The following is a 57,671-nucleotide window of genomic DNA, read 5'->3' on the forward strand; positions in this document are numbered from 1 at the left end:
CAGGCGACCGGGACCCGGGGTGCCGATGCGATGGCGATGCTGCTGGCCGGTGGTGCGGCCGGGGTAGCCGGTGGGGTGACCGGCACCCTGGGGGGTGCGGTGGCCGCGAGTGCGTACCGCGGGGACCCCGCGCTCCCCGCCGGGTCGGAGTTCTATCTGGGCGCGGTCAGCGGCGCTTTGGAAGGTTTGCTGTCCGGGGGTGTACACACCGTCGGCCACTCGGCCAGCCCGCCGCAGCCGCCGGCCGCGGTGCTCGGCCGCACTGCCCGGCCCCCGAAACCCGGTGACCTGGCAGAAATATTCACTCGCGATCTGAACTCGCGCGCATCGGGTCCGTCCGGTGGTGCCCACTCTCCCGGCACAGCCGCGACCGGTCCTACGCACTCCCCGTCCGAACCCGCCGACCGGTCGCCGACCGGCCCGGCGAATCCGGTGCAACCTGTTGCGGAATCGGGCGCCGGGGCGGCAGAAACCACAACCGACCGTGATCCCGCAGCGGCAACAACCGATCAGCTCTCACCCGACGACAGATCGGCAACAGTTCCGAGCCCCGAGCACACCACCCCCGGTGCCACGGCAGAAGCCGGCACCACCGCCTATCCCGGCGTCGACTCACACCCCCGCCCTGCCACGCACGGTGACCCGGCGGGGCACTCCGCCCCCACCACTCCGGCTCGTGCCGGCAGCCGCTCGACTCCACTCGACATCGCCACCACACCGGACGATGTCCCACGCCAGGCCGTCGGCGCCCCGATCACCACGCCGCCCCGTCTCGCCAGTCCCTGGCATTCGCCCGGTACGAGCCCATACCCGGCCGTCCTCGCCGGACCCGGGAATTCCACCGACGGCGGTTTCGCCGAGCGCATCGATCCGGCCCGGGCCGGGCCGGTCGCCGGGCGCGAGCAACCGATGGTCTTACCCGATGACTCCGATGCTCGGAGACCGGGCGACGCTCCGGCCGGACCGGCGAACCCGGCGGAAGTGGTCAAACCCGCGCAGGCCGAGGCCGACCGAGCCGACCTGCGCGAACAGCAGCTGCAGGCCTCGCGGGTACGTGACGGTGATCCGCTCTTCGGGCAGGAACCGCCTCGCGTGCAGGGGACCGAGGATATCCACGAGCCCGTGACCCGTCAGGAGGGCGACCCGAGCCCTCCGGTGCCCGGGGAAACCCCGCCGGCCGACGAGCGAGGGTGGCGGCACCGGCGTATCGAGGACGAGTCCGAGCTGGCGCGAATGCTCTATCACCGACCGGAGACCAGACAAGTCGTCATCGCCGTGATCGACCGGTTGCGCGAAGTCCTTTCGGCCCTGCATCCGCAAGCGACTCGCGAACAGATCGACAATGCCTTCTACACGCCCGAGGAGACGATTTCGGGCGGAATGGTATTGCGGTCGGTGCCGTTGGACGAGTTGCGGCGAGACGGCAATGTGCGTGAGCTGATGGCCGCGGTGCAGAATGCGATGTGGCGCAGCCGGGAGCTGTCCAACCCTTCGGGCACGACGCTGGACGACGGTCTGTCGAGATTGCTCAACCAACCGGACTGGAACGAGCGGGCACAGCGGCTGGGGCTGAACGCCGACGCGCTGAACCGGCTGCGTGAAACGATCACCGGCGGCGACCCGGACGTGCCGATCGTCGCAGCAGATCTCCGCCAGGGGCGTAATGCCATGAGCGACCCCGGGTTCCTCGCAATACGTGAGGAGATCACCCACAGCGGCGCGGACAGAATGCTGCGTGAAATACCCGAGCAAGCACGTCTGAGCCTCACCGTTCAAGACTGGAGTCTGCTCGGTATGCCGTTGTCGGTCCGGGAATTGGAAGCGATTCCCGGTGGCCTGGTCGCGCTCCGGAAGACCCGGCTCGACCCACATCTGCCGCTACCGCGCGGCACTCGGGGACACGTCGATGTGAGAACGCTGGAAACTCGGCTCGCCGCCGAGAACAGCGCATTTCGCAATGTCGTTCCGCTCTACCGGTACGACGAGCACGGCCGCCGGCTGAGAGATGAATCAGGGCACGCCGTCGTGGACAGCATACTGGCGTACCACGAGGAAGGGCCCGTGGACGCCGCCACCGCGCTGCGTCTCGACCCGCAGCGATTCGCTGTTCCGCTGCCGTGGCGGCCGGGTGCGGCACGATTCGAATTCGAAAGCGACAGTGAATGGTTCCGGCAGGCTGCGGTCGAGCGTGGAGTTCCCGTTGTCTCCGGAGTTTCGGGAACTGCGGCGAGAATCGCGTCGAAATTCATCTGGATCATGCCTGCGGATGTTTCGAAGCTCGATTTCGCGGGAGCGATTCTGTCCATCCTGCTGCCGGCACATCACTCGCTCTACGAAACCGTTGGGGGATTGGCGATGGTCGGCTTGCTGGATGCAGCGATTTTCCGGGCATCGGACAGCACGGTCGCAGATCTGTATGAAGCGGTTTCCGGCCTGTTCGGACTTCCGGAGCGCGATGGGTTGTCAGGGCACGGTCGCGAGAACGGACAGCTGACCGGCCCCATCGGCGTCTCGGACTCGACCGGTACACCGGCGGCGAACACATCGGACACCGTGACGGAAGCGGCCCCTGCGGGTCCGGAGAAGCCGGTTCGGCGGTCGCCGCGTTTGCGGGAGGAGGTCGAGTCGGCGCGCCTGCTGTATCACCGGCCGGAGAGAGGTGTCGGTGCGAAACCGGCCGGACTGCACGACGTGCTCGCGGCCGGCGACCCCGGCGGTCCGGGGCGAGATCCACACTCGCGCAGCGGCGCCCACTATGCGACGACCGAGCCCGAGCTGCTGCCCCGCACCGGAGAATTCGAGCTGAATGATCGCCGGATCCGGTCGATTCTCGACGAGGAAGTAACGCCGGCGCTACTCGACGACCGGCCGGGGCGTCCCCTGAAACAGGTGGAAGAGCCGGTCCTCTACGTGGTCGGCGGGCAGCCCGGTGCGGGAAAATCGACACTGGTGGACAGTATCTGCGATCGCCTGGCCGACCGGGGTGGTGCGGCGTTGATTCAGGCCGACGAGCTGGAAAAATTCCATCCGGCATATTCCCGCCTATATCAGGAAAACGATTTCACGGCCCACGATTATTTGGTTCCGACGGCGCAGAAGTTGCGCAACATGTTCGAGGAGTTCCTGATACCGCTGCCGTACAATGTGCTTCTGGAAGGCGGTAATTCGGATCCCCGGGGTACGCTCGCTCGAATTCGACGGATAGCGGGAAGCCGGAGTCGGACGATTATGGAAGTAATAGCTCTGCCGAGGGAGCAGAGTGACCTGGCTCGGCTGGAGCGCTTCGTAAACGGCCGTGAAGCCGATGGATTCGGCCGCTATCTCACACGCCGGACGCACGACAGGCTGTATCTCGGCTGTTCGGAGCTGGTCGGGCTGGTCGAATCCGCAAAACCTGTTCCAGTGGATTTGTTGCGAATACGCACCCGCACCGACCTCCTTTACGAGAACTGTCGGAGCTCCGATGGGCAGTGGCACGATCCACCGCGTGCTCGGGCGGCATTGGAGGACGAAAGAAATCGGGAGTGGACAAGAGAAGAGTGCAGGTCATTCGAGGAACGAATCGCCAGGTTGAATGAGCTCGTGAACTCGAGGGTGGCTCAGGACCCCGCCCGCTGGGCGCCGCTGGTGCACGAGATCGACGGGTTGCGAGTGCTCGCGGAGCCCAAGCTGTCCCGGCCCGCGACGTAGGCCGACGAGGGCAGCCGAGGTTCGCCCGGGTGGAAGTCGAGCTCTCGTCCCTATCACCTTCTGCAACATCGCCATAACTAATGTTGCCGTGTTACCGTCGAGGTGCCTCGTATGAGGGGTGACCGCCCGGTTTGTGAGGAGACGTGATGGTGGCCGGTAGCGCCGCACCGATCGGGACCCACTGTGTGGGCGGGGACTTCGCCCGGCCCAGCGTTGCCCGTGTCTACGACTACAGCCTGGGCGGCAAGGACTGCTACGAGGTGGATCGCCGGGCGTTCGAGCGGATCAGACGGATCGCGCCACAGCAAGGCGATGTTCATGTCATGAACCGGCGCTGGCTGGCCCGCGCTGTCCGGATGTCGGCCGAGCGCTACGGGATCGGGCAGTTTCTCGATCTCGGTGCCGGACTCCCCACTCGCGACCCGCTCCATGTCGTCGCGCAGGAATGCGGGCGCCGGGAGGTGCGGGTTGTGTATGTGGACAACGACCCGTTGTGTGTGGCCTACGGGCGGGCGATGTTGGAACGCAACGAGAACACGTGGTGCCTGCCGTCCGATCTCACCGATGTCGCGACGACGCTGGAGACGGCCGGGCGTTATCTCGATCTGCGGGAGCCGGTCGGGGTCCTGTTCGGCGCGGTGCTGCACCACATCTCCGACGAGCAGTGCCCGGCTGCGGTTGTTTCCCGCTATATCGACCTGTTGCCCGCCGGGTCGTACGTGGCGATCAGCCACTACTGCGATCCCGGCCCCGCACACCCGGCGCTGCACGCGCTGGCCCGCCGGCTCGAAGGTGCGCATCTGGAAGCGGGTTTGGGGTCGGGACGGTTCCGGAGCCCGGAGGAGATCCGTGGTTTGTTCGGTTCGCTCGAACTCGTCGATCCTGGACTGACCCAGCTCGACGACTGGTGGCCGCCGGGACCGCCGACCGGGGCCCGGGCACCCGAAGCGCAGCTCATGCTCGGCGGGCTCGGCCGGAAACCGCGGCCGGGGGATCGTGCGGGTGCTGCCGACGCGGCGCTGAGCCCGGTTGTCGCTCTCTCGATCCGGGCAGAATCAGGGAAGACCGAAGGCCAGCAGGACATTGCCCGGCATACCGGTGGTGATCTGCCGGCCGTAACCGGAATTGGTGAACAGCATTCCGTTCGCGACGACGGCGCCGTGCCCGTTGATACCGCCGCCGGCGCCCGGTACCCCGTTCACGGTGTGGAAGTGCCGTGCCGTGTTGTATTCCCAGAGGATCGCACCGGTTTCGGCGGCGAAAACGCGCATCTTGCCGTCCAGACTGCCCTCGTAGACCAGGCCGGGTGTCGACGTGACAGCATTCGGCATGGCGAGCTGGCACAGCGGAAGCATCGGTAGCGGCGGTGGATCGAACAGGCAACCGTGGGCGGGGTTCGGCGTGCTCCAGATGACCTCGCCGGTCGCCGGGTGCAACGCGAAGAGTGTGCCCGGCGTGCCCTGGTAAGTGGCGACATACAGGCGGTGGCCGTCGAAACTGGCGCCCCATTGAATGCCTTGCAGCGATTCCGAGCCCGGGATGGGCAGCACCGGCACCGGCGTGTTCAACCTGGTCTGCCAGACGATCTCGCCGGTGACGGCGTCGAGTAGATGGTAGACACCGCTCTTCTGGCCCGCGCCGACGACCAGCCGGTCACCTATCTCGAAAATGTTCGGTTGCGAACCGAAGTCGAAATCGTGCCCGGGCTCGGGGCAGTTGCCGCCCGGCGGCGGGTAGGTGCAGCGGCCGTTCCAAGGGGCCTCCCCGGGAGTCATCCGCCGGACCCACCGGGCGGTTCCGCTGTCGATGTCCAGTGCGCCGATCGCTTCCGCACCCTCGGGATAGCCGGTGTAGGCGTTGCCGGCGGTGTAGTACAGCGTGCGTGACTCGGGATGGATCGTGGGTGAGGACCACACCGGCGCACCGCTAGGGGTAAACGGCGGTGATCCACTGGGGGTCGGCTCCGATGCCGGGATCGTGTAGTGCTGCCATTGCACCTCGCCGGTCGCGGCGTCGAGCGCCACAACACTTCCCCGGAAGGTGCAACACGGGTACAGGTCGCTGGTGGCGGCACCCAGCTCTTGACTGGACACACCGACATAGACGTGACCGTCGAACACGAGGGGTGAACCGGTGATGATCGCGTACCGATGGTTGTCCAGTCGGCGAACCCAGCGCTGGGCACCGGTCTGTGCGTCGAGGGCCCACATCCTGGCCGAATTGTCGCCGAAGTAAACCGTTCCATCCACGACCGCGGGCCCGTTGCGCAGCCCGTAGGTCGGGAGATTTCCGCCGAGGGGCGTTTCGGCTCGGAACGACCACCGGGTCGCACCGGTGTACGCGTCCAGCGCATAGAACGTCCCGTTGCGACCACCGACATAGACGGTTCCGTCGACGACCGCCGGCTGGCTGGAAGCGGCGATCGAGTCGGGAAACGCGAACGCCCACTTCAACTGCAACGAGGACACGGTGGCCGGCGTGAGGGCGGTCTCGTGGGGATTGTGCCGGGACCCGGCGAGGTCGAACTGCCACATAGGCCAGTCATGGCCGGTGCCGGCCGATGGAACGGCGTTTCCGACGGTTGAGATCGGCAACAGCAAGAAAGCCGCGGCCAGGAGAATCGTGGAACGCAGGAGTGATTTCTTCCGCAGTCCGAATGCCCAAGCCGCGAAGATCATCGCCAGAGTCTTTCCGTTTATGGTGATGGAATCCTCCCACTCCTGAGGTCGGGGATTCTCGGACCGGAGATGAATTGTCGAAAATGTTATCTGCCTCGGCGCCGAACTCGTGCCGGCGGAGGATGCTGCCGACTGCCGCTCGATGCCTGATCGCGCCTGCGACTCGTACACCGTCGCTCGGTCCCGATACCCGGCAATGAATTCCCGGACCACGTCGAGCCCCAGGCCAGGTCCGGTGTGGTGCCGGACCTGACCTGGTCTCCAGACCGGACCCCACGGGCCGGGACCAATTTGTAATGCGTGCTCTACGCGGGTGGTTCAGCGTGTCCTAGTGCTCGAGTGACCGGATGAGCGCGGTCCAGGTGTCGGGTCCGACGATGCCGTCGGCCTCGATCCCGGCCGATCCCTGGTACTCGCGCACGATCTGTTCGGTGACGGGACCGAAGACGCCGTCCAGCGGTGTTCCGCGGAAACCGATGAGGTAGAGGATCTTCTGCGCGACATAGACGCAATCACCGGTCGAACCGCGCGACAGCGTCGGATGCGAGGACGCACAGGCATGGGCGGCGTTCTGCTCGGCGGACCTTGCGGGCGCGCCCTGGGCCTGGGCGAGCGCGCTCGAACCACCCGCGATGCTCAGCGCGATACCTGCGACCACGAGCGCTCGGAGTGCGCGGCCGGTTGGGCGTTTGGTGGACATCTCGTTCATTTCGGCTTCGGTTCCTTCGTGGTGACAGTTACTCGGGATACCCCGAGCAGGGTGAAATGAAGTTATCCACGCTCGCCAACGTCGCGCTCACGTCGCGCCAATGTGTCCTGACAATCACCGGTCAGGTTCGGAGAGGCGCACTTTCAACACCGTGGATCCCAGGCGGATGGTGTCGCCTGGTTCGAGCGGAGTCGCCGAGGTGATGCGGCGGTCGTTCACGTGAACCCCGTTCGCGGAGCCGAGGTCGGCGATGTGCGCGCGTTCACCGTCGCAGTCGACACGGGCGTGCCGGCGGCTGATCTTCGGATCGGCCAGCCGCAGATCGTTGCCGACGCCGCGGCCGATGCTCACACCGGCCTCGGTGACAGCGATCACCTGGCCATCATCGGAGGCCAGCATGATCGCCGACAGCGATTCCTGCAGGGTCGGCCGCTCTCCGTCCGGCACCGTTGAGCCGGAAACAGGAATTCCGGGCAGAGATTCGTGACGCAGTATCCGCTCCTGTAGTGCCCGGAGTTCTTGCGGCGCGTCCATACCCTGGTCGTGCAGCCGGTCCAGGATGACCCGGCATGCCCCGGCGGCGTCCTCGGCTCTGTCGCCGAGGTAGAGCGCGGTGACATAACGCGACCACACCGCGACCCCGGTGGGCGACTCGCCGGTCATGACCCGCAGTTCCCCGATGACCTCCCGGGCCCGGCCGCAGGCGATATCCATATCGATCCGGTCGATCACCGTCTGCCGCCGCTCCTCCTCCATGCGGACCCGGAAACCGTCCACGAATCGGGCGGCCGGCAGCCCGGCCAGCGCGTCCCCGGACCATTCCGCCAGCGCTCGCCGGAACGCACCCGACGCACCCTCGTAATCGCCTCTGTCCCGCGCCATTACAGCTTCCGTGCGGGCCTCGGTGAAACGGTGCAGATCGCACTCGCCGGGCCGGAGGAGCAGACGGTAGCAGCCGGATTCGGTGCGCAGCAGGTCGGTATCGGAAACGCCCGCGGCGCGGATGGCGGCGCGGATCCGCGCGATCTGGTTCTGCAGGCTGCTGCGGTAGGTGGGCGGTGGTTCGTCGTCCCAGACGCGCCGGCCGAGGTGTTGCGGGGACACCGCGACCCCGCGTTCGACGGCGAGTACCGCGAGGATCGTCTGCGTCCGGTGACCACTGAGGCGGAGTCGGCGGCCGCCGACCACCAGGCGCACCGGCCCGAGCAGTCGCATATCGATGGGTATCGGGCTCAGCCGAGGCTCCGGCATATTTCTGCAAACCCTCCGTCCGTTTCCCGGAACACCGGCCATCGCAGAACTGTGGCGCGGGTCCGTGGACCGTAGATGCCGTCGGCCATGGCGCCGGCGGTCTTCTGAAGCTGCTCGATCGCCGACTTCGTCGCGAAGTCGTAGGTTCCCGACATATCGACGGGAATCTGATGACACAGCGCGATCGCGCGCTGTACGGAGGACACGCTGTCGGTGCGGTCGCCGAGGTTCAGGATGCAGTTCGGCTCGTCTCGGGAGCTGTGGCCGGTCGGCAGTTCCACGTACGTGCGGTCGCCACTGAAGTGCCGGAGGGTCCAGTAACATCGTGCCGTCAGTCGGATGGGTGCCGTGCCGGTCGGGCCCGGACCCACGATCGGTACCGGGGTCGCCGGCGGGTCGGGTTCGGCCCGGACTGCCAGGGCCCAGCCGGCGGCGAGCGCGACGGTCAGCACGGCGAGCCCGGCGGCGAGCGTCCATGGCCGGCGAGGGAGAACCCGGGAGTCGAGCACGGTGGTGTCCCGGGAGACAATCGTTTCCGCGCCTGTGACCGTTCCGGCTACGGCCGGCTCGGATGTCATGGCCCGAGGCGGTGAAACGGTAGGGGCAGGGCGGGCCACCTCGACGACCACATTGTCCGACAGGGCTGCGCGGGCGGCGGTCGCCAGATCAGCGCAGCTCTGGAATCGATCGTCGGGATCCTTGGCCATCGCCTTGGCGATAACGGAGTCGAACGCCTCCGGCAGTTCCGGGCGGATACGTGTGGGCACCGGAGCAGGTTCGCTACGGTGTGCGTGGATCAGTTCCCGGTCGCCACGGTTGGGGTAAGGGTAGGAACCGGTGAGTAGCTGGTGCAATGTCGCCCCGAGCGAGTAGATGTCGCAGCGGTGGTCGGGCAGCGAACTGACGAAACGTTCAGGGGCCACGTAATGCGGCGAGTATTCACGTCTGCCGACACCGGTGAGGGTGGCGTCGTCTTCGAGGCTGCGGGCGATTCCGAAATCGGCGACCAAGACGCGTTCACCGCCGGCGACGGTGGAGACCAGCAGGTTGGACGGTTTGATATCGCGATGCACGACCTTGTTGTGATGGGCGTGGTCGATACCGGCGGCGGCGTCGGAAATGAAGCGGACAGCACGGTGCGGATCCAGTCCGGCGCCGGCGTCGAGCAGTACCTCGGCAGCATTGGGACCATCGACGTATTCCATATCGATCCAGCACAGCCCGTCGTCGGTGACACCCCGGTCGTGTATCCGCACGACGTTCGGATGCGACAGCCCGCAGACGAGTTCGGCTTCCCGCCCGAACATGCGCAACCCGCGCGGGTCGGCGCGTGCGGGGTCGAATACCTTGAGCGCCACTTTTTTGGACGGCAGCCGTGGGTGCACCGCGCGGTAGACAACTCCCATCCCTCCGCGGCCCAGTTCTCGATCGATCCGGTAACCCGCGAATTCCTCACCGATGCGCAGAACCACATCCGCCCTTCGTTCCGGCCGTCACCCGTAACCTGCCGGCGGCTCTCCGGGGCCGCCGCGATACGCCGGTTCTCGTCCATGCCAACACTTTTCGTGCCGACTTCTCCGCGCGCGAAGAATATCAGGCTCCGGGCGGCCGGGAGGGCGGTCGCAGCGACCGTCGATCCGGTTCAGGACCCACGAAACGGTAACGACGCAATATCCGGTGCTCCGGGGGACTCGACCGGCACTGCTGTACACAGCGAAGCGCCGACGCCCGGTGCTGGAACGGGGGATGCCGCACCTCGGGGAGCCGGCGCGGCACTCGACCGTGACCCAGACGCTACAGCCGCGCCGCCACAGGCTTGAATCGCGCCGGCGGACCATACGGCCACCATTCATCCGGCTCACCAGGTCAGGTGCCCCAGAACGGCAGGCTTCGCGGCCGCTCGGCCGTCGGTGCTATCCGGCACCGCGCGCCAGGTATGCCGATGCGGAATCATGTGAGCGCAGTTGGAGCTTCAAGGCCAGCGAGCTCGCAAGTAGTGCCAGGGCGACAGCGCACCACGGCATGGTGAGTCCCCAGCCTGTGGTGGCCGGCAACATGTCGATCAGGACTCCGGTGAGCACCGAGCCGACCAGGACGGCGAGTCCGCCGATCGAGGCGAAAAGCCCATAGTACGACCCGAGACGGCGTTCAGCGGCCATGCGTGGCACCAGATCTCGGGCGAGGGGCATGGTAGTCATCTGTCCCAGTGTCAGGAGGAGAGTGAATACGGCGGGCGGGATGAGTGCGGGCACGCCGTGGAGTTGCCTCGGCGCCAGGAGAGCCATCACGACGAATGCGGCGGCCGTGACGATCAGACCCCCGGGCAGGGCCGCGGCGGTGCGCACCCGCCGGGTGATGGGTAGCTGGGCGATGACGACGAATACCGACGCCAGCGCGAAGTACCAGCCCAGCGGCGCCTGCGACCCCCATGCGCGGTCGAGCTCCAGCGGTAACAGCAGGTACAGCTGGTTGTACGCCACCAGCTGAGAACTCATCGCCACCGCGAACAGCAGAAAGGTTCTGTTGGCGAGCACTTCCCGCCAGCCGTCGAGCCAGCTTTCGGCAGTGTGGGCGCCGGGCTGTGTGGGGAGCCGCCGCAGATGGACGACCAGGATTACGGCGAAGATGCCGGCCGCAACCAGGCAGGCGGCGGAGAAGCCGGCCACCAGCAGGAGCGATCCGAGCAGCGGGCCGATGAACGTGCCGATCTGGCCGTACGCGGCGAAGAGCGCGAAAACATCCTTTCGGGATCGGCCGCCGTCCTCGGCGTCTCCGGCGGCGGTCGCGAGGGCGGACTCGACTGCCGGGGAGAACAGTGCCCCGGCGAATCCGCTCAGGACGGTCGCCACCACGATTCCGGGTACCGACCCGGCGAAGGCCAACCCGGCGAAGCCGAGGATCCGGCACACACAGCCGGCGACGACCACGGGTTTCACACCCCACCGATCCGCGAGCGAGCCTCCGATGAAGAACAGGCCCTGCTGGGAGAACGTGCGGAGCCCGAGCACCACGCCGACGAACGCCGCCCGTAGGCCGAGATCCTCCGTCAGGTGCACCGACAGGTACGGCAACACCATGAAAAAGCCGATATTGAACGCCAGTTGGGTGAGAACGAGCAGCCGGACGGTCGGGGTCGCCGCCGTGAGGCCGGTCAGCAGCGACCATCGGCGCCCGAGCGCCCGGGGAGTACGTGCCGCCGCGCCGGACGGTGGCGAGGCACGCCGGCCGTTACCGCGCGGGGACGGCAACAGGCCCCGGTTCGAACAGGATCGACAGCCGCCCCTTCGACTCGTCGACAAGAACCTCGGCGCGGACGTTGTACACCCGGGCGATCAGTTCGGAGGTCAGGACCTCCGCAGGTTTTCCGCCGGCCACGACCCGGCCCTCTTTCAAAACGACGACGGTATCGCAGAACATGGCAGCGAGGTTGAGGTCGTGCAGGGCGATCACACTGGTGACGGGCAGCCGGGTGACCAGCGCCAGCAACTCCAGTTGATGGTGGATGTCCAAGTGATTGGTCGGCTCGTCCAGGAGGAGCTCACGCGGCTCCTGAGCCAGGGCGCGGGCGATCTGGACACGTTGCTTCTCCCCACCGGAAAGCCGGTGCCAGAGCCGGTTCGCTTTCGCGGTGAGGCCGGTGTGCTCGAGCGCGGCCGCCACCGCGGCGTCATCGGTGGTGGGGTTCCCGCCGAATGTTGTCCGGTGCGGGATGCGTCCGAGGCGCACCACGTCACCGACCGTGATGTCGAGGTCGGTGTCGGCGTGCTGGGCGACGACGGCCACCGCGCGCGCAATCTCTTTGCGCCGCATGGTGGACAGATCGTCGCCGTCGAGGGTGACAACACCCGCGGTCGGGCGTACGACACCGTTGAGCAGATGCAGCAGCGAGGATTTCCCGGAGCCGTTCGGACCGAGTAGGCCCACGGTCTCGCCCGGTGCCGGAGTCACCGTGACTCCGTCGACAACGAGCGCACCGCCGCGGTTCCAGCTGACGGTATCCGCGTGCAGAGTCACCGGACTCTCCTCCTGCGCGACAGAATGAGGATGAACGCGGGCACGCCGACCAGCGCAGTGCCCACACCCACCGGCAGGGGGGTGGGTGCGAAGGCGACGCGGGAGACGGCATCCACCCACACCATGAAGACCGCCCCCAGTAGTGCCGTCGCGGGAACCAGCCGGCTGTGCCGGGGCCCCAGCAGGAACCGCGCGGCGTGCGGGAGCACCAGCCCGACGAACCCGATGGCACCGGCGACACTGACGAGGGTCGCGGTGATGATCGCCGTGCACACCAGGAGCATGAGCCGGAACTTCCCGACCGAGATGCCGAGCGATCCCGCGACCTCGTCACCGAATGAGAAGGCATCCAGGACGTACGCGTAGTACAGGCACACCGCCGTCCCGGCGAGCACCACCACCGCACACAGCCGGACATCGTCCCAGCGGACGCCTTCGAGCGACCCGAGGAGCCAGAACATCACACCACGGGTCTCGTCGGAGTCCGCGAACGCGAAGATGACGAACGAGGTCAGCGCCGAGAACAGCTGTGTACTGGCGACACCGGCGAGGATGACTCGGTCGTTGCTGCCGCCGGAGAGGCGGGCGAGCAGCAGCACCAGCCCGAATGCGATCAGCGCTCCGATGAACGCACCGCCGGACAACCCGAGCGCGGCGCTGCCCACGCCGAGAACACCTACGATGACGGCACCTGTCGACGCGCCGGACGAGATGCCCAGGACGAACGGGTCCGCCAGCGGGTTGCGCAGAAGTGACTGCATGATCACGCCGCAGATTCCGAGCCCCGCCCCGCATGCGGCAGCCACCAGTGCGCGCGGGAGCCGCTCCTCCCAGACGATCGCGTTCTTTGCCGCCCGCACCGGAATATCGGTGAGGCCCAGGTGATTGAGCAGGACGTCACGGACGTTCACCAGTGAGATGTCCGCCGGGCCCAAGGTGACGGCGACGAGGACCGACAGAGTGAGCGCGACGACCCCGCCGACTGTGATCAGCGACCCGGCGACCCATCCTCGCCCCCGAGCCCGTTCGGGGACGACGGTGTCGGCACGGTCGCGGGTGGCGGTCAGTTGGGCACCTGCCCGTCGCGAAGCCCGGCGACGATTTTCTCGAGTCCGTCGATGGCCCGGATGGACGGGTTCATCTCGGCGCCGTGCAGGGCGATGTACCGCTTGTCGCGCACGGCATCGAGGTTGCGCGTGACGGGATCGGATTCGAGGAAGGTGATCTTGTCGGCCAGCAGGTCCCCGGGAAAGCGGTTGCGCATCAGGTCGCCGAGGACGAGCACATCCGGATTGCGTTCGACGACTGTTTCCCAGCCGACCGCGGGCCAGTCGTCGGTCAGCTCCGCGAAAGCGTTGGTGGCACCGACCGAGGTGGCGAGCAGGTTCGCCGAACCCAGCCCCCCGGCCACGTACGGGCTTTTGGTATCGGCGAACCAGAACGCCATCGACACATTCGACTTCTCGAGGCCGGCCAGGGCCGCGGTCTCGCGGCTCTGCAGTTCGTCGATGAGTTGCGCGCCCCGGTCGTTCACATCGAAGACGGCGGCGAGCTCACGGATCTCCTGATACAGCGAATCCATCGTCAGGGGTGTGGTGCGCTTCCCGCCACCGTTGACGCTCACACCGTTGTCGCAGTCGGTCGGTGACAGATACGACCCGATCCCGGTCTCTTCGAAACGGCTCCGCTCTGCGACGCCGCCTTGCGCGAAATGCCGGCCGAACGACGCGGTGACGAAGTCGGGATCGGCTCCCAGGACGACCTCGTAGGTCGGTGCGTTCTCCGCGAGGCGCGGAACCGACGCGTTCGCTGTGGCCAGGTTCTCGCGAATGGGATCCGTCCACGATGCGGTTCCCACCATCCGGTCGCCGAGGCCGAGCGACAGCAGGATCTCGGTCGAACCCTGATCCAATGACACGACCCGTTGCGGTGCCGCGTCGACGGTGATCGTCTCACCACAGTTGTCGAGGACTACCGGGTAGGTGGTACTGCCTTCTCCGGCGGATACGGTGCGGGGGTCGTCGACCTGCTCGGATTGCCCGCAGGCGACGAGGGTGCTCGCCAGCACGGCGGCGACGGCCACGAGACCGATCCGGCCCACGGAAGTTTTCACGTTCGTCACGGCTTTCTGCTTCTCGGCGACAGGTGGTGCTCCGCGCGATCATTGTGAGGCCGGAAACCACAACCCGAACCGAGGAAGCCAGCGAACGTTAGCATAAGTAACCCTATCCTAAGTATCGGGTGTAGCCGCAGCTCGGAGTCGGTCGGTTGCGGACCTGCCACGGGTTTCGGGTCAGTCATCGGTGAGTATCGCCCTGGTCCACCTGGGCGCGGTGCGGGACAATGGGAGTCGTCGATCAACGGATAGATCAGACCGGTAAGGCGTACGGCTATCGGCTCCTGGACTGTCGGCCCTACCCGGTCGGACCGCACGGGCCCGGTGTCCTACTCCGGCCGCCCCGCAGGAAAGGACCGGCGGAGATGACCGAGTTGCAGCCGCTGGATACGGGCTTCATCGAACTGGAGGATGCCGATCCCCGGGTCAGCCTGGGTATCGCCGTCGTCGCGGTCATGGCCGGAGCGCCGCCGCCGCGGCACCGGCTGGCAGAAACGCTGAATCGGCGGTTGTCCGCTGTACCGCGGTTGCGACAGCGGGTGCGCCGAACACCCTTGGATCTGACCGCACCGGTGTGGGAGGACGACCCCCGGTTCGATATCGCGCACCACCTTCGATGGACCGCGCTGCCCTCCCCGGCCGACGAAACGACACTGTGGGAGCTGGTGGCCGCAGAAATCGAAGAGCGCCTGGATCGCGACCGTCCGCTCTGGTCCTGCACCGTGGTGGAGGGGCTGACCGAGGACCGCTGGGCCCTGCTGATGAAGGCCCATCACAGCCTGGTCGACGGGGTGTCCGGCGTCGGTGTGTTCGAGAAGCTCTGCGATCCGTGGCCGGCGGCTACGCCGGCCGATGCGCCCGCTGTCCGCCGCGGACGTCGACGGCCGGGGATCTCCCGAATGCTGAAGTTGCCGATCGCGGTGCCGGGATCGGTGCTCGGCACGGTCCGTAGCCTCGTTCCGGTCGGCGCTGCCGTGGTCGGATCGGCCCCGGAGTCGTCGCTGAACGGGCCGATCGGCCACCAACGCCGATACGTTGCGGTGCGGTTACCGCTGCGGTCGGTGCGAGATATCGGCAACGCCTACGACGTCACCGTCAACGATGTGGTCCTGGCGGTACTCGCCGCGGGGTACCGCGAGCTGTTGCTACGCCGCGGCGAGGAACCCACCGCACCCGGATTACGGATCCTGGTGCCGGTATCCATGCGAGCCGAGCATGCGAAATACGTTATGGACAATCGCGTTTCGGCGGTACTGCCGTATCTGCCGGTCGACCGGGCCGACCCGGTGGAGCGCCTGCGCACCGTGCACCAGCGGATGCGGCACGAGAAGGCCGGCGGTGCGGCAGGCGCCGAGCACACGGTTCTGGGGCTGGCACATCTGCTGCCGTTCGCCGCCGTCGCCTGGACACTGCGCGCGGTTGCCCGGTTTCCGCAGCGCGGTGTCGCCGCGCTGGCAACCAACGTGCCGGGCCCGCGACAACAACTCAGGCTGCACGGCCGGCCGGTGCTGGAACTGCTGCCCGCGGTCCCGATCGCCATGCGGCTGCGCACCGCGATCGCGATACTCAGCTACCACGACCAGCTGGTATTCGGAATCACCGGTGACTACGACACGACCCCCGATATCGAAACCCTCGCCGAAGGGATCCAGCGGGCCATAGGCGAACTCGCCGACCGTGCCGGCTGACAGAGTTACTGTCGATACCCCGGGAACAGGTGTACGACGGAACCGCCCGCGGCCGGGTGCATTCAGTCCTGCGCCGAGCGCGTGTGCACCTAGTCGGTTGCTCGGCAGTCTCGTCCTGGCCGGGGACGATGCCCAGCGTCGGTACGAATGTCGGGAGGGTGATGGCAGATCGTGAGCGCAATGGTGACATCGGCGGATCCGGCTTCCTCGGCGCTGCCAAGGGTCTCTGGCAGCAGCTGGCCGGCGTCGGCCGAAGCGGTCCGTTCGGCCCTCTGGATGCTTTCCGGAGCCGTCTGAATCGGGCGAAGACCGTCGCCGAACTGGACGACGCGATCTGTATGGGCCGGCAGCTCGTCGCCGACACCCCGCCCGGCCACCCTGCGTTTCCCGGTATTCGGTACCACCTGGCCAGGGGACTGGTATTCCGGTTCGGCCGGACGAACGCGGCAGCCGATCTGGACGAGGCCATCCTGATCGGTCGCCGGACACTGGATATCGTCCCGGCCGATATGCCCTTCCACACCGTCCTGCTGGTAGCGGTCGGAAGCAGCCTGCATACCCGGTTCGAGAACGTGGGAGACCCGGCCGACCTGGACGACGCGGTGCTGCTGATGCGGGCAGCGGTCCTGCGCACCGGCGACAGCGATGCGGAGCTCGCCGACAGGACCGCCGGTCTCGGTGCTGTGCTACTGACTCGATTCGAGCGAACCGGGCAACTCGCCGACCTCGACGAAGCGATCGTGCTGGGGCACCGGACGGTGGCGGCGACGCCCGCGCACGATCCGCAGCTCTGCGTGCGGCTGGTGCAGCTCGCCGCAGCGCACGCGGACAGATACGCGCGAACGGGGACGGCGGCCGATCTGGACGAGGCCATCCGGCTGGGTGAGCAGACCCTATCGGCCATGCCCGCGACGCTTCCCGACAGTCTGCGGACCGAAATCCGGCACGTCCTCGGGCAGAGCCTGCAGTCTCGTTTCGAGCTGACCGGCGAGCGTGCCGATGCCGATCACGCCGTTCGGCTCGTGCGACAGGCGTTGGCCGGCCTCCCCGCCGGCGATCCGAGTCGCGCCGACTTCATGGACACCCTCCGCGGGGCGCTGCTGAGCCGGTTCGAGCGGACCGGGACGATATCCGATCTGGACGAGGCGGTCGAAGCGGGACGGCAGGCGGTGGCGGCAACCCCGGCCGGCCATCCCGATCGTGCCCGGCACCAGTTCGGTCTGGGGGTCACACTGCGGATCCACTTCGAGCGGACCGGCAATGCGGCGGATCTGGACGAGGCGATCCGGATCGGCCGGAAAGCGGTCGCGGCAACGGATACGCAGGATCCCGATTACCCCGATCGGACGAGCAGCCTCGGCCGGGCGCTCGTCGATCGGTTCGATCGAACCGGTTCGATGACCGATCTGGACGAAGCCATCCGGATGGCTCGGCATGCTGTTGCCGGGACGTCGGGGGAGAGCAGCACGCGAGCCGGCAGACTGACGACGCTGGGGACGGCACTGCGGAATCGATACGAGCGCAAGGGCACACGATCGGACCTGGATGAGGCCGTCGCCAGTCTGCGCGCCGCAGCGGACTCGGCGCCGACGGGTTACCGCACAATGAATCTCCTGCTGATGAATCTCGGAAACGCCCTGTTGGCCAGTTTCGAGCAGGCGCCCGAAACGGCCGATCCGGCAGCGGCGATCGATATGTTCCGGCAGGCCGTCGCCGCGACGCCCGCCGATCACCCCGACCTACCGGCCATGCTGAGCAACCTCGGGCGCGCTCTCCGGACGTGCTTCGAGAAGACGAGAACTCAGCCGGATCTCGACGAGGCCATCGATACGCTGCGGCGCGCCGCAAGTATCACACCCGCCGATCACCCTGCACACGCTCAACGGCTGATCGAGCTCGGGGCCGCCCTGAGGATGCGGTTCTTGCCCTCGGACGCCCCGGGCGACCGAGACGAAGCCATCAGGGCCTTTCTCGACGCGCAGCGTTCGACTGTGGCATCACCGTCGACCCGGCTCCTGGCGGCCCGCGCTGCCGCCGATCTGGTCGCGGCCACCCGACCGGACCGTGCGGCCGAGTTGATCGAGCACGCGATCCGACTGCTGCCCGAGACCACGCCACGGCAGTTGGAACGGTCCGATCAGCAGTACGCCATCGGCCGATGGGGCGGCTTCGCCGCCGATGCCGCGGCGCTGACGTTACGGAATCCGGCCGTACCCGAGAACGACCGGGCGGAGCGGGCGCTACGTCTGCTCGAGGCCGGCCGGGCCGTACTGCTGAACCGCACGGTCCAGCTGCGCGCGGATACCACCGAGCTCATGGACCGGCATCCTGACCTCGGTGGTGACTTCGTCCGGCTGCGTGAGCAGCTCGACCGATCCGGCGCCGCCCACCATCCCGCCGGCTCCGCCGGCCCGGTTCTCGATCGGCCCCGACTTGCACGAGAGTTCGACGAGGTACTCACCCGCATCCGGAGGCAACCCGGATTCGAAACATTCGCCCTGCCACCGTCGACCGGGCAATTGGTTGCGCAGGCCGGCCACGGGCCCGTGGTGGCTTTCAGTATCGGCCGGTACGGTAGCGACGCACTTCTGCTCACCGCCGACGGAATCTCCCGCCTGCCGCTGTCTACCCTGTCCGCGGAGACCGTGCGCGATCGAGCCCGCGCCTTCCGCGCGGCGCTGAACACCGCCGCGCACGGTATCACCGGTTCCGAACGGCAAGCCGCGCAACGACACTTGAGCGCCACCCTGGAATGGCTGTGGGACAACGCAGCCGGTCCGGTTCTCGATGCGCTGGGTTTCCATCGGCCGATTGCGCCCGACCGGTCCGGACCGCGGATATGGTGGGCACCCGGCGGACTGCTGGGCCAACTGCCGATCCACGCGGCCGGCTATCACACTGATTCGGCCGGATCCGACGCGGCGACGGTGCTGGACCGCGTCGTCTCTTCCTATACGCCCACGGTCGCCGCTCTCGAATACGCCCGGCGCCGGCGCCCGTTCACCGCAGACCCGGACACTGCCGGGCCGGCCCTCGTCGTGGCCATGCCCACGACTCCGGGGATCGAGGGGCGGCTGCACCACGTGCTCGACGAGGCCCGTCTGGTCGCCACACATCTGCCGGGTGCCACTGTCCTCACCGAGCCCGACGACGGGAACGATCTCGGCGGCCCGCCGGGTCCGGGTGCCGAGCACACCCACCCGACAACGGCCGCTGTGCTGGATCTGCTGCCGGAACGCGCCATCGTGCACTTCGCCTGTCACGGAGCGTCCGACTCCGACGACCCTTCGCGCAGTCGGCTGCTGTTACACGATCACGCCACGACACCGCTCACCGTCGCCGCACTGGCCCCGATCCACCTCGACCGGGCACGGTTGGCGTATCTGTCGGCCTGCGATACCGCCATCAGCACCGGCACGCAATTGGTCGACGAGTCCATCCACCTCGCATCCGCCTTCCAGCTGGCCGGATACTCCCACGTCATCGGCACTCTGTGGACAATCGACGACGATATCGCGATCCGCATCGCCGAGGACTTCTACACGGCCTTGCGTACCGCGCCCGATACGACGGTGGTCGATATCGGCCGCGCGCCCCATGCGCTGCACCACGCTGTCCGCGCGGCGCGCGACGCCTTCCCGGCCACCCCATCGCTGTGGGCCGCTCACCTCCACTCCGGAGCGTGAACCGGCCTGGCGGCTACCCGCCGACCTACGGTCGTCGGAGGGGTCTGGACCGGGCGATCGTCGATCCGATCAGCCCGCCGGCAGCGCCGAGAGAGATCGGGCACGCTCACAGCGCGACCGCAGGTATGCGAGGCGCTGCCGCCACGTCGCCGACCGATCGACTGGTATGCCCGCCCCTGGGTGTTGACCTGATCGCCGATCAAGGCATACAGTGGCCGCACTCACATATTGAAACGTTTCAACGACGAGGCGGAATCCCGGATGCCCGACACCACCGAACGAGTCTGTTTCCTGCTGGCCTTGCGCCCGGACCGGATCGACGACTACCTGGCTGCCCACACCACGGTGTGGCCGGACATGCTCGACGCGCTGCGCGGGGCCGGTTGGACGAATTACTCGCTGTTCCTCCGTCCGGAAGACGGGCTGGTGGTCGGCTATCTGGAGACGCCGGATTTCGCGAAGGCCCAGGCCGCGATGGCCGCCACCGAGGTCAATGCGCGCTGGCAGGCGACGATGGCCGAGTACTTCCAGGCTCCTGTGACCACCCCGGGCGAGCTGGGCGCGCGGCCGGACGAGACGATGCACCGCCTCACCGAGTACTTCCACCTCGACTGAGCCCGCGACTCACCTGACCCACACCGAGACTCCTGCTAGACCCCCGAGGAAGACCATGAAGGTAGGCGCACGATCCACCACCGGGTGGAAAGCGACGATCTCCGTCGCGATGTCCAATTACATCGAGGCGGGTTCGATCATCGCGATCGCTACGAGCCTGACTTTCTGGCAGGACGCGTTCGGCATCAGCAATTTCGCCGTGGGCTTGCTGGCCGCGCTCAGTGCGAACGCGTTCGGTGCGGCGATCGGCGCGGGTATCGGCGGGCCACTGTGTGATCGCTTCGGGCGCAAGGCGATCTATACCTACGATCTGCTCGTCTACATGGCGGGTGTACTGCTCGCGACTTTCGCGATGAATTTCGCGATGCTGCTGGCCGCGTTCGTGATCACCGGTATCGCGGTCGGTGCGGGTGTGCCCGCGTCCTGGACCTATATCGCCGAGCAGGCTCCCACCGACGGTCGCGCCCGCCACGTCGGTACCGCGCAGCTGGCCTGGTCGGTCGGCCCGCTGATCGGTTTCGCCCTGGCGGCCGCGCTGGCGCCGCTGGAACTGCTCGGTTCCCGGTTGATCTTCCTGCATCTTTTCGTGGTCGCGGCGGTGGTCTGGTGGATTCGGCAGGGCCTGGCCGAATCGCAGATCTGGAAGGACGAGACCGGATCCGGTACCGGATCGGCGACGCAGGCCACGACCGGCGGTCAGGGGATGCGTGGGCTGTTCTCCCGGCGGATCAACATCACCGCGTTGCTGGTGCTGATCGGTATCTACGGCTTCTGGAACACTGTCGCCGGGCAGGCGGGTATTTTCATGCCGCGGGTCTACGAGAGCGCGGGCGTGCACAGCGCGGTTGCGCAGAACCTGCTACAGGTGCTGGTCTGGGGAGCCACGGTGCTGGCGACCTATTTCGGTTTCATGGCCTACGCCGACCGGATCTCGCAGCGCAAGCTCTACGTCACCGGTGCCGCGCTCGGCATCCTGGCCTGGTGTGTGCTGGTGTTCTTCACCGACGCCGGGATGCCGACGCTGCTCATCTTCGCGGTGCTGTGGGGCATCTCCAGCGGTATCGGTGCGCAGGCGTTCTACAGCCTGTGGACCAGCGAACTGTTCGCCACACCGTATCGCGCCAGCGCGCAGGGCTTCATGTTCTTCGTCGTGCGCTCGGCAACCGGCCTGCTGAGCTATTTCTTCCCGACCATGCTCGCCGCCACCGGGCTCACCGTTGTCGGGCTGCTGCTGATCGGCCTGCTCACCGTGGCCCTGGCGATCGGCGCTGTCTTCGCCCCGCGTACGCAGGGAAAGACCCTGCGCGAGATCGAAATCGAGCGTTACGGCAGCCCGGTCACCGAATCCACGGGAGTGCTGCCGGACGAGGGGTCCGGTCGGGGTCTCGAGGGCGCTCCGGTGGGAGGTCGCTGATATGCCGAATCCGTCCGTCGCGAAAGGAACATATCCCGTGTCCATCGACACCGCCCTGGAAGCCCTCGCCATCGAACTGCCCTCCTGGGCATTCGGCAATTCCGGTACCCGTTTCAAGGTGTTCGGCACGCCGGGAACGGCTCGTACGGTTCAGGAGAAAATCGCCGACGCCGCGACCGTGCATCGGCTCACCGGCCTGGCACCGGCCGTCGCCTTGCACATTCCGTGGGACACCGTGGACGACTATGCCGCGCTCGGCCGGTACGCCGCGGATCTCGGGGTCGGGCTGGGCACGATCAACTCGAATACGTTCCAGGACGACGACTTCAAGTTCGGCAGTCTGACTCATACCGACAAGCGGATCCGGCAGAAGGCGATCGATCATCACCTGGCATGCCTGGAGGTCATGGCGCAGACCGGTTCCCGTGATCTGAAGATCTGGCTCGCCGACGGCACCAACTACCCGGGGCAGGGTGATATCCGGGGCCGGCAGGACCGGCTCGCCGAATCGCTGGCCGCCATCTACCAGCATGTCGGTGCGAACCAGCGGTTGGTGCTGGAGTACAAGTTCTTCGAGCCGGCCATGTATATGACCGATGTGCCGGACTGGGGTACCGCTTTTGCCCAGGTGAGTGCGCTGGGGGAGCGGGCGGTGGTGTGCCTGGACACCGGTCATCACGCGCCGGGCACCAATATCGAGTTCATCGTGGCGCAGTTGCTGCGGCTGCGGAAGCTGGGGTCGTTCGATTTCAACTCCCGCTTCTACGCCGACGACGACCTGATCGTCGGTGCCGCCGATCCGTTCCAGCTGTTCCGGATCCTGTTCGAGGTGCTGCGCGGAGGCGGTCTGGACCTGGCGAACGGTGTGGCGCTGATGCTCGACCAGTGCCACAACATCGAGGACAAGATCCCCGGTCAGCTCCGCTCGGTGCTCAATGTCGAGGAGATGACGGCACGGGCCGCGCTGGTCGATCTCGACGCACTCACCGCCGCCCAGGAGTCCGGGGATGTGCTCGGCGCCAATGCCGTGTTCATGGACGCCTTCTACACCGATGTCCGGCCGTTGCTGGCGGCCCGGCGTGCTGAACGCGGGTTGCCGGAGGATCCGATGGCCGCCTACGCCCGCTCCGGACAGCAGCAACGGCTCGCCGCCGAACGCACCGGACCCGCCGCCTCCTGGGGCGCCTGACCACACCGACCACCAGAAAGAGGAAATACTCGCCATGACCCATCCCACGGTCGCGGAACTCATCGCCCGGTCCAACCGGCTCGGCGCCGACCCGAAGAACACCAACTACGCGGGCGGTAACACCTCCGCCAAGGGCTCCGACACCGATCCGGTGACCGGTGAGCCCGTCGAGCTGATGTGGGTCAAGGGCTCCGGCGGCGATCTCGGCACCCTGACCGAGGCCGGACTCGCCGTCTTGCGGCTGGACCGATTGCGCGCCCTCACCGGTGTCTACCCGGGTGTGGCGCGCGAGGACGAGATGGTCGCCGCGTTCGACTACACGCTGCACGGTCGCGGCGGCGCCGCACCCTCCATCGACACCGCCATGCACGGTCTGGTGGAGGCCGCGCATGTGGACCATCTGCACCCGGATTCCGGGATCGCGCTGGCCACCGCCGTCGACGGCCCGGCACTGACCGAGAAAATCTTCGGCGACCGGGTGGTGTGGGTGCCGTGGCGGCGCCCGGGTTTCCAGCTCGGCCTCGATATCGCCGAGATCCGCCGGCGCAACCCGCAGGCCATCGGCACCATCCTCGGCGGGCACGGCATCACCGCCTGGGGTGATACCTCCGACGAGGCCGAGGCGAATTCGCGGGAGATCATCGAAACCGTCGAGCAGTTCCTGGCGGCGAACGGTAAGGCCGAGCCGTTCGGTCCCGTGTTACCCGGATACGCGGCGCTGCCGGAGCCGCAGCGCCGGGCGAAGGCGGCGGCGCTGGCGCCGTTCCTGCGCGGGCTGGCCTCCACCGACCGCCGCCAGGTCGGGCATTTCACCGATACCGCGCCGGTGCTGGAATTCCTGTCCCGTGCCGAGCATCCGCGGCTGGCCGCCCTGGGCACCAGCTGCCCGGACCACTTCCTGCGCACCAAGGTCGCGCCGCTGGTACTCGACCTGCCCGCCGACGCCCCGCTCGAGCAGTGCAAGGAACGGCTCACCGAGCTGCACGAGGCATACCGGGCCGAGTACCGCGCCTACTACGAGCGGCATGCCACCCCGGACTCGCCTGCCATGCGCGGTGCCGATCCGGCGATCGTGCTGATCCCCGGCGTCGGCATGTTCAGCTACGGCGCGGACAAGCAGACCGCACGGGTGGCGGGGGAGTTCTACCTGAACGCGATCAATGTCATGCGCGGCGCGGAATCGGTGTCCCGGTACCAGCCGATCGACGAATCGGAGAAGTTCCGCATCGAGTACTGGGCGCTGGAGGAGGCCAAACTGGCGCGGCGCCCGCAACCGAAGCCGCTGGCCACCCGGATCGCCCTGGTCACCGGGGCGGCCTCCGGCATCGGTAAAGCCATCGCGCAGCGGCTTGCCGCCGAGGGTGCCTGTGTGGTGGTCGCGGATCGCGACGGTGACAAGGCCGCCGAGGTCGCGGCCGAGATCGGGCCGGCCGATGTGGCGATCGGATTCGGTGCCGACGTCACCGACGAAGCGCAGGTGCAGGCGGCGGTGGACGCGGCGGTGCTCGCCTTCGGTGGCCTGGACCTGGTGGTCAACAATGCCGGGCTCTCGCTGTCGAAGTCGTTGCTGGAGACCAGCGCAGCCGATTGGGATCTACAGCACGACGTGATGGCCAAGGGCTCGTTCCTGGTGTCGAAGGCAGCGGCCCGCGCACTGATCGATCAGCGCATGGGCGGCGATATCCTCTACATCTCCTCGAAGAACTCCGTCTTCGCCGGGCCGAACAATATCGCCTACTCCGCCGCCAAGGCCGATCAGGCGCATCAGGTGCGGCTGCTGGCCGCCGAACTCGGTGAGCACGGTGTCAAGGTGAACGGCATCAACCCGGACGGGGTGGTACGCGGCTCCGGTATCTTCGCCGGCGGCTGGGGCGCACAGCGCGCCGCCGTCTACGGTGTCGAGGAGTCCGATCTGGGCGCGTTCTACGCGCAGCGCACCCTGCTCAAGCGTGAGGTGCTGCCCGAACACATCGCCAATGCCGCCTTCGCGCTGTGCAGTTCGGATTTCTCGCACACCACCGGTCTGCACGTGCCGGTCGACGCCGGGGTCGCCGCGGCGTTCCTGCGATGAGCGGCACCGGCGCGGTCGCCGCCGTCGATCTGGGCGCCACCAGCGGACGGGTCATGCTGGCCCGGATCGGCCCCGGCCGCATCTCGATGCGGCAGGTCGCCCGGTTCGCCAACGACCCCTTACCGCTGTGGCACGGTGATCGGGAGGCGCTGCATTGGGATCTGCCCGGTCTGTACCGGCATATCGGACGCGGACTGGCCGAGGCCGCCCGGCTGGAACCGACCTTGCTGGGCGCCGGAATAGACTCGTGGGCAGTCGATTACGGTTTGCTCCGGCACGGCGCGGCGCTCGGTCTGCCCTACCACTACCGCGACCCCCGCTCGGCCGCCGGTGTGGCCGCGGTGCACGCGGTGGTGGACCAGGAGGAGCTCTACCGCCGCAACGGGCTGCAGTTCCTGCCCTTCACCACGGTCTATCAGCTCGCCGCCGAGCAACTGTCGGGTGCGCTGGAAGTCGCGGATCAGGCGCTGCTGATCCCGGACCTCCTGGGCTACTGGCTGACCGGGGCCCGGGTCACCGAAAGCACCAACGCATCCACCACCGGACTGCTCGGGCTGGACGGCCGCTGGGACGACGAGGTGCGGACCCGGTTGGGGCTGCCGGACCTTTTCCCGGACGTGGTCGAACCCGGCACAACACTCGGCCCGATATTGCCCAGTGTCGCCGCGGCTTTCGGGCTGGACCGCGCGTTCACGCTGAGCACCGTCGCCTCGCACGACACCGCATCTGCGGTGGCCGCGGTGCCGATGGCGCCGGAGGCAGCCGTCTACATCTCCTGCGGCACCTGGGGACTGGTCGGCGTCGAACTGCCCGCACCGTTGATCTCGGAGGCCGGGCAGGCGGCCAACTTCACCAATGAGGCCGGGCTCGACGGGCGCACCCGCTACTTGCACAACGTCATGGGTCTGTGGCTGCTCAGCGAATCGGTGCGGCACTGGCAGCGCACCGACCGCACGGTGGACCTCGCCCGGCTGCTCGCCGCGGCCGCCGACGCACCCGCCCCGGCGGCCGTCTTCGATGTGGACGATCCGGTATTCCTCACCCCCGGCGATATGCCCGGCCGGATCGCCGACTGGTACACCGCCCGGGAACTGCCGGTGCCGGACGGTCCGGTTCCGATGGTGCGTGCCATCGTCGAAAGTCTCGCCGCAGCCTTCGCCGCCGGCGTGCGGACCGCCGCGGAGCTGACCGGCATCCCGGTGCGCACGATCCACCTGGTCGGCGGCGGCGCCCGCAATCAATTGCTGTGCAGGCTGCTGGCCGAGCACACCGGTGTCCCGGTAATGGCCGGACCGGTCGAGGCGACCTCGATCGGGAACATACTGGTACAGGCCCGCACCCACGGGCTGCTGCACGGCGACGTCGACGTGCTGCGCGCCGAGGTGGCCACCGCATTCCCACCGCAGCGGTACGCGCCGTGCACCGAACCCGTCGAGAAAGCAGGCTGATGAAACGACAACTCCCGAAACCCCGCGATCTCGCGCCGCTGATGCAGTTCAAGAAGCCGCGCGTGGGTGTCGCGCGCCGGCTCGATGCCGCGCTCACCATCGAAGACCTGCGCCGAATCGCCAAGCGCCGCACCCCACGCGCCGCCTTCGACTACACCGACGGCGCCGCCGAAGGTGAGATCTCACTGGACCGTGCGCGGCAGGCGTTCCTCGATATCGAATTCCATCCGGCGATCCTGCGCGACGTCTCCAAGGTCACCACCGGCTGGGACGTACTCGGCGCACCGGTGTCGCTGCCGTTCGGTATCGCCCCCACCGGCTTCACCCGGATGATGCAGACCGAAGGCGAATACGCCGGCGCCCGGGTGGCCGGCCGCACCGGCATCCCGTTCTCGCTCTCCACCATGGGCACCGCCTCCATCGAGGACGTCGCCGCGGCGAACCCGCACGGCCGCAACTGGTTCCAGCTCTACATGTGGAAAGACCGCGACCGCTCCATGGCCCTGGTGGAACGCGCCGCCGCCGCAGGTTTCGACACCCTGCTGGTAACCGTAGACGTCCCGGTGGCCGGCGCCCGGCTACGTGACACCCGCAACGGCATGTCCATCCCGCCCGCGCTGACCCCGGCCACCGTGCTCGACGCACTGCCCCGGCCGCGCTGGTGGATCGACTTCCTCACCACCGAACCCCTCGCCTTCGCCTCCCTGGACCGCTGGTCGGGCACCGTCGCCGAACTGCTCGACTCCATGTTCGACCCGACGGTGAACTTCGACGATCTGGCCTGGATCCGGGACCAATGGCCGGGCAAGATCGTGGTCAAGGGCATCCAATCCCTCGCCGACGCGCGCGCCGTGGTGAATACCGGTGTCGACGGTATCGTGCTGTCTAATCACGGTGGCCGCCAGCTCGATCGGGCACCCATACCGTTCCACCTGCTCCCCGAGGTGGCGTCCGAACTGGGCAAGGACACCGAGATCATCCTCGACACCGGGATCATGTCCGGTGCCGATATCGTCGCCTCGATCGCGCTCGGCGCCCGCTTCACCCTCATCGGCCGCGCTTACCTCTACGGCCTCATGGCCGGCGGCGAAGCCGGTGTCGCCCGCGCCGTGGAAATCCTGACCGGACAGATCGAACGCACCATGCGACTGCTCGGCGTTACCTGCCTGGAGGAACTGACACCGCAGCATGTCACCCAGTTGACCAGGCTTGCCCCGCGACCGATACCCGACCAAGATCGGGGATGAGCAGGCCGCAGCGATGCCTGCACGGACAGTGGAGGTGCCGGCGCCAGTGGTGAGCATGCGGGAGGTCGCCGCCGCGGCCCAGGTGTCGGTCGGCACCGTCTCCAATGTGCTCAACGCACCCGACAAGGTCGCGCCCGCCACCGTCGACCGGGTTCTCGCCGCCATCGATCGGCTGGGTTTCGTACGCAACGACGCGGCTCGCCAGCTCAAAGCGGGCCGCTCCCGCTGCGTCGGCCTGGTCGTGCTCGATATCGGTAATCCCTTCTTCTCCGACGTGGCGCGCGCCGCCCAGTCACGCGCCGCCGACCACGACCTCGTCGTGCTGCTGGGCTCCAGCGACGACGACCCCCACCGCGAACGCCGCTACCTCGACACCTTCGACGAACAGCGGATATTCGGGCTCATGATCACCCCGTCGGGCCACGACCACGAACGCCTGGCCGCGCTGCACCGGCGCGGTATACCCGTGGTGCTGGTGGACCGCGACGGCCACGGCACCCCCTTCTCCTCGGTCGCCGTGGACGATATCGCCGGTGGCGACCTGGCAGTACGGCATCTGTGCGCCATCGGCCGGCGCCGCATCGCCGTCGTCGGCGGTCCCGCCTCGCTCACCCAGGTCGCCGACCGCCGCACCGGCGCCCGCCAAGCCGCCGCCGACCACCCCGGTGTCGACCTGGTCCCGATCGACACCCCCGCGCCTACCGTCCTGGCCGGCCGGGAAGCGGGCGAACGGCTCGCCGATCTGCCCGCCCAGGCACGCCCGGATGCGGTGTTCTGCGTCAACGACCTGCTCGCCATCGGCGTGATGCAGGCCCTCGCCCTCCGCGGTATCGCGGTACCGGACGAGGTCGCACTGGTCGGCTACGACGATATCGACTTCGCACAATCCGCTGTCGTCCCGCTCACCTCCATCCGCCAGCCCCGCGCGGAAATCGGCTCCGCGGCCATCGACCTGCTCGTCGCCACCGCCGACAGCGCGAGAGGGAAACCGGAACACATCTGCTACCGCCCCGATCTGATCGAGCGCGCATCCACCGGGCGATAGCCACCACTCGCACTCGATGTGGCCGGGAATCGATTCGGTTGGTGCTGGCTCTATCTCGAAGCGTTCGCCGAGACGACGAGTTCCTGGTGGACCCGGTCGGCGGCGCCGATCCAGGACGGAATGGGGACGTTGTGGCGTTGCGCTTGCCGGCCTGCGGCCTGCGATACCTGCTGTAGCAGCGAATCTGCCCACAGCAGATGCATTCCCAGCGTGGCCCGTATAGTTTTGCGATCCAGCTGCCCGCGGTCGAGCGCGTCGGAGAGACGGACGATGTAGGCGATGTAGGCGATGTAGGCAGTGAGGTGTTGATGTTCGTTGAGTGATCCGTACAGTTCGCCGGTGTAATAGGCGCCGGTCCCGGGGTACCAGAAGCCGGCGGCGACCTCTTCGGCGTTCACGGTTCCCTCATTCACCCGCCGCCACAGGCTTGCCACCGCGATGCGGTGGGGGAGAAAGCTGTCGGAGAGGAACTCGGCGAGCAGCGAACCGGTGATGTTCCGGCGTTCGGCTCGGCGTGCAATCGCGAGGTTGGCGAGGAAACCACCCAGCGCGCCGAAGAAAGACCCGACGACCGCAACCGAGAACTCTTGCAAGGCATTCCCCCTGTCACTGCCATGGCCCGATCACAACCAGGGTATGTGATAGTGCTCACCGCAACCAGAGGGCGGAACCAGTGCGTCGGCGCGGTCCTCGGCGAACGCACAGGCCGGGTAGTGCGCTCTCGCGGAATCAGCGTGCGTGGCCGGACCCTGCTCAGACCCGCTCGATGAGCGTGGCATTGGCCATGCCTGCGCCTTCACACATGGTTTGTAGCCCGAACCGCCCGCCGGTTGCTTCGAGATGGTTGACCAGCGTGGTCATCAGCCGTGTTCCGGATGCCCCGAGCGGGTGTCCGAGTGCGATGGCGCCACCGCGGGGATTGAGTTTGGCGGGGTCGGCATCGAAGGCAGCCTGCCATGCCATCGGAACCGGTGCGAACGCCTCGTTGACCTCGTAGGCGTCGATATCGTCGAGGGTGAGGCCCGACCGGGCCAGGATCTTCTCGGTGGCCGGGATCGGGCCGGTCAGCATGATCTCGGGGTCGGAGCCGACGACCGCGAAATGGCGCAGGCGCGCTCTGGGGGCCAGGCCGAGCCGGGCGGCCGTCTCCTCGCTCATGATCAGCGCTGCCGAAGCACCGTCGGTCAACGGTGAGGAGTTGCCGGGGGTGATGGCCCAGCCGATTTCGGGGTAGCGCCTGCTGAACTCTTCGTCCCGGAATGCCGCCGGTAGCGTGCCGAGTTTCGCCGCCGAGGTGGTGGCACGGACTGTCTCGTCGACCGTGTGCAGCGTGCCGTCGGGCCGGGCGACGGGCACGATTTCGGTGTCGAATGCCCCGTTCGCGCCGGCCTCGGCCGCACGCTGGTGTGAACGTGCCGCGAATTCGTCCAGTGCAGTGCGATCGAACTTCCACCGGGAGGTGATCAGTTCGGCACCGATGCCCTGATGCGGCAGGCTCGGGAAGCGACCGGCCAAGGGGTCGTGCGGGCTGCCGTCGCCGACGGCGGTCCCCATCGGTACCCGGCTCATCGACTCCACACCGCACGCGATCGCGATATCGTAGGCCCCCGCGATCACCCCTTGCGCGGCGAAGTGCACGGCCTGCTGACTCGAGCCGCATTGGCGGTCCACCGTCGTACCCGGCACCGTGATCGGGAAGCCGGCGTTCAACAGGGCGGTGCGGGCGATATTGAGTGCCTGGTCGCCGGCCTGTCCGACGCAACCGGCGATGACATCGTCGACCAGTGCCGGGTCGATCCCGGTCCGGTCGACCAGGGCGGACAAGACAGTCGACAGCAGATCCGCCGGATGGACACCGGATAGCGCGCCACCCGGTTTTCCCTTTCCCGATGCGGTGCGGACGATATCCACGATCACAGCTTCGGTCATGCTGACGTGCCTTTCATCGAAGTTCTCTGCGGGTTCCGCAAGAGCCGGCGATCCGCATTCGACCGCAGACGGCTCCTCATGTCGTGACCTTTTCGCGCCCGAGTGTCAGCGAGGTGCCATCCGGATCGCACCGTCGAGGCGGATGACTTCGCCGTTGAGCATCGGGTTCTCGACGATGTGGCGTACCAGCGCACCGAACTCGGCCGGATCTCCGAGTCGAGACGGATGCGGAACCTGTGCGCCGAGGGATTGTCTGATGTCTTCCGGCAGCGTTTTCAACAGTGGGGTGTCGAATGTGCCGGGAGCTATTGTCGCAACGCGGATCTGGTGTCTCGCGAGTTCCCGGGCGATGGGCAGGGCCATGGAGACGATTCCGCCCTTCGCCGCGGCGTAGGCAGGCTGACCGATCTGCCCGTCGAAAGCCGCGACCGAGGAAGTATTGATGATGACGCCCCGTTCGCCGTCCACGGAATCTGTCGCCGCGATTCGCTCGGCCGCGAGTCTGATGACGTTGAACGTGCCGGAGAGGTTGATCCTGACGATGCGCTCGAAGTCGTCGAGGGGGAGCGGCCCGTTCTTGCCGAGAACCTTTCCGGGGGGACCGATTCCCGCACAGTTCACCACGACGCGCAGAGGACCACGCTCGGACAGGATATCCAGTGCCCGGGTCACGTCCTCGGTGGAAGTCACATCGCCGGGCACGAATGTCACTGCCCCCGCGCGCTCTTCCTGAATTCCGGCCCCGGACGAGGAAGGCAGGTCGAGTACGCCGACATGCGCGCCTGCCCTGGCCAATGCCGCGGTGGTGGCGAGCCCGAGGCCGGACGCACCGCCGGTGACCAGCGCAACCGTGTTGTCCAGTTCCATCGTGAAAATCTCCTGTCGGTCGAGGTGACCCGCCGACGGACAAGATGCCCGGCCGGGCGGCCCCAGGTCACAATACGGACCAAAACCGTCCAAATCAACATCAGTTCGAGATTCGATCTGCCTTCTGGCGGGGCGACTGTCTGCGGAATTGAGAGAAGAGGATCGGTGCACTTCCCAATTTGGACGATATATGTCAGTATGGTGGGGGTCACATCCGGATCGCCCCTCGATGAGGTGAAGCACTCTCGAGGGGCCGTTCCGAGCGGCGGTACGAGGCCGCGCGTTATCACCGGACCCGACAACAGGAGCGCAACGTCATGGGAAAGCTCGAGGGCAAGGTCGCCTTCATCACCGGCGCGGCACGGGGCCAGGGCCGCAGCCATGCGATCCGGCTGGCGCAAGAAGGCGCGGACATCATCGCCGTGGATATCTGCGACAACATTCCGGACAGCCCGTATGAGGGCGCTACCGAGTCCGATCTCGCCGAGACTGTGCAGCACGTCGAAGCGTTGGGCCGGCACATCCTGGCGAGGAAGGTCGACGTCCGTGACTACGACGGGCTGAAGAAAGTGGTCGACGACGGCGCCGCGCAGTTCGGCGGGCTGGACATCGTCTGCGCCAACGCCGGCATCGCCGGGATCACCAGCCGGCCGCAGTCCGTCTGGGAATACGACGGCGCGACATGGCAGACGATGATCGATATCAATCTCACCGGCGTCTGGCACACGGCCAAGGCTGCGGTTCCCCACCTGATTGCCAACAAGGGTGGCTCGATCATTCTCACCAGCTCCGCGGCGGGCGTGAAGGCGTACGCGAATATCGGGCATTACGTCGCGGCCAAGCACGGGGTGATCGGGCTGATGCGCTCGCTCGCGCTGGAACTGGCCCCGCACGGCATCCGTGCGAACGCGGTCAATCCCACGCAGGTGGATACGCCCATGATCCAGAACCAGGCGATGCGCCGCCTGTTCCGGCCCGATCTCGAGCACCCGACGAGGGAAGATTTCGCACCGGCCTCCCAGACGGTGAACGCCCTGCCGATCCCCTGGGTGGACTCGGTGGATGTCAGCAACGCCGTACTCTTCCTGGCTTCCGACGAATCCCGGTACATCACGGGTGTATCGCTGCCTGTCGATGCGGGTGCCCTCATCAAATAGCTGCGAACAGGTCGCGGCGGTAGTGCGCTCGACATTCCGGCGTATCGACCTCGGCCGGTACTGCGCTCCGCCGCGCCTTGTGCGATGACCCTGAAACAGCCGGCCGTGGCCGCATCGGGTGGCCGCACGTGGGAGGAATGGAACAGATGGCACTGACAGACGCACAGCTGATGGAGCTGTACGACAAGCAGGCTCTGCACGACAACCTGATGATGTATGTGCGGGGCGCGGACCGGCACGACCGTGAGCTGATGCGGTCGACGTATTGGCCGGATTCATTCGACGACCACGGTGCCTACGTCGGAGGCGGCCAGGGATGGGCGGATGCGGCGATGACCTGGCACGACAAGATCTACAGCTGCAACCATCATGTCTCGAACGTCCTGTCCGAGATCGAGGGCAACCGGGCGAAGCGGGAGAGCATGTTCGTCTGTGTGGTCCCGTTCAGAGAGCCCGAAGTGACCATGTTCCAGGCCGGCCGTTATCGCGATCTGTGTGAGAAGCGGGACGGTGTGTGGAAGATCCTGCACCGCACGTGTGTCTGGGACTGGATCGATGTCCGGCCGATCGACTCCGATTGGGATATCGTCGATGTGCCACGCGTATCGCACTGGGGCGCTTGGTATCCCGAAGATCCGATCTATCTGGACTGGGTTCAGAGCCCGCCGACCGAGTTCCCGCGACAGCCGGGCCGGCATCCGTAGCCGGATCGATATCGAGTACCCGGGTGAGCAGCGATCGACAACCGCGATCGATATCCGCTCACCCGGGTACGGGTTCACAGGAACAGCGCTCGGTTCAGGCGGACGAGATAGTCGGCACCCGGGTCCCGCGCGCCGCTACCGCTCATCCGTTCCAGGACGGCCTCGAACGCCAGATCCCGGCGCTTCGGCGAACGAGCCGGGTCTGCGGCGGCGAGCGCACCCGGCATCTCCTGGCGGGAAAGGTCCGTGCAGTAACACGGCGTGCCGGGCTGCTGCCGCCACGATTCGGCCAGAACCCCGGCGTCGAACCCGTCGAACCCGGTGTCCTCGACCAGGGCCGAGGCGATCTTTCGGTCGCGTTCGTCGTCGGCGGCAACGGGGATGGCGATCCGATCCGGGCTGCCCGCCGGTTTACCCTTCTTCGCGAACGAATCCGAGCCGATTGCGTTCCATGCCTTGACCACTGGCCGGCCCAGCTGGTCGGCGACCCACAGGCTCTCGGTACGACCGTCCTCGAGGGCATCGATACGCCCATCACGTTGCGGATAGTAGTTCGAGGTGTCGATCACGACTGTGTTCGATCCCGACCGGCCGATGAGCGGGGCGATATCCGGCAGGCGGTTCAGGGGAACGGAGACGATCGCGATATCGACGTCGAGCACCGCGTCCGCCGCGGTCACCGCGCGCCCACCTTGTGCCAGTACGTCGGGCCTGATCGTCTCCGGGCCGCGAGAATTCGCCACCTTCACCTCGTGCCCGGCAGCGCTCAACGTGGCGACCAGGGTTTTTCCGATATGCCCGGTGCCCAGAATGCCGATCTTCATCTATGGTCCTCCTCCTCTTCGGTGCCGAATTCGCCGTTCAGTCCTCGTAGCAGGCGACGAGGCGACCCACGACCCCACCCTGCCGGAGGAGTTCCAGTCCTTCCGGAATGCGATCCGGTGTGATGCGGTGGATCGGTGGCTCGAGTTCGCCGCCGCGCATGAGCTCGTACAACTCGGTGAGGTCCTGCCGGGTGCCCGAGAGGGAGCCGAGGATCTTCAGTTGCTTGAAGATGATCGCCTGGGTGTTCACCGTGGCCTCCGGCCGGCCCAGGCCGACCTGCACCAGGGCCCCGGACTCGGGCAGTGCCTCCACTGCCTGTGCGGTGGTGGTCCCGAAACCGGCGTAGTCCACGATCAGCGGCAAATCCTTGTCCGCGAACTCGCTGATCGATTCGGCTACGCCCGCGAGCCCGATCTCGGCAGCCAGTTCCCTCGTGGCCGGGTTCGTTTCGGCGGCATACACCTCGGCGCCTTTCAGCACGGCGATCCGGGCACCGAGGTAGCCGAGACCGCCGAGGCCGATCACTCCGACCCGCATACCCTCCGTCGCGCCGCCGAGCGCGACCATGGCGTGGTAGGCCGTCAGGCCCGCATCCGTCGCCACCGCTCCCAGCTCGAAGGACAGTTCGGCCGGCAGGCGGACGAGGTTCGCCTCGGTGGCGCGCACTTTGGGTCCGTAGCCGCCGTCCCAGGTGCCGTAGCCGATGGCATCGCCGTCGGGGATCATCGGCGCCAGCCCTACTCGGTCACCGACCTGCCATCGGTCCATCCCGGGGCCGATTTCGCTGATCACGCCGGCGTTCTCGTGCCCGAGTGTCATCGGCAGCCGCGGGAACGACGCCATCCATTCCGGCTCGTGTAGTGCCCCCATATCGGAGGCGCACAACCCGGCGGCCTTGACATCGACGATGACCTCGCCCGGGCCCGCGCGTGGTGTTTCCACCTCTTCCAGGGTCAGGGGCCGGCCGGTGCCGTGAAATCGCCAAGATTTCATGGGGTTTACGTCCTTTCTGGGGATCGATGGACGAACGGTGAAGAGCGGCGCCGGCCGGGGTCGAGCGGCGAAATTCTCAGGAGAGTGCGAATCCGGCGAAATCGTCGGCTGCGACTTTGTCGCATTCGGCAACGTAGCGGTCGAGTCCCGCGACATAGGGCATGAAAACCCTGCTGCCGTCATCGCGATTGACGTGCACCATATAGTTTTCGACGTTGAGCCGGAGCAGGTTGGACGCGGCCTCCGCCACGTGTGCGGTCCACTCGTCCTGTGCCTTTTCCTCGGGTTCGACCTTCGTGTGACCCCGTTCGCCCATATGCCGCAGCAGATCGGCGACGAAGTCGACATGCTGGACGTTGTCCAGGATCATATTGGCCAGCACCGAGGGACTTCCGGGTCCGGTGAGCAGGAACAGATTCGGGAACCCGCGTGTCATCAGCCCGAGCAGAGTGCGCGGCCCGCGAGCCCACCTGTCGGTCGGTCGCTCGCCGAATTCGTTGCGGATATTGGCCTCGTCGAGGGCTCCGGTGAACGCGCTGAAGCCCAGAGCGAACACGATCAGATCGAATTCCAGATCGTGATCGCGAGTCCGTATTCCCTGCGGGGTGATCCGTTCGATGGGGTCGGCCTTGACATCGATCAGATCCACATTGCTCTGATTGAAAGCCTCGTAGTAACCGGTATCCACGCACAGGCGCCGAGAGCCGATGGGATACGAGCGCGGCGTCAGTATGTCGGCGGTTACGGGATCGCGCACGGTATCGAGCACATGCTGCCGCACGAAATCGGCCACGATAGTGTTCGCGTGGATATCGGTGCCCTGATCGCTGAAAACGGCATTCATCGTGTGCCCGCCGCGGGCCCAGCGCTCCCGCAGCAGCGCCTGCTGTTCCTCCGGGGTGAAGGAGCCGGCCGGACCGGCACCGAGGGGGATATCCGAGCCGGTCGGATGGTGCAGGATCGCCTCCCGCATCTCGGCGACCCGGCCGGCGAGGTCGGCGTACTTCTGCTGATCGAGCGGACCGTTCTGGGCGGGCACCGAGTAGTTCGCGGTACGTTGGAACACCGTGACGTTCTCGGCGTCACGCGCCAGCGCGGGTACCGCCTGGACGCCCGAGGACCCGGTGCCGATGACGGCGATACGTTTGCCCGCGGTCTCGACATGGTCGGTCGGCCAGTGCGAGGTCTGGACCCAGCGGCCGCGGTAGTCCTCGAGTCCGGGGAAAGCCGGTGTGCGGGCTTTGGAGAGCTGGCCCGACGCCATGATCAGGTAGCGTCCGGTGACCGATTCGCCACTGCTGGTGGTGACGCTATAGCGGTGCGCCGCCGGCTCCCACCGAGCGCCGGTGACCCAGGTCGAGAATCGGATATGCGGACGGACGCCCCAGGTGTCGGCGGCGAAATTCAGATACGCCAGGATTTCGGGCTGCGCCGGATAGCGTTCCTTCCACGACCACCGCGGATACAGTTCCTCGTCCGGGAAGCAGTAGAAGTAGCTTTCGATATCGACGCGCGCTCCGGGATAGCGATTGTGGTACCAGACCCCGCCCACCTCGGGCGCACCCTCGAACGCGATGACCCGCAACCCCTCCTGGGTCAGTTTGTGCACCGCGTAGATACCGCCCGCACCGGCACCGACCACAACAGCGTCATAGTCCACCGAATTCATAACCGAACCTTTCTCAGGTCGAAATGCATCATTACAAGCCTTTGTCGTGACGGGCAGGACCCATCACGCCGATCGCCGGACAACCGGAAGCACGAGCCTCGACAGCCGGGTGTCGTCGTGCCACACGGTGTTGGTGGCAACCACCAGGTCCTCACGGCGGGCATCCGCGACCGGGATCGCCGCATTGGGATTGCGGTCGTACTTCGGGAAATTGCTGCTGGAGATGTCCAGCCGCAGCCGATGCCCGGCGCCGAACATGTACGCGGTGGCGACGAGGTCGATGTCGATTTCGTAGACCGCACCGGGTTCCAGGAATTCCGGCCGAGTCGTCGATGTCCGGTAGCGGCACCGCAGAATGCCGTCGCAGACGAGTTCGGCCCGGCCGTCCGGGTGGACGTCGACCAGCGTCGCGGTGAAGTCGGTGTCGGCCGCGCTCGACGAGATGTACAGTTTCGCCCGGACCGGGCCGGTCACCTCGAGTGATCGGTCGAGCGGCGCGCTCGTGTAACACAACACGTCACGACGGGACTCGGTGCGTGTCTGGTCCCGGGGGCCGGCGTTGGCGCCGATGAACAGCCCGGGCAGAAATGTCGCGCCGCCACAGGTCGTGACCGGGTCGGCGGGGTCGTAGACGAAGCTGTCGGAGGCCGCCGCCGAGCCGGTCGTGGTGGACAGCGTGCCGTCGCCGCCGCTGGTTCGGGCATCGGTCGTGCTGCCGAGGAAGTAGTCGACGTATTCGGTGTCCGGCAGGGGCCAGTCCGGCTCGTCGCGCCAGATATCGGGTCCCATGACGAAAATTCGCACCGGGCTGGGCGGAACTGTCGAGGTAGAGCCCGCCAGGTGCTCCTTGAACCACGCCAGTTGGACCCCGGTGATATCGGCCGCGTCCGCCCCCGCCTGCACCCCGAAGGACCGCTCGGGGAACACACCGCTGGTTGCTCCGTGGGCCCACGGGCCGATGATCAACCGCTGGCGCCGGGCGTCCGGCCGGTCCGAGCGTGCGCGCAGGGCGAGATAGTTGTCGATCGTGCCGCCCAGGAACAGGTCGTGCCATCCGCCGATGTTCAGCACCGGGATGTCCGGAACAGCCGCCGACAAGTGCTCCCAGTAACCGTCGCGGTCCGGGTGGTCCAGCCACTGCGTGAGGTACGGCGCGATGGCGGTCAGCGTGGGGTGATCGCGCACCGGCAGCGTGCGGAACACGTCGTCCATGTTGTCGAGCATTCGCCGCAGATCGGCGAGACGATTCTCCTCGACCGAGGGGTTACGGAGCAGCTCCCCGAGGCCGAGTGCCGAAGTGACCCACTGCAAGGCGAATCCCAGGCGGAACGCACCCCCCTGGTACAGCCAGCTGTCGTAGTAGTCACGAGAGGTGACAGCGGCCGATATGGTGGCCAGGGCCGGTGGCCGCTCGGCCGCCGCCAGCCATTGCGTCGCGCCGGTGTAGGAGCTGCCGAACATGCCCACCGAGCCGGTCGACCACGCCTGGCCGGCCGCCCACGCGATGGTGTCCGCGCCGTCGGTCCGTTCGTCGGCGAACGGACGAAAGGTCCCGTCACTCTGATAGCGGCCACGGGTGTCCTGGACGACGACCGCGAACCCTTCCCGTGCCGCGCGCAGCACATCCACCCAGCCGCTGATCATCCCGTAGCTTTCCTTGTTGTACGGAATGCGTTCGAGCAGAGTCGGGAACGGCCCGCCGGTGGCCGGACGGTAGACATCGGTGGCGAGTTCCACGCCGTCGCGCATCGCGACCCTGAGGTTCTTCTCGACGACTAGGTCCATGGTGTCGGCCGAGTCCCTTCCAGCTTGTTCGTTTCCTGTGGTCGGTCACCACGTCAGAACGCCGTGACGCCACCGTCGACGGCCAAGGAAAGCGCTGAGGTCCAGGTGGATTCATCGGACAGCAGGTAGACGACGGCATGGGAGATCTCGGCCGGGTCCATCATGCTGTCCGGGTGGAAATGGGCGTAGGTGCCCAACAGGGCTTCGTTGCCGGCGGCGATCTCACCGAAGAGGGGCGCGATATACCGCGACATCTCGGTGTCGACCGGGCCGGGATGCACGGTGTTGACCCGGATCCGGTGCTTGCCCAGCTCGGCGGCGAGGGTCTTGCCCATCCCGGTCACAGCGAACTTCGAGGCGGTGTAGGGGAGATTGAACGGACCCCCTTTGAGCCCGTTGCCCGACGAAACGAGAACGATCGATCCGCCGTTCCCGGCGTCGACCAGTACCGGCGCGGTCGCCTGCACGGTGTTCCACACTCCGAAGAGATTGACGTCGATGACATCGCGGAATTCCTGCTCGCTGAACTTGTCCCAGGGCTTGAAGATTTCGATGCCCGCGTTGGCGACCACACCGTCGAGCCGGCCGAGCTCGGCCACGCCGGCGCTGACGACCTGCCGGAGCCGCTCGAGGTCGCGGACATCGGCTTGCTCGGCGACGATCCGCCGGCCGAGCGCCTCGACGAGACGGACCGTTTCCTGGAGGTCCTCCGCTGTGGCACCGCTGTACTGGACGACGGTGGGGATCGACGCGCAGATATCGACCGCGATGATGTCCGCGCCCTCTTCGGCAAGGCGGACGGCATGGGCACGGCCCTGACCGCGCGCCGCACCGGTGATGAAGACGACTTTGCCTTCCATACGTCCCGCCATTGCTGATGCTCCATTCTGAGAGAGAAACCGAGGCGGCGTCCTGCTGCCGCAACCGGAAATGAGTGCTCGCCGCCCGGCGATGACCGGGTATGGGGCGAGCACTCGGCGAGCACAGTCGCTCAGCCATGTGACGCCGACCATACTGACATGTTCCGTCCAAATTGGAAAGGGAGGCGGCCCGTCGCCCGGCGGGGCTACCACTCGATGCTGCTGCGAGCCTGCGTGCGTCGGCCATATGGAGTCCCGCCAGAAGCTTTGTATCTCGCGCCAGCGGGCGGCGAAGGGCCGTACTTGACGCACTTTCTCACCTTGTTGGCGTCGAATACCGTGCCGGTGTGGCGGCGGCCGCTCCTAACCTGAACACAGCGAATGTGAGCTGAGACACCGACGCACCGGCCCGGAAGAAGATCGACGGACGGAGTGCATCGGCACCGCCCAGGCGCTCGGCTACGAGCCAGTAGACGTGCGATATGACTCGCCGTGCACCGAGCGCCAAACGAGCGGGCGGACTCGCCGGCATTCAGCCCTGTGTCGCGACGGCGAACGCGTATCGCGCAATCCGACCCACCACGGGTGCTTTCCGGCGCCCGGAATCACGAAGATCTGGAGAAACTCGATGAGTACCCCCGAACTGATCAAGAGCGATGTACCGCGTGAATTCGTCGCCGATCACACAGTGGAACGAAATCAGCGGCCCATGATCGACGGACCGAACAAGTTCAAGTTCGCGATCTTCGGGGCAAATGTCTCCACCGGTCAGGGCGGCCTGACACTCGCCGAGAACACGATCAAACTCGGTAATTGGGACGAGGTCCGCGGTCTCGCCGAAAAAGCAGACACCTACGGCGTGGAAGGGTTCATTCCGATCGCTCGCTGGCAGGGGCTTTCCGGGCCGGACCGGCCCTGGGGCCGGCAGCACGAGACCTTCACCTGGGCGGCGGGACTGGCGGCGGCCACGCGGAACATCCAGATCTTCGCCACCTGTCACGTCCCGTTCGTCCATCCGCTCATGGCGGCGAAAATGAGCGCGACGGTCGATCACATCAGTGGCGGCCGGATGGGGTTGAATGCCGTCGCCGGCTACCACCAGCCGGAGTACAAGATGTTCGGTCTCGAACTCCCGGAGCACGACAAGCGCTACGAGATGGCCGAAGAGTGGATGACGATCGTCGAGCGACTCTGGGCCGACGAGGGCGAGGAATTCGAATTCGACTTCGACGGTGAGTTCTTCAAGCTGGGTGGTGCGCAGGCCTATCCCAAGCCCGTGCAATCACCCGGACCCATGGTGATGAGTGCCGGCGCGAGCCCGGCGGGCCAGAAATTCGCGTTCCAGCACGCGAACATCCTGTTCATCATGGTCACCGATGTGAACAACAGCAAACCGGTCACGCAGAAAGTCCGGGCGAACGCCGACCAGGCGGGCCGGCCGGACCTCGATCTCTGGGCGGGTGTGCACATCATCTGCAAAGACACCGAGAAAGAGGCCCAGGACTACGTGAAATACGTCGTCGACGAAAAGGGCGACTGGGAAAGCGCCGTGCGGTATCAGCAGATCATCGCCTCGGGTGATGCCCGCAGTATGCGCTGGGACGATTTCAAACGTAATGAGGACTTCAAGCAGGACGAATCCATCCGCACCTTCATGCGGGCCGGCCTGGTTCCGCTGGTGGGCACGCCGGAGATGATCGTCGAAGGGCTCCAGAAGCTGTCCGATGCGGGTATCGCGGGTGTCTGCACCGGGCTCGTCGACTACGACGAGGGCCTGGACCGGCTCAACGAGCAGATTTTCCCGCTGATGCGCAGTGCCGGACTTCGTGCCTGACAACGGCTCGGATCCTTTACAAAGGAGTGAAGGTAGATGACTTTTCCGGATCCCAAACAATTCCGCCTGATAGTCGCGGGAACCACCGACTCGGGCGAAGCGGATTTTCTCGAGGTCGGCGGCCCTGCCGAGATAAGTATGCCGGGTATCGCCGAGGGGGCCTTCTACTGGGCTGTCGAAGGCGGACACAGTAAAGAGAACATCGGACGGCCGCCCAGCCGCGTTCAACTGGCCGGGCCGAATGGCTCGACCTTCGGGGTGAGCAGTTTCCCGGCACGTTCGGCCGGAAACGAACTGGATCCCGAACAGCTCGACCCGAGTATGGCCGGTACCGGTGACGACGGCGATCCCAATATGCACGCGAGCGACACCATCGATTACGAAGTGGTGATCTCGGGAAAAGTGGACCTCGAGCTCCCCGGTGGAAAAGTGCGAACCCTCGGACCGGGTGACCTCCTCGTCATGGGCGGCGTACCGCACGCCTGGAAGAACCCGTACGACGAGGACTGCGTCTACATCGTGGTGACGATCGGCTACAACGATTCGAAGGCCGGCGCATAGCGACCGCAACCCAGAAATTCGAACAAGGCAATCAGGATGAAGGAGTAATCATGGGTCCGAGTTCGCCGGGTGCGGCGCTGCGCGAGATATTCCAGCGGCCCGAGACCGTGGTCGTACCGTTCGGATCGCTGCCGATCCACGCTCAGATGGCCCAGCACGCGGGCTTCGAGGCCTTCGAACTCTCGGGTGGGATGTCGGCATGGTGGGCCGAGGGCGCCTCCGATGTCGGCTGGTTGACGTTGACCGAGGTGGTGGCGCACGCGAAACGCGTCGCGCGAAGCACCGATATTCCCGTATATTGCGATGCCGATACGGGTTTCGGCGCCCCCATCAATGTCCAGCGCACTGTCGCGGAGTTCATCGATGCCGGCGTGGCGGGAATCCATATCGAGGATCAGCGGGAGCCCAAGAAGTCCGGTGGGACGACCGGAATCGAACTCGTATCCGATGCGGAGGCGATCGGGCGGCTCAATGCGGCGGTCGACGCCCGGGATCGTTTGGATGCCGACTTCGTGATCGTCGCGCGCACCGACGGATTCGGTGCGGCCGGCGGCAGTGTCGACGAGGCGATCCGCCGCGCACAGCTCTACCGCGCGGAGACCGGGGTCGATGTCATTTTCTTCGAAGGCTTCCATACCTGGGAGCAGGCCGAGCTGGCGCTGAAAGAAACACCCGGTTCCAACTATGTGATGGGTGCCGATCTCATCGGGCGTCGTCCGCTCGCCGAGCTGACCGCGGTGGGTCAATCGATCGAGGCAGTGCCGTTCGTCCTGCCCGGGGTCCACGAGGTGTGGCGATTGCTCCTCGATATCAAGGAAGCCGGCGACGCCACCCCCTTCGCGGCATATGTGGAGAAAATGAACGAGGCGAAAGGCACTGCCTACGACTTCGGATGGGGTGCTCGCCTCGGACGGCCGTCGCCGGAATACGTGCAGAGCACGGAGGAAAGATATCTTCCGCCGGAAGCCCGACGCGATTACGTCAATACTCCCAATGCCTAGCGGTCGAATTCATCGACCCGCGCTGATAATCCACAAACTCTACAAAGGTGTATGAAATGACTGGACAGAGCGAACTCGACTTCGGCGGTCGAGTGGCCATTGTTACCGGAGCAGGGCAGGGAATGGGACGCGAGCACGCCATCATGCTCGCCTCTCGCGGTGCCCGAGTCGTGGCGAACGATATCGCCACAGCTCGTGCCGAGGAAACGGTGCAGGTAATTACCGAGGCAGGCGGGACGGCAGTCCCCGACAGCCACGATATCGTCACCGAAGCGGCGGGCCTGGTGCAGACGGCGATCGACAGTTTCGGGCGCCTCGATATCGTCGTCAACAATGCCGGTATCAACGCGTACGGCCGCTTCTGGGAAATGGACAGCGATCTGTGGTGGCGAGTTTTCGACACCAGTTTCCGCGGTGTCGTCGAGGTCGCGCGCCACGCGATGCCGCACCTCATCGAATCCGGAAGCGGACGGCTGATCAACATCTCTTCGAACGGGTTGATGGGCATCCCCAACGACACGTCCTATGGAGCGGCCAAAGCGGCGGTCTGGGGGCTGGGCAATTCTCTCGTCGGCGAGGCCCGTGAGGTCGGCGTACAGGTCACCACGCTGCTGCCGGTTGCCTGGACACCGATGACAGAAGACGCGTTCGGCAACGGCAGCCCGGTCATCCAGAAGCTCATGCGCGAGCAGTTCCCGGCGGATGCCGTCGCGGCTTTTGTCACCTGGCTTGCGCACCAGGACACCACTGTGCACGGCGAAGCGTTCGAGGTCGGTGGCCTGGCGGCCGCCAGAACTGTCATCACCGCGATGCCGCGGATCAAGGCCGCCGAAACCACCCCCGAAGCCTGGGCGGACAAGGCGTCGGAGCTCACGGCGGACGGTGATCTCACGCCGCTGTTCAACGCGAGCCAGTCACTCCGCGCGCAGATGGTTTTCCTGGCGCCGGAGATGGAGTCCGAAATCCCCGCGGACGCGGCAGATGTGTCCGGCAACTGAGTAGCCGGACCGAGCAATCGGTCCACGGTTCGGAGCGCGCTGGTGCCGTGCTTCGAACCGGGGCAGGAAGAGAACTGATGAGTCAGACCAAAGTGCGTGGTTTCGGCGGCGACCCGACGGTCGTGCGGAACGCTTTTGCGCAATTCCCTTCTGGTGTAGCGGTTCTCGCGGCCGATGTAGCCGGTGGCAAGCATGCGCTGGTCGCCTCGTCGTTCATGGTCGGAGTATCGCTGGAACCCTGCCTCGGCGCGGTCGCGGTACAGAAGTCGTCCGAGACATGGGGTGTGCTCGAGAAGGCCGGCTCCCTCGGAGTGTCGATCCTGGGCAAGGGGCAGAGCGATCTGACCCGCAAGCTCGCGAGTAAAGATCGCGCTTCCCGTTTCGGGCAGGTCGCGATCGAAGTCGGGGAAGCGGGTGCGGTGTTCATCGAAGACGCCGCGCTGTGGCTCGAATGCTCGATCCACGAGGTCACCGAGGCAGGCGATCACTGGATGGTCCTGCTCGAGGTGAACAAGCTCGGCATCGGCGAGAACGAGCCGCTCATCTGGCACGGCGCGAAGTTCCGCGAACTGGTCGACGCTCGGACGATCGACGTCGAGTAGCCGAGGTGATCAGCGAGGTGCGTGCCCGCGGGCGACACCGCTGTACGGCCCGGTGCGGGCACGAGAGTATGGAGCACACGACGTGACAAGGTTCGACGATATCGAGCGCGCGGTCGCCGACATCGCCGCCGGTAAACCGGTGGTGGTGGTCGACGACGAGGATCGGGAGAACGAGGGCGACCTGATCTTCGCCGCCGAGAAGGCGACGCCCGAACTGGTGGCGTTCATGGTCCGCCATACGTCGGGATATCTGTGCGTACCGCTGGCCGGCGAGGACTGCGACCGGCTCGCCCTACCGCCGATGTATGCCGTCAACCAGGACAAACACGGTACCGCGTACACGGTGACCGTCGATGCCCGTGCGGGCATCGGAACCGGTATCTCCGCCGCCGACCGGGCCGCGACCATGCGCCTGCTCGCCGACCCCACCGCCGGTGCCGGCGATTTCACCCGGCCCGGCCACGTGGTGCCGCTGCGCGCGAAGGACGGTGGTGTCCTGCGCCGGCCCGGCCATACGGAGGCCGCCGTCGACCTCGCGCGGATGGCCGGCCTCCGCCCCGCGGGCGTGATCTGCGAGATCGTGAGCCGGCAGAACGAAGGCGCGATGGCGCAGACCGGCGAGCTCCGGGACTTCGCCGACGAACACGGCCTCGCCCTGATCTCGATCGCCGACCTCATCGCGTGGCGCCGGAGGCACGAGAAGCAGGTGGTCCGCATCGCCGACGCGCGGATACCGACTGCGCACGGCACGTTCCGGGCAGTCGGCTACCGGAGCATTTACGACGAGGTCGAGCATGTCGCCCTCGTATGCGGAGATATCGCCGGGCCGGAGGGCGACGGTAGCGATGTCCTCGTCCGGGTGCACTCCGAATGCCTGACCGGTGATGTGTTCGGATCGCTGCGCTGTGACTGCGGGCCCCAGCTCGACGCAGCCCTCGAAATGATCGCGAGCGAAGGGCGGGGTGTCGTGCTGTACATGCGTGGTCATGAAGGCCGCGGTATCGGCCTGCTGCACAAGCTGCAGGCATATCAGCTGCAGGACGCGGGATCGGACACGGTCGACGCGAACCTCCAGCTCGGGTTGCCCGCCGACTCCCGCGACTACGGTATCGGCGCGCAGATCCTCGTCGACCTGGGGATATCCACCATGCGGTTGCTGACGAACAATCCCGCCAAGCGGGTCGGTCTCGACGGCCACGGACTGCGCGTCACCGAACGTGTCCCGATGCCGCTGCGTGCCAATGCCGAGAACCTCGCCTACCTGCGGACCAAACGCGACCGTATGGGCCACGATCTCGCCGGCCTCGACGACTACGAAACCGCACACGCCACACCACCGCCCGGCCATCGCCAACCGATCGAACCTCCGGGCCTGTCGAGCGGACCGGACACACAGGTTCGAGTGCTGATCAGAGCCGACCACGGATTCGGCTGATCCACTCCGCAAAGCCATGTGTGTTTGTACCCGACTCGATTTTCGAGAACGAACATTTATCAGGAGAGCTAGTGAGTCCCGAAATAGTGCGGACGGCCGAGGCATACCCGGATATGGTTGCCGAGATCGCGGCCGAGTCGCCGGAAGCAATCTGTCTGGAAGAGGTCGACGGCCCGGTCAGGACCTATGCCGAGGTCCACGCGAACGCGCGGAGATGGCGCCGGGCGCTGGCCGGTCTCGGGGTGGCCGCGGGTGACACCGTCCTGACCTTTGTGGCGTCCTCGGTGGCGTCGGTCGAGTTGTGGTGCGGAGTGGCCTACGCCCGCGCGATCGAAGCGTCGGCCAACCCCGCCTATCGGGGCGCACTTCTCGATCACATCGTCGGAGATACCCGGGCTCGGGTCGCGGTCGTCGACCACCGGTATTTTCCGGCCGTTCGAGAGGCGCTGATCAAGGCGCCGAATATCGAGCAGGTCGTTGTCATCGGCGGCGACGACGATCTCCGATCCGATAATTCGACCGCTATTGTCCGGGCAGACGACATTCTGGCCGCGCTGGGCGATTCCGCGGAGAGCGCGCCCGAGGGGCGGATACCGGGACATACGCCGGCCTGCATCCTCTACACCTCGGGTACGACGGGGTTGTCGAAGGGGGTCGTCGTGCCATTCGCACAGCTGAAAGAGGCGGCGGCCGGAGTCTTCCCGCCGACCGTCCTCGGCCACGAGGATGCCATCTACCTACCCTTTTCACCGTCGCACATCACCTATCGCGCCAACCTGATATCTGTGGCGCGAGTGCGTGGACGGGCGGTGCTCCGCGAGCGCTTTTCCACCGATGCATTCTGGGCCGATATCGAGAAGTATCAATGCACCGCGACGCTGCTCCTCGGCGCGATGGCGAACTTCATCTACCAGAGCGATATCCGGCCCGAATCGACGCCGCTGCGACGAGTGCAGATGATTCCCGTGATTCCGGAGGTGGAGGACTTCAAGAAGCGGCACGACGTACTGGTGACCACCCAGTGGGGCATGACCGAAGTATGCGCACCCATTGTCGCGATCGACTACGACGTCAGCATTCCGCAGAGTTGCGGTCGCCTGCGCGACGGGTTCGAAGCAAGAATCGTCGACGAATTCGATCGTGAGGTGCCCGACGGTGAACTCGGCGAGCTCGTCCTGCGTCCGCGCGAACCGTGGCATTTCGCCTCCGGCTACTGGGCCAACCCGGAGGCGACGGTCGCCGCCTGGCGCAACCTGTGGTTCCACACAGGTGACCAGTTCCGCCGTGACGAGCAGGGCAACTACTACCTGGTGGATCGTCTCAAGGATTCGTTGCGCCGCCGCGGTGAGAACATTTCCTCGGTCGAGGTCGAGGCGGCCGTGCTCCAGCATCCCGACGTACTGGAATGCGCGGTGGTGGGGGTCGACTCGGAGTGGGGTGAGCAGGAAGTGATGGCCTTCGTGGTCCCGAAACAGTCGCGCCATCTGGACGAGGCCGCATTGGACGAATTCCTGTCCGGCCGGCTGGCCGAGTTCATGCGGCCACGCTTCATCGAGATTGTCGACCTGCTACCGAAGACGGCGACCGAGCGGGTCCGCAAGGCCGAGCTCCGTGAACGTGGCCGGGGTGCCCGCACCTGGGCCCGCCCGGAACGTGCCCGATCCGCGCCGGCCCGGACGTCCGAGGGCGGTGCGTGCCGATGATCTCGGCGCCGGACCGCCCCGGCGGCACGTCAGGTGTCGTCGCCGGGGGAGTCCTGCGCGGAAGGATGCCGATAGCCCACCCCGCGCAGCACCGTGTCCACGAGCTGCGTCAGGTAGGCCTCCGTGTGCGCGACCTCGGCCAGGCCCGGAGGCGTGCTACGGACGTGCGTGGTGATGGCGCCCGCGACGAGATCGGCGATGAGTGTGGGCGTGATGCCGGGGTCGATCTCACCCCGCCGGACCGCGCGCCGGACCAGAGCCCGGGTCGACCGGATGTAATCCGGATAGTCCAGCTCGCCGACGACCGCGGCCAGCTCCTCGTTGGAATGCCGGTCCATGATCAGCCGGCTGACCATCGTGCCCTCGATGCTCTGAACGAAGGCCATCCACTGTCTGGCGAACTCCCGCAGGTCCAGCTCGAGGTTTCCGAGATTGATGTTGCCGACCGAGGGCGCGGCCGAACGCACGGCATCGACCAGCAGTGCGGCCTTGTTGGGCCAGCGCAGATACAACGAGCCCTTGCCGACACCCGCGCGCCGCGCGACCTCGTCGACGGTGAATCCGCTCCAGCCGCGCTCGCCGTATACCGACCTGGCGGCGTCCAGTACCCGGTCATCGAGATCGGGTTCACGCGGTCGGCCGACCGTGCGCGGAGTAGACGTCATGGCTTTTACCATACCGCTCCTCGCGGCGTCGCCGAAGCGATCTCGTCCGGCCGCGGGAGATGCACAGCAAATTACCGAGCGATTCCGTCCAGAATGTACCGCGCCGTCGCGGGCCGGTGGGACGTAATGAGTGCGCGGAATCCGTCTGCCGAGAGGAAGTCCTATGGCGAAATCGAATGAACCGGAGACCGCCCCGCTCGTGGTCGAGCAGGCCGGTGGGGTCCGGACCTTGACCATGAACAGGCCCGCGGTGAAAAACGCGCTGGATTCCGCCCAGTGGCGGCGCCTGGCCGCGGCGCTCGACGACGCGGAGCACGATACGAGTGTGCGCGCGGTGGTCCTGACGGGTGCGCACGGGGTGTTCTCGTCCGGCGGCCAGCTGGGGGCCGACGGCCCGCACCATCCGCTGGACCGCATGCGGATCATTTCGGCCGCAGCGGTTGCCCTGCACGAGTTTCCGAAGCCGACGATCGCGAAGGTGCCGGGCCCGGCGATCGGCGGTGGCTGGAACCTCGCACTGTGCTGCGACCTCGTGATCTGTTCGAGCAACGCGACATTCGCGCAGGTGTTTCCGCGGCGTGGGTTGTCGATCGATGTCGGTGGGTCCTGGTTGCTGCCTCGTCTCATCGGGATGCAGAAGGCAAAACTGCTGACGATGACGGGCGATGTCCTCGGCGCGGCGGAGGTGGAACGGCTGGGACTGGCTACCCAGGTGGTCGAGCCCGAGGATCTCGATGCTGTCGTGGACTCGCTCGCCGGTCGGCTGGCGGCCGGTCCGCCGGCCGCACTGTCCTTGACGAAGTCTCTCCTGCACCGTGCGGCCGGCGCCGACTTCGCAAGCAGCCTCGAGGCCGAAGCGGTGGCGCAGGCCGTGAATTTCGCCGGCGAGGACATCGACAACGGCTTCCGGGCTTTCAAAGCCAGGACGGCGCCGACCTTCACGGGTCGCTGGCGCTTCGACCGGGTCGAGTAGAGCTCGCCGACCTCGGTGATCAAGGCCGGGACCACCTTCTTCCTATTTTGGACTATATGTGTCAGTATGATCGGAGTCACGTTGATGGATAACAGTTCTCAGGCGGTGATCGCCCTCCGAGGGCGCGTTCGTCGCGAGCCGGCCGCCCGGATCGCGCTGGAACGGACCGACGTGGCTCCTGGTCTCGATGTGGCTGTGGCGATCAATCCCGAAGGAGTAGCTGCCAATGTATGAGCGGTATCAGACGATGAAGTTCGATCTGTCGAGCAGCGGTGTGCTGACGGTGACGTTCCTGCGTGCCGACAAGCTGAATGCGATAGATGCCGATTTCCATCGTGAATTGTCCACAGTGTTCGCCGATATCGGCATGGATCGCCGGGTGCGGGCAGTGGTCCTCACCGGTGCGGGCCGGGCGTTCTGCGCCGGGGGTGATCTCGAGTGGATCGCGGGGGAGACCCCGGTGACCAGGGAGACCACGTTCTTCGAAGCCAAGAAGATCGTCGACGATCTGTTGAACCTCCCGCAGCCGGTGATCTCGGCCGTCAACGGTGCCGCAGCCGGCTACGGCTTCACGATGGCGTTGATGAGCGATTTCAGCATCGTGGCCGAGGATGCACGATTGTCCGACCCGCATGTGGTGATCGGTCTTGTCGCCGGTGACGGCGGGGCCATGATGTGGCCGATTCTCGTGGGTATGGCGCGCGCCAAGCGGTTCCTGCTCACCGGGGATCCGGTGGTCGGACGGGTAGCCGCGGAGTGGGGGCTGGTCACCGAGTCGTGCCCGGTGGACGAGGTGCTGCCGCGGGCCATGGATTGGGCCGAGCGGATGGCGGCCTCGCCGCATGTCGCGGTGCAGGGCACCAAGAAGGCGCTCAATGCCATCCTGCACATGTTGTCCAGCGTGACACTGGATCTGGGGTTCCAGGCCGAGCGCGTCTCCGCCGTGTCCGAGGATCATCAGCGTCTGGTCGGCGCGGCGCTCGAAGCCCGTGATCGCCGGCGCGCGGCGGCTGCGGCCCGGCAGTGACACCGCCCGAACCGGCGCCGACGCCGGGCCTCATGATGGACGTCGACCTGAACGTCGCGTTGCTGCTGCGGCGGATGCGCGCCATCCATCACGGAGCAATGGTGTACTCGCGGTCGGCGAGCCACCCGGACGGTCCTTCGCGGTCGGCCACCTTCGCCGAGGTCCTGGATCGATCGGAGCGCCTCGCCGCGGCATTGGCGCAGCTGGGAATCCGGCCGGGAGATCGGGTCGGCAGCCTGGCCTGGAACACCCGGGAGCACCTCGAGACCTATTACGCGGTCATCGGGATGGGTGCGGTGCTGCACACGGCGAACCCGAGGTTGCACGAGGACCAGTTGGTGTACACGATCAACCACGCGCGGGACACCGTACTGATCGTGGAGTCCGATTTCCGGGAGCGGATCGCCGGTCTGCGGCGCCGGCTACCGCTACTCGAGCATGTGGTGGTCATCGGCGCCGCCGGCGGTGATCTCGGTGCCGGTGAACTCGATTTCGAGGCATTGATCGCGCAGGCGGATCGGCCGCTCGCGCCGGTCGACGTCGACGAGCGGACTGCCGCAGCCCTCTGCTACACCTCCGGTACGACGGGGGATCCCAAGGGAGTTCTGTACTCCCACCGGTCGATCGTCCTGCACGCCCTGTCCATGGCAGGTCGTGACGTCTTCCGGATCGGTGAGGAAGACGTCGTTCTCGGCCTGGTTCCACTGTTCCATGCCATGGGGTGGGGTCTGCCCTTCCTCTGCGGTCTCACCGGCGCCGATATGGTCCTGCCCGGGCCGAACCTGCAACCCGAGGCGGTTGCCGAATTGATCTCCGAGCATCGCGTGACCTGGGCGGGTGGCGTTCCCACGGTGTGGATGGACCTGCTGCGAGTCATCCGGGAGCGGCAATCGGGCCCCGTACCGATCGACCTGTCGAGCCTGCGCACCGTCGTCGGTGGCGGGACCGCGGTTCCCGAGTCCCTCATGCGCGCCTACGGCACCCTCGGAATCGATTTCGTCCAGGGCTGGGGTATGACCGAAGTCTTCCCGGGAGCCACCATGGTGACGCCGGCAGCGATGACCGACACCGATGAGGGGTGGCGGTCGCGCACCTCGGCCGGCCGGATCTCGCCGCTCTACGAAATGCGCCTCGTCGCCGGCGACGGTACGGAGTTGCCCAGAGACGGGATCACCGTGGGCGAACTGGAGATCCGCGGGCCGATGGTGGCCGGCGCCTATCTGGGAGCCGGCGTCGGCGCGGACACATTCCACGGCGGCTGGCTGCGGACCGGGGATGTCGGGACCATCGACCCGAAAGGGTGGGTGCGGATCACCGATCGGCTCAAGGACGCGATCAAATCCGGGGGCGAGTGGATCAGCTCCTTGGACCTGGAATCGGCGCTGATGGCGCACCCGTCGGTTCGTGAGGCGGCCGTCGTCGGGCGTCCGGACGACCGCTGGGGCGAGCGCCCCGCCGCGTTCGTCGTGACAGACGGCGCGGTCGGCATCGACGAACTTCGCGAACACCTGTCGGGGCGCGTGGCGAAATGGTGGATCCCGGACGATTTCCGGGTGATCGAAAATATTCCGCGGACCAGTACCGGCAAGTTCGACAAGAAGCTGCTCAGAGAGTTATTCGGCAATCTCGTCTGAAGCCGCAGCGCTCAATTCTGAAGCTCGACAACCAGCTGCCCCCGATATTTTCCGGGCAGAGATTTCTACTCGGCAACCTCAAAGGAGATGGTTTCCATGACCGTACTGGACGACTACCGTGACAAGTATCCGCACTGCGAATTCACCCGGGACGAGAACGGAATTCTGGAGTTACGGCTCCATTCCGACGGCGGCCCCTTCCAGATCGGGATGCATACCCATCGAGAATTGACGCGTGCATTCCGTGACGTCGCGCTCGATCGCGGTAATCGAGTCGTGCTCATCACCGGCACCGGTGTGGAATTCATGGGACCGCGCGCCGATGCCGAGGGCGGCCAGATCATGACCGTGATCCCCTCCTTCTCGGAGGAATACGCGGTGTGGGAACAGGACGCCTGGACCGACCAGCGTGAACTGGTCAACGCGATCCTGGATATCCAGGTACCGGTGGTCGCCGCGGTCAACGGCCCGGTTGCGCGGCACTGCGAGATCCCCCTGTTCTCCGACGTCATCATCGCCGCCGATACCGCTTCGTTCGAAGATTCGGCGCATTTCGAGTTGGAAGATATCGCGCCGGGCGACGGATCCCAGATCTGGATGACCATGCTCCTCGGCATCAACCGGGCCCGTGCCTACATGCTCACCGGTGAAACGATCACCGCGGACGAGGCGCTGCGCTGGGGCCTCGTCAAAGAGGTTCTTCCCCCGGACCAGGTGCTCGACCGCGCCCGGGAGATCGCGGGCCGGATCGCCGAGAAATCGGATACGACGTTGCGGTTCACCCGTGCCCTCATCGTCCAGCCCCTCAAGAAACAGGTCCTCGAAATGCTCGGCATGGGACTCGCCTACGAGGCTTTCGGCGCACTCGGTAAGCACGCCTGATATCCGACGACCGACACCGGCGGGTCACGCCGATCTCGGGCCACGCGCCGGATGCCGCATATCCGGAACCCCACAGGATGGCTCGAGAAACGCGTAACCCGCCCCTCGGTCGAGCGGAGGCGTACGGGCCTCCAGCTCTCCGATGCGTGCGCGCGGAAATTTCCGTGGAGAAACGCACCGACCGACCTCAGGAGATATTTCCTCATGAACGACATCACTTCGACAGCGGTCCGCAGTGTGGATCCGCTGTTCGATATCGCCGGCAAGGTCGCGATTGTCACCGGAGCGAGTTCTGGTCTCGGCCGGCAATTCGCTACTGCGATGGCACAACGGGGTGCTTATGTCGTCGCTGTGGCGCGGCGAAAAGACCCGCTCCTCGCGCTGGTCGACCAGTTTCCCGAGCACATCCTTGCCGTATCGGCGGATGTCACGAAAGACGACGAGATCCGCGATGTCATCGACCGCACCGTGGAATGGCGCGGCGCCATCGATATCGTCGTCAACAATGCCGGTATCACCTCGATCCAACCGGCCGAAGACGAAGACCCGGAAACCTTCGGCAAAGTGATAGACGTCAACCTGATCGCGCTCTACCGTCTCTGTCACCTCGCCGGTCGCCGGATGCTGGAACAGGGCCGGGGCACAATTATCAATATCGCGTCCATCAACGGCCTGGTCGCCAGCTGGTCGATTCCGGAGGCCGGCTACTGCGCCAGCAAGGGTGCGGTGATCAGCCTGACGCGCGAACTGGCGGCGCAATGGGCGGATCGCGGTATCCGGGTCAATGCCCTGGCGCCCGGGTATTTCCGCAGCGAGCTGACCGAGGAGCTGTTCACCAGCAGCGCCGGTGAACGCCGGTTCCGGCGTATGCCGATGCGGCGCGGCGGCCGGGAAGACGAACTCAACGGCGCCCTGGTGTTCCTCGCCAGCGAGGCGTCGTCCTATATGACTGGGCAGACGCTCGTCATCGATGGCGGTTGGACGACAGTGTGACGACCGAGAAGACGGGCAACGAGCCCGGTGCGCCCCGAGCGGAACTGCCGGAAACTCCCACCGGGCACGACGCCGGGACCGATATCAGCCCATCAATGCTCCGTCGCGCGGTGATCGCGAGCTGTGCGGGTTCCTTCGTCGAGTACTACGACTTCGCCGTGTACGCCGCCCTGACCCCCGCCATCGCGAGCACCTTCTTCTCCGCGACGGACCGGGTGAGCGGGCTGCTGAGCACACTGGGCATCTTCGCCCTCGCATTCGTCGCACGGCCGCTGGGTGGGCTGGTCTGGGGTCGATTCGGCGACAAGATCGGACGGCAGACCACCTTGGTCTCGGTCATCCTTTTGATGTCGGTCAGCACAGCCGCCATCGGATTGCTTCCGAGCTACGAAACGATCGGCGTGCTGGCACCGCTGCTGCTCGTGATTCTGCGTATCCTCCAGGGTGTTTCGGCGGGCGGTGAACTTCCGGGTGCGACGATCTTCGTCGCCGAATCCGCACCGAATCACCGGCGTGGCTACTTCGTGAGCTGGATCGGGGTGTCGATCACCTGCGCGACCCTGGCCGGTCTGCTCACCGCCGCGCTGCTCGCGGCGCTCATGACCACCGAATCGCTGAACAGCTGGGGCTGGCGTATTCCGTTCCTGCTCGCCCTGCCACTCGGCCTGGTGGGGCTCTACATCCGGGTGAAGCTCGACGAATCCCCCGCGTTCGAACTCGCGCGGAAAGCCGAGGCCACTTTCCGAAGCCCACTTCCCGAGGTGCTCGGAAAGGCCTCCATGTACCGCCGGATGGCGGTGACCGGGCTGCTCGGTGCCGGTGCCTTTCTCGGTTACTACATCATGATGATCTACATGCCGACGCTGTTGACCAGCGAGCTCGGCTTCGACTCCGGCGACGGTCTCCTGGCGATCTGCGCCGGCGGCGCGGCCATCGTCGTCCTGGGACCGCCGATGGGCATACTGTCCGACAGGTACGGTCGCCGGCGCGTCCTCGTCTCCGCCGCGGTGGGCTTGATCGTCTTCACATACCCGAGTTTCCTGCTGCTCGACACCGGTAACTTCCTCGCGGCCGTGGGCGCGCTGATATTGCTCGCGATACCGGTCTCTGCCGGACAAGCCGTATACGTCACCGCCGCGCTGGAGCGTTTCCCCACCAGCATCAGATACACGGCGTTCGGCATCAGCTACAACGTCTTCGGGCTGATCGGCGGTACCGCGGCATACGTCTCGACATTCCTCGTCGCGCAGACGGGGACCACCTACGCTCCTGCCTTCTACCTGATGGCTGTTGCCGTGGTGGTGCTGTTGACGACGTTGCGGGTCCCGGAGACCGCGAGCCGACCCCTCGAATCGGCATAAGAGACGGTCCGGCGCTCCGTCGGCAACCAGTTATCGCCGGTATCCGCCGGTATATCGAACAAGGAGGACCACCATGGGACGTCTCGACAACAAGGTCGCGCTGGTCACCGGCGCCGCCCGCGGTCAAGGACGGTCACATGTCCTGCGGCTTGCCGAGGAAGGCGCCGATGTGGTGGCGATAGATATCTGCGCACCGGTGGACACCGTGCCCTATGCGCTGCCTACCTCCGAGGATCTGGCGCACACCGCCGAACTGGGGAGGGAGACGGGCCGTCGGATCATCCATCGGCAGTGCGATACCCGGGATCTGGCCGGACTCCAGGCCGTTGTCGCCGAGACGGTCGCGGAGTTGGGTGGGATCGATATCGTCGTCGCCAATGCCGGCATCACCGGTTTCGCGCCCTCCTGGGAGATGTCCGAGCAGCAATGGCAGGACATGATCGACGTCAACCTCACCGGCACCTGGAAGACCGTCCGGGCGGCGGTGCCGTCGATGATCGAGCGGAAACAGGGCGGCTCTATCGTCCTCACCAGCTCCCTTGCCGGTCTGATCGCTTACGCCGATCTCTCCCACTACACAGCCTCGAAACACGGCGTCACCGGTCTCATGCGAGCGCTCGCGGTCGAGCTCGCTCCACACAACATCCGGGTCAATTCACTGCATCCCGGCAACGTCGACACACCGATGATCAACAACCCGGTGGTGCACAATGTCTTTCTTCCCCACGTGGCGAACCCGACGCGAGCCGAGGTGGAAGAAGTTTTCGTTCAGTTGCAGGGCTTGCGCGTGCCCTGGATCGAACCCGTCGACGTCAGCAATGCGGTGGTCTACCTCGCCTCCGACGACGCTCGCTACGTCACCGGCACCACCCATGTGCTCGACGCGGGAGCCATGGCCCCCAACAAGATTCCGCACCGGTGAGCGGCCGGCGGCGCAGAACCGGCTGATGAAAGGTCCGCACTGATGTCCATCGAAGACAAATATGTCATCACCGAGCTGAACCATCGCTACGCCCTGCTTCTCGATACGGGCGAGCCTGCCCGGTGGGCGGCCGAAGTGTTCACGGAGGACTGCTGTTTGGATGAACGCCAGGTCGATTTCGGTCTCCACGTAGGCCGCGAGGCCATTGCGGCCTACGGGGACGAATTGGTGGACATGGTGGAACACGTCGTTCACCACATGACCAACCACGTGATCACCATCCTGTCCGACACCCGCGCCACGGGTGTCGCGTTCGGTATCTGCGACGTGCAGCATGCACGTGGCGGTCCTCGGGTGCGGTTCAACGTTCGGTACGAGGACGAATACAGAAAAGTCGACTCCACATGGCTGATCTCCAAGCGGGTGCTGGTGAAGACCTTCGAGCCCGAGCAGGTCGGCCAGGCGCCGCGCGCCTCGGGATAGTGCTCCGGCGATAGGTACTGAGGTGTGACGGCGCATCACAGGCCGCGCCCGGATCAGTGTTGTCACGCCGGACTACCTCGGCCGGCCTCCGGTACAGCTCTGTGGCGACGACCCTGTCGCCACAGAGCTGCCTGCTGTACGCAGCGCTCCGGCCGGCGAACTCGTCGCCGCTAATCGACCATGGTCAGGCCACCGCTGACGCTGAGTACCTGACCGGTGATGTAATCGGCCTTGTCGGAGACGAGGAAGGTGACCGCGGTGGCGATCTCTTCGGTCCGGCCGACTCGTTTGAGCGGGATGGTCGACAGCAACATGGATTTGATGCGGTCCGAGGTATCGTCGGCCCACAGCGGGGTATCGGTGGCGCCGGGGGAGACACAGTTCGCGGTGATACCGCGTTTGGCCCACTCCCGGGCCAGCGATTTGGTGAAAGCGATGACGCCGCCCTTCGTGGCGGCGTAGACGGCTTGCCCGCCGCTACCGACCCGGCCGGCGTCGCTGGCGATGTTGATGATTCGTCCGGAGCCGCGTTCGACCATCCCGGCGCCGACTTCGTGACAGACGAAGATCGTCGACATGAGATTGACATCGACGAGGTTGCGGATCTGCTCGACGCCGAGGGAGATGAACGGGTCATCACCCGCCCAGCCCACATTGTTCACCAGGATATCGATGGGACCGAGGGTGGTCGTGACGGCGCGGTTCAGTGCCGCGATCTCCTCGGGCGAGGTGACATCGCAGGTGAACCCGTGGGCGAGCAATCCCTGATCCGACAGTTCCCGTGCGACGGCATCGGCGCGGTCGCCGCGAAGATCGCAGACCGCCACCTGGGCGCCGGAATATGCCAGCTGAGTGGCTATCGCGGCGCCGATACCCTGGCCCGAGCCGGTCACCAGCGCGATTTTCCCTTCGAGGGACACCTGCATGTTCATACCTCCGTGTATGGG

General features: G+C 66.4%; 45 protein-coding genes and 1 pseudogene (1 of these 46 only partly in view). 28 read left to right on the forward strand and 18 right to left on the reverse strand.

The genetic code is table 11. From position 1 onward, the window contains the following. Both QH195_RS20165 and QH195_RS20170 read left to right on the forward strand, forming a co-directional pair. Positions 1-3,690, forward strand: partial view of a zeta toxin family protein gene (locus QH195_RS20165; protein ID WP_280436570.1) — the 3' portion only. It extends 549 nt beyond the left edge of the window; 3,690 of the gene's 4,239 nt are visible here — the last part of the coding sequence; its start codon lies off the left edge, out of view; it ends in the stop codon at positions 3,688-3,690. Positions 3,691-3,836: 146 nt separating this feature from the next. Next, a pseudogene (locus tag QH195_RS20170) lies at positions 3,837-4,661 on the forward strand (SAM-dependent methyltransferase); the annotation flags it as partial. Between the two features lie 84 nt (positions 4,662-4,745). Here QH195_RS20170 and QH195_RS20175 read toward each other — a convergent pair. The 8 genes from QH195_RS20175 to QH195_RS20210 form a co-directional block, all read right to left on the reverse strand. Beyond that, positions 4,746-6,368: a PQQ-binding-like beta-propeller repeat protein gene (locus tag QH195_RS20175; RefSeq protein ID WP_280436571.1), complete on the reverse strand. Its 1,623-nt coding sequence runs from the start codon at positions 6,366-6,368 to the stop codon at positions 4,746-4,748. A 328-nt stretch (positions 6,369-6,696) separates the two neighbouring features. Beyond that, positions 6,697-7,077 carry a peptidoglycan-binding domain-containing protein gene (locus QH195_RS20180; RefSeq protein ID WP_280436572.1) on the reverse strand — a complete coding sequence of 127 codons (381 nt, stop codon included), beginning with the start codon at positions 7,075-7,077 and terminating at the stop codon, positions 6,697-6,699. 114 nt (positions 7,078-7,191) lie between these two features. Continuing rightward, positions 7,192-8,328 carry a BTAD domain-containing putative transcriptional regulator gene (locus QH195_RS20185; RefSeq protein WP_280436573.1) on the reverse strand — a complete coding sequence of 379 codons (1,137 nt, stop codon included), beginning with the start codon at positions 8,326-8,328 and terminating at the stop codon, positions 7,192-7,194. Continuing rightward, on the reverse strand, positions 8,310-9,800 hold the full coding sequence (locus QH195_RS20190) for a serine/threonine-protein kinase (RefSeq protein ID WP_280436574.1): 1,491 nt from the start codon (positions 9,798-9,800) through the stop codon (positions 8,310-8,312). Before QH195_RS20190 ends, QH195_RS20185 begins: the two co-directional genes overlap by 19 nt. A gap of 441 nt (positions 9,801-10,241) precedes the next feature. Further along, positions 10,242-11,576, reverse strand: a complete 1,335-nt coding sequence (locus QH195_RS20195; RefSeq protein ID WP_280436575.1) for an MDR family MFS transporter — start codon at positions 11,574-11,576, stop codon at positions 10,242-10,244. Continuing rightward, on the reverse strand, positions 11,557-12,342 hold the full coding sequence (locus QH195_RS20200) for an ABC transporter ATP-binding protein (protein ID WP_280436576.1): 786 nt from the start codon (positions 12,340-12,342) through the stop codon (positions 11,557-11,559). The genes QH195_RS20195 and QH195_RS20200 overlap by 20 nt, the downstream gene beginning before the upstream one ends. Then, the gene (locus QH195_RS20205) at positions 12,339-13,334 is read right to left on the reverse strand and encodes a FecCD family ABC transporter permease (protein WP_280425979.1); all 996 of its coding nucleotides are present in this window, start codon (positions 13,332-13,334) and stop codon (positions 12,339-12,341) included. The genes QH195_RS20200 and QH195_RS20205 overlap by 4 nt, the downstream gene beginning before the upstream one ends. A 71-nt stretch (positions 13,335-13,405) precedes the next feature. Next, on the reverse strand, positions 13,406-14,455 hold the full coding sequence (locus QH195_RS20210; protein WP_280436620.1) for an ABC transporter substrate-binding protein: 1,050 nt from the start codon (positions 14,453-14,455) through the stop codon (positions 13,406-13,408). A 368-nt stretch (positions 14,456-14,823) separates the two neighbouring features. Between QH195_RS20210 and QH195_RS20215 the strand changes: the two genes are divergently transcribed. From QH195_RS20215 to QH195_RS20255, 9 genes are all read left to right on the forward strand, one after another. Further along, positions 14,824-16,146 carry a wax ester/triacylglycerol synthase family O-acyltransferase gene (locus QH195_RS20215; protein WP_280436577.1) on the forward strand — a complete coding sequence of 441 codons (1,323 nt, stop codon included), beginning with the start codon at positions 14,824-14,826 and terminating at the stop codon, positions 16,144-16,146. Positions 16,147-16,307: 161 nt separating this feature from the next. Beyond that, entirely contained in the window at positions 16,308-19,832 is a 3,525-nt protein-coding gene (locus QH195_RS20220) for a CHAT domain-containing tetratricopeptide repeat protein (protein ID WP_280436578.1), read from the forward strand. A gap of 261 nt (positions 19,833-20,093) precedes the next feature. Then, positions 20,094-20,447 (forward strand): L-rhamnose mutarotase, encoded by a 354-nt coding sequence (locus QH195_RS20225; protein WP_280425977.1) that lies wholly within the window; start codon positions 20,094-20,096, stop codon positions 20,445-20,447. A gap of 55 nt (positions 20,448-20,502) precedes the next feature. Further along, positions 20,503-21,861 (forward strand): MFS transporter, encoded by a 1,359-nt coding sequence (locus QH195_RS20230; RefSeq protein WP_280436579.1) that lies wholly within the window; start codon positions 20,503-20,505, stop codon positions 21,859-21,861. 1 nt (position 21,862) lies between these two features. Next, on the forward strand, positions 21,863-23,050 hold the full coding sequence (gene rhaI / locus QH195_RS20235; protein ID WP_280436580.1) for an L-rhamnose isomerase: 1,188 nt from the start codon (positions 21,863-21,865) through the stop codon (positions 23,048-23,050). A 34-nt stretch (positions 23,051-23,084) separates the two neighbouring features. After that, on the forward strand, positions 23,085-25,121 hold the full coding sequence (locus tag QH195_RS20240; protein ID WP_280436581.1) for a bifunctional aldolase/short-chain dehydrogenase: 2,037 nt from the start codon (positions 23,085-23,087) through the stop codon (positions 25,119-25,121). Further along, positions 25,118-26,569, forward strand: a complete 1,452-nt coding sequence (locus tag QH195_RS20245; protein WP_280436582.1) for a rhamnulokinase — start codon at positions 25,118-25,120, stop codon at positions 26,567-26,569. The genes QH195_RS20240 and QH195_RS20245 overlap by 4 nt, the downstream gene beginning before the upstream one ends. Beyond that, complete coding sequence (locus tag QH195_RS20250; RefSeq protein WP_280436583.1) at positions 26,569-27,816, forward strand: alpha-hydroxy acid oxidase; 1,248 nt, start codon at positions 26,569-26,571, stop codon at positions 27,814-27,816. Before QH195_RS20245 ends, QH195_RS20250 begins: the two co-directional genes overlap by 1 nt. A gap of 55 nt (positions 27,817-27,871) precedes the next feature. Then, positions 27,872-28,861, forward strand: coding sequence for a LacI family DNA-binding transcriptional regulator (locus QH195_RS20255; protein WP_280436621.1), 990 nt, complete (start codon positions 27,872-27,874; stop codon positions 28,859-28,861). A gap of 50 nt (positions 28,862-28,911) precedes the next feature. Here QH195_RS20255 and QH195_RS20260 read toward each other — a convergent pair whose 3' ends face one another. The 3 genes from QH195_RS20260 to QH195_RS20270 all read right to left on the reverse strand — a co-directional run bounded on the left by QH195_RS20260 (position 28,912) and on the right by QH195_RS20270 (position 31,657). Beyond that, positions 28,912-29,454, reverse strand: a complete 543-nt coding sequence (locus QH195_RS20260) for a hypothetical protein (protein ID WP_280436584.1) — start codon at positions 29,452-29,454, stop codon at positions 28,912-28,914. Positions 29,455-29,614: 160 nt separating this feature from the next. Further along, positions 29,615-30,790 (reverse strand): thiolase family protein, encoded by a 1,176-nt coding sequence (locus QH195_RS20265; protein ID WP_280436585.1) that lies wholly within the window; start codon positions 30,788-30,790, stop codon positions 29,615-29,617. Between the two features lie 105 nt (positions 30,791-30,895). After that, positions 30,896-31,657, reverse strand: coding sequence for an SDR family NAD(P)-dependent oxidoreductase (locus tag QH195_RS20270; protein ID WP_280436622.1), 762 nt, complete (start codon positions 31,655-31,657; stop codon positions 30,896-30,898). A 317-nt stretch (positions 31,658-31,974) separates the two neighbouring features. Between QH195_RS20270 and QH195_RS20275 the strand changes: the two genes are divergently transcribed. Then, a complete protein-coding gene (locus QH195_RS20275; protein ID WP_280436586.1) occupies positions 31,975-32,814 on the forward strand; it encodes a mycofactocin-coupled SDR family oxidoreductase in 840 nt (279 codons plus the stop codon). A gap of 146 nt (positions 32,815-32,960) precedes the next feature. Beyond that, on the forward strand, positions 32,961-33,518 hold the full coding sequence (locus QH195_RS20280) for a nuclear transport factor 2 family protein (RefSeq protein WP_280436587.1): 558 nt from the start codon (positions 32,961-32,963) through the stop codon (positions 33,516-33,518). Between the two features lie 74 nt (positions 33,519-33,592). On the opposite strand, the gene QH195_RS20285 is transcribed toward QH195_RS20280, so the two are convergent. From QH195_RS20285 to QH195_RS20305, 5 genes are all read right to left on the reverse strand, one after another. Continuing rightward, positions 33,593-34,342: an NADPH-dependent F420 reductase gene (locus QH195_RS20285; RefSeq protein ID WP_280436588.1), complete on the reverse strand. Its 750-nt coding sequence runs from the start codon at positions 34,340-34,342 to the stop codon at positions 33,593-33,595. Positions 34,343-34,379: 37 nt separating this feature from the next. Further along, positions 34,380-35,336: a zinc-binding dehydrogenase gene (locus QH195_RS20290; RefSeq protein ID WP_280436589.1), complete on the reverse strand. Its 957-nt coding sequence runs from the start codon at positions 35,334-35,336 to the stop codon at positions 34,380-34,382. A gap of 76 nt (positions 35,337-35,412) precedes the next feature. Next, positions 35,413-37,005, reverse strand: a complete 1,593-nt coding sequence (locus QH195_RS20295; protein WP_280436590.1) for a flavin-containing monooxygenase — start codon at positions 37,003-37,005, stop codon at positions 35,413-35,415. A 63-nt stretch (positions 37,006-37,068) separates the two neighbouring features. Further along, the gene (locus QH195_RS20300; RefSeq protein WP_280436591.1) at positions 37,069-38,790 is read right to left on the reverse strand and encodes a CocE/NonD family hydrolase; all 1,722 of its coding nucleotides are present in this window, start codon (positions 38,788-38,790) and stop codon (positions 37,069-37,071) included. A gap of 53 nt (positions 38,791-38,843) precedes the next feature. Then, positions 38,844-39,662, reverse strand: a complete 819-nt coding sequence (locus tag QH195_RS20305; protein WP_280436592.1) for a mycofactocin-coupled SDR family oxidoreductase — start codon at positions 39,660-39,662, stop codon at positions 38,844-38,846. 616 nt (positions 39,663-40,278) lie between these two features. On the opposite strand from QH195_RS20305, the gene QH195_RS20310 reads away from it, so the two are divergent. The 7 genes from QH195_RS20310 to QH195_RS20340 all read left to right on the forward strand — a co-directional run bounded on the left by QH195_RS20310 (position 40,279) and on the right by QH195_RS20340 (position 47,784). Then, positions 40,279-41,484 carry an LLM class flavin-dependent oxidoreductase gene (locus tag QH195_RS20310; RefSeq protein ID WP_280436593.1) on the forward strand — a complete coding sequence of 402 codons (1,206 nt, stop codon included), beginning with the start codon at positions 40,279-40,281 and terminating at the stop codon, positions 41,482-41,484. A 36-nt stretch (positions 41,485-41,520) separates the two neighbouring features. Next, positions 41,521-42,045, forward strand: coding sequence for a cupin domain-containing protein (locus QH195_RS20315; RefSeq protein ID WP_280436594.1), 525 nt, complete (start codon positions 41,521-41,523; stop codon positions 42,043-42,045). 50 nt (positions 42,046-42,095) lie between these two features. After that, a complete protein-coding gene (locus QH195_RS20320) occupies positions 42,096-43,046 on the forward strand; it encodes an isocitrate lyase/PEP mutase family protein (RefSeq protein WP_280436595.1) in 951 nt (316 codons plus the stop codon). Between the two features lie 56 nt (positions 43,047-43,102). Next, positions 43,103-44,044: an SDR family NAD(P)-dependent oxidoreductase gene (locus QH195_RS20325; protein WP_280436596.1), complete on the forward strand. Its 942-nt coding sequence runs from the start codon at positions 43,103-43,105 to the stop codon at positions 44,042-44,044. Positions 44,045-44,121: 77 nt separating this feature from the next. Then, the gene (locus QH195_RS20330) at positions 44,122-44,646 is read left to right on the forward strand and encodes a flavin reductase family protein (RefSeq protein ID WP_280436597.1); all 525 of its coding nucleotides are present in this window, start codon (positions 44,122-44,124) and stop codon (positions 44,644-44,646) included. 82 nt (positions 44,647-44,728) lie between these two features. Next, positions 44,729-46,081 (forward strand): bifunctional 3,4-dihydroxy-2-butanone-4-phosphate synthase/GTP cyclohydrolase II, encoded by a 1,353-nt coding sequence (locus QH195_RS20335; protein ID WP_280436598.1) that lies wholly within the window; start codon positions 44,729-44,731, stop codon positions 46,079-46,081. 71 nt (positions 46,082-46,152) lie between these two features. Next, positions 46,153-47,784 (forward strand): AMP-binding protein, encoded by a 1,632-nt coding sequence (locus QH195_RS20340; protein ID WP_280436599.1) that lies wholly within the window; start codon positions 46,153-46,155, stop codon positions 47,782-47,784. A gap of 29 nt (positions 47,785-47,813) precedes the next feature. Here QH195_RS20340 and QH195_RS20345 read toward each other — a convergent pair whose 3' ends face one another. Continuing rightward, positions 47,814-48,449, reverse strand: a complete 636-nt coding sequence (locus QH195_RS20345; RefSeq protein ID WP_280436600.1) for a TetR/AcrR family transcriptional regulator — start codon at positions 48,447-48,449, stop codon at positions 47,814-47,816. Between the two features lie 163 nt (positions 48,450-48,612). Between QH195_RS20345 and QH195_RS20350 the strand changes: the two genes are divergently transcribed. From QH195_RS20350 to QH195_RS20385, 8 genes are all read left to right on the forward strand, one after another. Continuing rightward, positions 48,613-49,422, forward strand: coding sequence for an enoyl-CoA hydratase/isomerase family protein (locus QH195_RS20350; protein ID WP_280436601.1), 810 nt, complete (start codon positions 48,613-48,615; stop codon positions 49,420-49,422). Positions 49,423-49,648: 226 nt separating this feature from the next. Further along, entirely contained in the window at positions 49,649-50,449 is an 801-nt protein-coding gene (locus tag QH195_RS20355) for an enoyl-CoA hydratase/isomerase family protein (RefSeq protein WP_280436602.1), read from the forward strand. A 32-nt stretch (positions 50,450-50,481) separates the two neighbouring features. Further along, a complete protein-coding gene (locus QH195_RS20360) occupies positions 50,482-52,083 on the forward strand; it encodes a long-chain-fatty-acid--CoA ligase (RefSeq protein ID WP_280436603.1) in 1,602 nt (533 codons plus the stop codon). Between the two features lie 96 nt (positions 52,084-52,179). Continuing rightward, positions 52,180-52,965 carry an enoyl-CoA hydratase/isomerase family protein gene (locus tag QH195_RS20365; protein WP_280436604.1) on the forward strand — a complete coding sequence of 262 codons (786 nt, stop codon included), beginning with the start codon at positions 52,180-52,182 and terminating at the stop codon, positions 52,963-52,965. Positions 52,966-53,169: 204 nt separating this feature from the next. Further along, the gene (locus tag QH195_RS20370) at positions 53,170-53,958 is read left to right on the forward strand and encodes an SDR family NAD(P)-dependent oxidoreductase (RefSeq protein WP_280436605.1); all 789 of its coding nucleotides are present in this window, start codon (positions 53,170-53,172) and stop codon (positions 53,956-53,958) included. Beyond that, a complete protein-coding gene (locus QH195_RS20375; protein WP_280436606.1) occupies positions 53,955-55,319 on the forward strand; it encodes an MFS transporter in 1,365 nt (454 codons plus the stop codon). Before QH195_RS20370 ends, QH195_RS20375 begins: the two co-directional genes overlap by 4 nt. Before the next feature lie 73 nt (positions 55,320-55,392). After that, on the forward strand, positions 55,393-56,241 hold the full coding sequence (locus tag QH195_RS20380) for a mycofactocin-coupled SDR family oxidoreductase (RefSeq protein ID WP_280436607.1): 849 nt from the start codon (positions 55,393-55,395) through the stop codon (positions 56,239-56,241). Positions 56,242-56,283: 42 nt separating this feature from the next. Further along, complete coding sequence (locus QH195_RS20385) at positions 56,284-56,724, forward strand: nuclear transport factor 2 family protein (protein WP_280436608.1); 441 nt, start codon at positions 56,284-56,286, stop codon at positions 56,722-56,724. 170 nt (positions 56,725-56,894) lie between these two features. Here QH195_RS20385 and QH195_RS20390 read toward each other — a convergent pair whose 3' ends face one another. After that, positions 56,895-57,656 carry an SDR family NAD(P)-dependent oxidoreductase gene (locus QH195_RS20390; RefSeq protein ID WP_280436609.1) on the reverse strand — a complete coding sequence of 254 codons (762 nt, stop codon included), beginning with the start codon at positions 57,654-57,656 and terminating at the stop codon, positions 56,895-56,897. Positions 57,657-57,671: the final 15 nt, after the last annotated feature.

The organism is Nocardia carnea (assembly GCF_029868855.1).
Lineage (GTDB): Bacteria > Actinomycetota > Actinomycetes > Mycobacteriales > Mycobacteriaceae > Nocardia > Nocardia carnea_A.

Excerpts from the sequence above, each read along its gene's own strand:
- QH195_RS20175 (WP_280436571.1), bottom strand. The coding sequence starts at position 6,368 with ATGATCTTCGCGGCTTGGGCATTCGGACTGCGGAAGAAATCACTCCTG.
- QH195_RS20180 (WP_280436572.1), bottom strand. The coding sequence starts at position 7,077 with ATGAACGAGATGTCCACCAAACGCCCAACCGGCCGCGCACTCCGAGCG.
- QH195_RS20185 (WP_280436573.1), bottom strand. The coding sequence starts at position 8,328 with ATGCCGGAGCCTCGGCTGAGCCCGATACCCATCGATATGCGACTGCTC.
- QH195_RS20215 (WP_280436577.1), top strand. The coding sequence starts at position 14,824 with ATGACCGAGTTGCAGCCGCTGGATACGGGCTTCATCGAACTGGAGGAT.
- QH195_RS20220 (WP_280436578.1), top strand. The coding sequence starts at position 16,308 with ATGGCAGATCGTGAGCGCAATGGTGACATCGGCGGATCCGGCTTCCTC.
- QH195_RS20225 (WP_280425977.1), top strand. The coding sequence starts at position 20,094 with ATGCCCGACACCACCGAACGAGTCTGTTTCCTGCTGGCCTTGCGCCCG.
- QH195_RS20230 (WP_280436579.1), top strand. The coding sequence starts at position 20,503 with ATGAAGGTAGGCGCACGATCCACCACCGGGTGGAAAGCGACGATCTCC.
- rhaI (WP_280436580.1), top strand. The coding sequence starts at position 21,863 with ATGCCGAATCCGTCCGTCGCGAAAGGAACATATCCCGTGTCCATCGAC.
- QH195_RS20240 (WP_280436581.1), top strand. The coding sequence starts at position 23,085 with ATGACCCATCCCACGGTCGCGGAACTCATCGCCCGGTCCAACCGGCTC.
- QH195_RS20245 (WP_280436582.1), top strand. The coding sequence starts at position 25,118 with ATGAGCGGCACCGGCGCGGTCGCCGCCGTCGATCTGGGCGCCACCAGC.
- QH195_RS20250 (WP_280436583.1), top strand. The coding sequence starts at position 26,569 with ATGAAACGACAACTCCCGAAACCCCGCGATCTCGCGCCGCTGATGCAG.
- QH195_RS20255 (WP_280436621.1), top strand. The coding sequence starts at position 27,872 with ATGCGGGAGGTCGCCGCCGCGGCCCAGGTGTCGGTCGGCACCGTCTCC.
- QH195_RS20265 (WP_280436585.1), bottom strand. The coding sequence starts at position 30,790 with ATGACCGAAGCTGTGATCGTGGATATCGTCCGCACCGCATCGGGAAAG.
- QH195_RS20270 (WP_280436622.1), bottom strand. The coding sequence starts at position 31,657 with ATGGAACTGGACAACACGGTTGCGCTGGTCACCGGCGGTGCGTCCGGC.
- QH195_RS20275 (WP_280436586.1), top strand. The coding sequence starts at position 31,975 with ATGGGAAAGCTCGAGGGCAAGGTCGCCTTCATCACCGGCGCGGCACGG.
- QH195_RS20280 (WP_280436587.1), top strand. The coding sequence starts at position 32,961 with ATGGCACTGACAGACGCACAGCTGATGGAGCTGTACGACAAGCAGGCT.
- QH195_RS20285 (WP_280436588.1), bottom strand. The coding sequence starts at position 34,342 with ATGAAGATCGGCATTCTGGGCACCGGGCATATCGGAAAAACCCTGGTC.
- QH195_RS20290 (WP_280436589.1), bottom strand. The coding sequence starts at position 35,336 with ATGAAATCTTGGCGATTTCACGGCACCGGCCGGCCCCTGACCCTGGAA.
- QH195_RS20295 (WP_280436590.1), bottom strand. The coding sequence starts at position 37,005 with ATGAATTCGGTGGACTATGACGCTGTTGTGGTCGGTGCCGGTGCGGGC.
- QH195_RS20300 (WP_280436591.1), bottom strand. The coding sequence starts at position 38,790 with ATGGACCTAGTCGTCGAGAAGAACCTCAGGGTCGCGATGCGCGACGGC.
- QH195_RS20305 (WP_280436592.1), bottom strand. The coding sequence starts at position 39,662 with ATGGCGGGACGTATGGAAGGCAAAGTCGTCTTCATCACCGGTGCGGCG.
- QH195_RS20310 (WP_280436593.1), top strand. The coding sequence starts at position 40,279 with ATGAGTACCCCCGAACTGATCAAGAGCGATGTACCGCGTGAATTCGTC.
- QH195_RS20315 (WP_280436594.1), top strand. The coding sequence starts at position 41,521 with ATGACTTTTCCGGATCCCAAACAATTCCGCCTGATAGTCGCGGGAACC.
- QH195_RS20320 (WP_280436595.1), top strand. The coding sequence starts at position 42,096 with ATGGGTCCGAGTTCGCCGGGTGCGGCGCTGCGCGAGATATTCCAGCGG.
- QH195_RS20325 (WP_280436596.1), top strand. The coding sequence starts at position 43,103 with ATGACTGGACAGAGCGAACTCGACTTCGGCGGTCGAGTGGCCATTGTT.
- QH195_RS20330 (WP_280436597.1), top strand. The coding sequence starts at position 44,122 with ATGAGTCAGACCAAAGTGCGTGGTTTCGGCGGCGACCCGACGGTCGTG.
- QH195_RS20345 (WP_280436600.1), bottom strand. The coding sequence starts at position 48,449 with ATGACGTCTACTCCGCGCACGGTCGGCCGACCGCGTGAACCCGATCTC.
- QH195_RS20350 (WP_280436601.1), top strand. The coding sequence starts at position 48,613 with ATGGCGAAATCGAATGAACCGGAGACCGCCCCGCTCGTGGTCGAGCAG.
- QH195_RS20355 (WP_280436602.1), top strand. The coding sequence starts at position 49,649 with ATGTATGAGCGGTATCAGACGATGAAGTTCGATCTGTCGAGCAGCGGT.
- QH195_RS20360 (WP_280436603.1), top strand. The coding sequence starts at position 50,482 with ATGATGGACGTCGACCTGAACGTCGCGTTGCTGCTGCGGCGGATGCGC.
- QH195_RS20365 (WP_280436604.1), top strand. The coding sequence starts at position 52,180 with ATGACCGTACTGGACGACTACCGTGACAAGTATCCGCACTGCGAATTC.
- QH195_RS20370 (WP_280436605.1), top strand. The coding sequence starts at position 53,170 with ATGAACGACATCACTTCGACAGCGGTCCGCAGTGTGGATCCGCTGTTC.
- QH195_RS20380 (WP_280436607.1), top strand. The coding sequence starts at position 55,393 with ATGGGACGTCTCGACAACAAGGTCGCGCTGGTCACCGGCGCCGCCCGC.
- QH195_RS20385 (WP_280436608.1), top strand. The coding sequence starts at position 56,284 with ATGTCCATCGAAGACAAATATGTCATCACCGAGCTGAACCATCGCTAC.
- QH195_RS20390 (WP_280436609.1), bottom strand. The coding sequence starts at position 57,656 with ATGAACATGCAGGTGTCCCTCGAAGGGAAAATCGCGCTGGTGACCGGC.